The following is a 56,981-nucleotide window of genomic DNA, read 5'->3' on the forward strand; positions in this document are numbered from 1 at the left end:
TCTCGTTTCCTGATAGCCATAGTGTAGTGCCTTATCAATTTCCCTTTAGGGGAATGTTCCCGAAGTGTTATCTCTCACGCGATTTTCGAATGAAAATGTTGCGAAAGCGTAACCCAGTTCTCAACATTATGAATCATTGCCGAACACATTCGCTTGCGTTAAGTATTGCTGCATGGCATACCAGAAAAAAAGAGGCGACAAATGATTGAAATTGAAACACGACAGTTGGCTGGTATCCCTGTCCTGCACGCCGTTCCGGCTGGTAAACGCGAGTGTTCACTCCCTTGCATTATTTTCTATCACGGGTTTACATCTTCAAGTCTGGTCTATAGCTATTTTGCCGTTGCTCTGGCTCAGGCCGGATTCCGGGTTGTCATGCCAGATGCGCCCGACCATGGTGCCCGCTTCAACGGTGATGCTCAGGAGCGAATGTTCCGCTTCTGGCATATATTGCAGCAAAACATGCAGGAGTTTACGACGTTACGTGCGGCGCTGGTGGCGGAAAATTGGCTATCAGATGAAAGACTTGCTGTTGCGGGGGCGTCGATGGGAGGCATGACGGCGTTGGGCATTATGGCCCGCCATCCCGAGGTTAAATGTGTAGCCAGCCTGATGGGTTCGGGCTATTTTACCCGTCTTGCACAAACGCTTTTTCCCCCTTTACGGGTCCAGACGCCAGAGCAGCAGGCGGAGTTCGATGCCGTTATCGCACCGCTCGCCGAATGGGACGTTACGCATCAGCTACAACGGCTGGCCGACCGACCGTTGCTGTTGTGGCATGGACAGGAGGACGATGTGGTGCCCGCGGTTGAAACCTTCCGCTTACAGCAGGCGCTGATTCAGGCAGGGCGGGATAACAATTTAACCTGCCTGTGGGAAGCGGGCGTGCGCCACCGCATCACGCCAGAGGCGCTGGCTGCGACGGTAACGTTTTTTCGCCAGCACCTTTAAACGCGCATGATGCTTACGCCCTGAGCTTCAAGTTGTTGCAGAATCTCAGGGTTAGCGTTTTTGCCGGTAATGAGCATATCGATTTGATCGGCGCGACTGAACAGCATCCCCGCGCGTTCACCGACCTTACTGCTATCGACCAGCACCACCAGTTTACCCACTACGTTAAGCATCTTCTGCTCAGCCATCGCGGTTAGCATATCGGTTTTATACAGTCCGTCCGCGGTCAACCCTTTACCGCTGGTAAACATCCAGTGTCCGGCATACAGGCTATTTTCGCTGCCTTGCGGACTAAGCGTGATGGACTGGCTTTTGTTGTATTGCCCTCCCATGATGATCACGCTGTCATGCTCCTGGTCGATCAGATAGTTCGCCAGCGGCAGATAATTGGTGATGATCTGCACCGGCTTGCCGCACATTTCACGACCAAGCAGGAAGGCGGTTGATCCGCAGTTGATCACCACGCTTTCACCCGCATTTACAAGCTGGGATGCGGCCTTGGCAATGCGAACTTTTTCATCGTGGTTCTGCGCCTGATGCAGATTCATAGGTGTCCAGCGCGGACGTTGCTGGGTGATGGCTTCTGCGCCATTGCGGACTTTCTTGAGTTTGCCGCTTTCGTCGAGTTTATTGATGTCCCGGCGTGCTGTGGCTGGTGAAATCCCCAGACGCTCAATCACGTTCTCAACGGTAACAAAGCCCAACTGCGCCAGCATATCCAGCAATATTTGATGTCTTTGTGCTTCAGTCATGAGCTATTCCGATACAAATTGATTTGAAAAGATGATATTTGAAATAGCCTGGAAATACTAAAGTAAATGGGAAAAAATGCCGGAATAGCCCGGCATTTTGTAGGGGTCACAAGAAGGATTTAAACGGCAGATCCGGTTCAATCGTGAAGCAGTCATCAAAGCCGCGCGGATAGTGATATTCAAAGTTATCTTTGTCCAGCGGCCAGGTGAACTTACCGCCCACCTGCCAGATAAACGGCTTAAAGCCATACTTCAGTCGATCTTTTTTCATCTCCCACAGTACGCGGATCTCCTGAGGGTCGGCCTGGAAGTTTGACCAGATGTCATGATGGAAAGGGATCACCACTTTCGTATTCAACGCTTCCGCCATGCGCAGCATGTCGGAGCTGGTCATTTTGTCCGTAATCCCGCGCGGATTCTCACCATAGGAGCCGAGCGCAACGTCGATCTGGTGCTCGTTGCCATGCTTTGCGTAGTAGTTAGAGTAGTGCGAGTCTCCGCTGTGGTACAGCGTACCGCCCGGTGTTTTGAACAGGTAGTTTACCGCACGTGCATCCATACCATCCGGCAGCACACCTGCCGCTTTTTGATCGGCAGGTAACGTGATTAATGCCGTACGATCAAACGCGTCAAGCGCATGAATTTCAATATCTTTCACTTTCACCACATCGCCTGGTTTTACCACGATGCAGCGCTCTTTTGGCACACCCCAACCCATCCACAGATCCACACAGGTTTGCGGCCCGATAAATGGCACGTCATCGGCGCAGTTTTGCATGACGGCGGCCGCGACATTCACGTCGATGTGATCGTTATGATCGTGTGTCGCCAGCACCGCATCGATCTGTCGAATTGCAAACGGATCAAGAACAAACGGCGTGGTGCGCAGGTTTGGCTGCAGTTTCTTCACCCCAGCCATGCGTTGCATCTGGTGGCCAGTTTTCATTAGCGGGTTACCGTGACTCTGTTTACCCGTCCCGCACCAGAAATCGACGCAAATGTTCGTCCCGCCTTCCGACTTCAGCCAGATGCCGGTACAGCCAAGCCACCACATAGCGAATGTGCCCGGGGCGACCTGCTCCTGTTCGATCTCTTCATTCAGCCAACTTCCCCACTCCGGGAATGTGCTCAGGATCCATGATTCACGCGTGATGGTTTTTACTTTACTCATCGCATTTACCTTCATATTTATTCAGATTAAGTCAATTTATGATTTGTTTTGATTGATATTGACATCATTTTTTCAAGAAGGCAATGCGTTGATTTTTGGTGTTCAGCGGGGAAATGTGAGCAAATCACAGCGTGACAGGATGGTTTACTTGAGTGTTTGTTTTGTATTTTATTGTTTTAATAGAGTTTATTTTGGAAGTGATTAATTAGAAGTAAAGCCACTCTGCAAGTGTGTGAATTATTTGCGTACTGCATCACATTTAATCAAATTCAATCTTGTTGTGATTACTTTTGAAAATTAGAGTGAGGGCACAACATCCTGGGCATCTGTAATGAATGTTCAGCAACTTCGTCTACTGGAGATCGTTATGGAGATCCTCTACAACATCTTTACCGTCTTTTTTAATCAGGTTATGACCAACGCGCCCTTGCTGTTGGGTATTGTGACCTGTCTTGGTTACATCCTGCTGCGTAAAAGCGTCAGCGTTATTATCAAAGGCACGATCAAAACGATTATCGGTTTTATGTTGCTGCAAGCGGGATCGGGCATTCTGACCAGCACGTTTAAACCGGTGGTGGCGAAGATGTCCGAAGTTTACGGTATCAATGGTGCGATTTCCGATACCTATGCCTCCATGATGGCAACCATCGAACGTATGGGCGATGCCTATAGTTGGGTGGGTTATGCGGTGCTGTTGGCGCTGGCGCTGAATATTTGTTACGTACTGCTACGGCGTATCACCGGCATTCGCACCATCATGCTGACCGGCCACATAATGTTCCAGCAGGCGGGCCTGATTGCCGTCTCTCTCTACATCTTCGGTTACCCGATGTGGACCACCATCATCTGCACCGCGGTGCTGGTGTCGCTCTACTGGGGCATTACTTCCAATATGATGTACAAGCCGACGCAGGAAGTGACCGACGGCTGCGGTTTTTCCATCGGTCACCAGCAGCAGTTCGCTTCATGGATTGCCTACAAAGTCGCGCCTTATCTGGGTAAGAAAGAGGAGAGTGTTGAAGATCTGAAGCTGCCGGGCTGGCTGAATATCTTCCATGACAACATCGTTTCTACCGCGATTGTTATGACCCTCTTCTTCGGCGCGATCCTGCTCTCTTTCGGTATTGATGTGGTTCAGGCGATGGCGGGTAAAACCCACTGGACGGTCTATATCCTGCAGACCGGTTTTTCGTTTGCCGTCGCTATTTTCATTATCACTCAGGGCGTACGTATGTTCGTTGCTGAGCTTTCAGAAGCGTTCAACGGTATCTCTCAACGTCTGATCCCGGGTGCAGTGCTGGCTATCGACTGCGCGGCGATTTATAGCTTTGCGCCCAACGCGGTGGTCTGGGGCTTTATGTGGGGCACCATCGGCCAACTGATTGCGGTGGGCATCCTGGTGGGTTGCGGCTCTTCTATTCTGATTATCCCAGGCTTTATTCCGATGTTTTTCTCGAACGCGACTATCGGCGTGTTTGCTAACCACTTTGGCGGCTGGCGCGCGGCGCTCAAGATTTGCCTAGTGATGGGGATGATCGAAATCTTCGGCTGCGTCTGGGCGGTGAAGCTCACCGGTATGAGCGCCTGGATGGGCATGGCGGACTGGTCAATTCTGGCGCCGCCGATGATGCAGGGCTTTGCCTCCATCGGCATCGTGTTTATGGCCGTCATTATTCTGATTGCACTGGCTTATATGTTTTTCGCAGGACGCACCTTGCGCGCTGAGGAAGACGCAGAAAAACAACTGGCAGAACACTCTGCTTAATAAGGAGTTCCGATTATGACCGTACGTATTTTGGCTGTATGTGGCAATGGGCAGGGGAGTTCCATGATCATGAAGATGAAGGTGGATCAGTTTTTAACCCAGTCAAATATTGACCATACGGTAAACAGTTGCGCAGTAGGCGAATACAAAAGTGAACTGAGCGGCGCGGATATCATCATCGCTTCTACCCATATCGCCGGTGAGATTACCGTATCGGGCAATAAATATGTTGTTGGCGTACGCAACATGCTGTCTCCCGCCGATTTTGGACCAAAACTGCTGGAAGTGATCAACGCGCATTTCCCTCAGGACGTGAAGTAAGGAGGCGGCCTATGAAATTACGTGATTCGCTGGCAGACAATAACGCCATCCTTTTACAGGCCGAGGCCAGCTCCTGGCAGGAAGCGGTAAAGCTGAGCGTGGATCTGCTGGTTAAGGCTGATGTGGTTGAACCACGCTACTACCAGGCCATCCTCGACGGAGTCGAACAATTCGGCCCGTATTTCGTGATTGCGCCCGGCCTGGCGATGCCGCACGGCCGTCCGGAGGAAGGGGTCAAGAAAACCGGTTTTGCGCTGGTGACGCTGAAAACACCGCTGGTGTTTAACCACGAAGATAACGACCCGGTCGATATCCTGATCACCATGGCGGCAGTAGACGCCAACACACATCAGGAAGTCGGCATCATGCAGATCGTGAATCTCTTTGACGACGAAGCCAATTTCGACCGTTTACGCGCCTGCCGCACCGCGCAGGAAGTGCTGGATTTAATTGATAACGCCACTGCGGCGGCTGTTTAAAAGGATACCAAAATGTCATTACCTATGTTGCAGGTTGCGCTGGATAACCAATCAATGTCTTCCGCCTATGAAACGACGCGTCTGATTGCCGAAGAGGTCGATATCATTGAGGTGGGCACGATTCTTTGCGTGGCAGAGGGGGTGCGCGCCGTACGCGATCTGAAGACGCTTTATCCGCATAAAATTGTGCTGGCGGACGCCAAAATCGCCGACGCGGGTAAAATCCTCTCGCGCATGTGTTTCGAAGCCAATGCTGACTGGGTTACCGTCATCTGCTGCGCGGATATCAACACCACCAGGGGGGCGCTGGAGGTGGCGAAAGAATTTAACGGCGACGTGCAGATTGAACTGACTGGTTACTGGACCTGGGAGCAGGCGCAGGAGTGGCGTGACGCGGGCATTGGGCAAGTAGTATATCACCGCAGCCGTGACGCGCAGGCGGCGGGTGTGGCGTGGGGAGAGGCAGATATCAGCGCCATCAAACGCCTTTCTGATATGGGCTTTAAGGTCACCGTCACCGGTGGCCTGGCGCTGGAGGATCTGCCGCTGTTCCAGGGGATCCCTATCCACGTCTTTATTGCCGGACGCAGCATTCGCGATGCCGCCTCTCCGGTAGACGCTGCGCGTCAGTTCAAACGTTCCATCGCCCAACTGTGGGGATAAGTAGCGACTATGTTGTCGAAACAGGTCCCGCTCGGTATCTATGAAAAAGCGCTCCCCGGCGGGGAGTGCTGGCTGGAACGCTTGCAGCTGGCGAAGGAACTGGGCTTTGATTTTGTTGAAATATCGGTTGATGAAACCGACGATCGCCTGGCGCGTCTTGACTGGCGCCGCGAGCAGCGACTGGCGCTGGTGGCCGCTATCGCTGAGACAGGGATACGCGTACCGTCCATGTGCCTGAGCGCTCATCGTCGGTTCCCCCTTGGCAGTGAAGATGATGCGGTGCGCGAACAGGGGCTGGAGATCATGCGTAAAGCCATTCAGTTTGCGCAGGATATCGGTATTCGCGTTATTCAACTGGCGGGTTACGACGTCTATTACCAGCAGGCCAATAACGAAACGCGTCGTCGGTTTCGCGATGGGCTGAAAGAGAGCGTGGAGATGGCGAGCCGCGCGCAGGTGACGCTGGCGATGGAAATCATGGATTATCCGCTGATGAATTCGATCAGCAAGGCACTGGGTTATGCCCACTATCTCAACAATCCGTGGTTCCAGCTGTATCCCGATATTGGCAATTTGTCGGCGTGGGATAACGACGTGCAGATGGAGCTGCAGGCTGGGATGGGTCATATCGTTGCCGTACACGTGAAGGATACCAAACCTGGTGTATTCAAAAATGTGCCGTTTGGTGAAGGGGTTGTTGAGTTCGAACGTTGTTTTGCGACGCTCAAACAGAGTGGGTACTGCGGACCATACCTGATTGAGATGTGGAGTGAAACGTCGGACGACCCGGCACGTGAAGTCGCGAAGGCGCGCGACTGGGTGAAGGCGCGAATGGCCAGCGCAGGTCTGGTGGAGGCGGTGTAATGCAAAAACTTAAACAGCAGGTTTTTGAGGCCAATATGGATTTGCCGCGCTACGGGCTGGTGACGTTCACCTGGGGGAACGTCAGCGCCATTGACCGCGAGCGCGGGCTGGTGGTGATTAAGCCTAGCGGCGTCGACTACCAAACGATGCAGGTAGATGACATGGTGGTTGTGGATCTGGCCGGCAACGTAGTGGAAGGGCGCTATCGTCCTTCTTCTGATACCGCCACCCATCTGGTGCTGTATCGCCGCTATTCTTCTCTCGGCGGCGTGGTGCACACCCACTCAACCCACGCGACGGCATGGGCGCAGGCGGGTCTGGCAATTCCCTCGCTCGGCACGACGCATGCGGATTACTTCTTTGGCGATATTCCCTGCACCAGGGCGTTAACTGAAGCTGAAGTTCAGGGCGAGTATGAGCTAAATACCGGTAAGGTGATTGTCGAAACGCTGGGGGAGGTGGAACCTTTGCATACGCCTGGCGTAGTGGTGTACCAGCATGGCCCGTTTGCCTGGGGCAAGGATGCTCACGATGCGGTACATAACGCCGTGGTGATGGAGGAAGTGGCAAAAATGGCATGGATTGCGCGTGGCATTAATCCGGCGCTTAGCCCCATCGACAGCTATCTGATGAATAAGCATTTCATGCGTAAGCACGGTCCAAACGCCTATTACGGACAGAAGTAACGACTAAGTCCTGGAGCCCAATTATTCAGGGGATGTTATTGATCTGGCTGTGGGACTTTGTTGCAAAAAAAGCCCCCTGTGAAGGGGGCAAATTAAACTGCGGCAATGTTCTCGTTGGTTATTTCTGGTGCTAGCGGTAAATATCTGCACTGGCGTGCATATTTCCGTTACTACCGGGTTCCCTGGTGAGGATCACGTGGTAGTAGGTTGCGCCTTGCGCATCGGTCTCTTCATTCAGGGCCTGAGTGGCTTCACTTTCAGTGGCGAAGTTATGATTTATGTAAATGACGCCTAAGCTCTGCACATCATCCATATTCCTGGCCTGATGATTGTCAATTTTGATGGCTGCCGTTGCATTTGCACTAAGCAAAAGCATAGCCAGAAGGGTCAAAACACGGGCTCGCATATGTACCTCCTCGACTGCGGTCTCTGGTTGCCTCTCTCCTGTGAGTGATTAGCTTCTGATGTAATTTTAACCGTTACCGGCGCAGTCGATAGCGACCATTTCTGATGCAGTTGTTCAAAAAATTACCGCATGACCATCTTTTCTTTTATTAACAGGCCGCTGGTGTGTACCGCGCGGTGAAAAATACCTGTCTTTCGCGCATAAGCACTTACCAAATAGTCAATTTAATCGGGTGAGTACGCCGTTTATAGTGAGCCGGATAATTAATATAACTTTATGATAATAAGGCAAAAACTTATGGATACTTCATTCATGGATTTCAGCTACTTTGTGATTATGTTTATGGTCGCGCTGGTGGCAGGCTTTATTAACGTGGTGTCGGGCGGCGGTGGTTTTCTCTCGATTGGCGCACTGTTAATTTCTGGTTTACCCCCGGCGAATGCGCTGGCAACCAATAAAATTCAGGCGCTGGGCAGCTCGCTGACCTCCGGGATTTATTTTTTACGCCGGGGGCATATCAACGTGCAGGAGCACAAGTATGTGTTTTTATCTGCCTTTATCGGTTCTGCGATGGGAACGACGCTTATCCAGTTCATTGAACCGGAACTGCTGAAGAAACTGCTCCCGATCCTGATTATCGCGGTCGCCATCTACTTTATTTTTGCGCCAAATCTCAGCGAACCGAAAAGAAAGCAGCAGGTATCCCTGTTTCTCTTCTCGTTGATCGGCGGGGGATGCATTGGTTTTTATGACGGCTTTCTCGGTGCCGGGGCTGGCTCCTTTTATACCCTCAGCTATATCCTGCTGTGGGGATACAGCATCGATAAGGCGCAAATTCACTCGAATTTTATTAACCTGGCGTCCAACATCGCCTCGATATTGTTCTTCATTTTTGGCGGTAAAATGATCTGGTCGCTGGGGCTGGTGATGTTTGCCGGGCAGTCCCTCGGCGCACGTCTTGGCGCGACGGTCGTACTAACGCGCGGCAAGAAAGTTATCCGACCCATGATTGTCATTGTCTCCATTTGCATCAGCGTCAAAATGCTGCTGGATATGTATTAATGGCGACACGATAAATAATCGTACAATTACCTTGAGTTTAGTGGCAGGCGCCAGTATTATGACGCGTCAATTTTTCAGCCGACCTTTAACACGTTCCTTGCCTCCCCGGGCCTCGGCTGACCCAGACAGGAGGCTGAATAATCCGTAAGGAGCAATTCGATGCGTCATTACGAAATCGTTTTTATGGTCCATCCTGACCAGAGCGAACAGGTTCCGGGTATGATCGAACGCTACACTGCTGCCATCACTGGTGCAGAAGGCACGATCCACCGTCTGGAAGACTGGGGCCGCCGTCAGCTGGCTTACCCGATCAACAAACTGCACAAAGCTCACTACGTTCTGCTGAACGTTGAAGCGCCGCAGGAAGTGATCGATGAGCTGGAAACTACCTTCCGCTTCAACGATGCCGTTATCCGCAGCATGGTTATGCGTACTAAACACGCTGTTACCGAAGCATCTCCGATGGTTAAAGCGAAAGACGAGCGTCGTGAACGTCGCGATGATTTCGCTAACGAAACCGCAGATGATGCTGAAGCTGGGGATTCTGAAGAGTAATTTCTGATGACCAACCGTCTGGCGTTGTCCGGCACCGTGTGCAGGGCTCCCCTTCGAAAGGTCAGTCCATCAGGAATTCCTCATTGCCAGTTCGTGCTTGAGCATCGTTCTGTGCAGGAGGAAGCCGGGTTTCACCGGCAGGCGTGGTGCCAAATGCCCGTTATTATTAGCGGACACGAAAACCAGGCCATTACTCACAGTATAACGGTCGGTAGCGCAGTGACCGTTCAGGGGTTCATCTCTTGCCACAAGGCAAAGAACGGCCTGAGCAAAATGGTTCTGCATGCCGAGCAGATTGAATTGATAGATTCTGGAGACTAGCCATATGGCACGTTATTTCCGTCGTCGCAAGTTCTGCCGTTTCACCGCGGAAGGCGTTCAAGAGATCGACTATAAAGATATCGCTACGCTGAAAAACTACATCACCGAAAGCGGTAAGATTGTCCCAAGCCGTATCACCGGTACCCGTGCAAAATACCAGCGTCAGCTGGCTCGCGCTATCAAACGCGCTCGCTACCTGTCCCTGCTGCCGTACACTGATCGTCATCAGTAATCGGTCACGGTCCATTAATACGACTTTGAGAGGATAAGGTAATGCAAGTTATTCTGCTTGATAAAGTAGCAAACCTGGGTAGCCTGGGTGATCAGGTTAACGTTAAAGCGGGCTATGCTCGTAACTTCCTGGTACCACAGGGTAAAGCTGTTCCTGCTACCAAGAAAAACGTTGAATTTTTCGAAGCGCGTCGCGCTGAGCTGGAAGCTAAACTGGCTGACGTTCTGTCCGCTGCTGAAGCTCGTGCTGAGAAAATCAACGCACTGGAAACCGTAACCATCGCGTCTAAAGCTGGCGACGAAGGTAAACTGTTCGGTTCCATCGGTACTCGCGACATCGCTGACGCTGTAACTGCAGCTGGCGTTGAAGTAGCTAAGAGCGAAGTTCGTCTGCCGAACGGCGTTCTGCGTACCACTGGTGAGCACGAAGTGAGCTTCCAGGTTCACAGCGAAGTGTTTGCTAAGCTGACTGTAAACGTAGTTGCAGAATAAGTTTTTATTCTGATTACCGCGTAAAAGCGCCGGCCTTGTGTCGGCGTTTTGCTTTTCTGTTCCCTCCGCTTTTCGCTCTGGCTATTCTTTATCCTTTTCGGGATAATCATAAAAATAAAACATTATTTCAAAGTGGTGATGGAATGGAACCAACGCACCAACCTCTGTTTGCGCGTAAAAATGTTGTCTACCTGAGCGCAGCGTTCTGCTGTCTGCTGTGGGGGAGCGCCTATCCGGCGATCAAAAGCGGATATGAGATCTTCCAGATTGCCACGGATGACATTCCTTCAAAAATTGTCTTTGCCGGCTATCGCTTCCTGTTTGCTGGATTATTGCTGCTATTGCTGGCGGTGGCGCAGCGTAAACCGATTGGCCGGTTAAGCCCGCGTCAGTACGGTCAGCTCACGCTGTTGGGACTGACGCAAACCTCGCTGCAATACATCTTCTTCTATATTGGCCTGGCGTTCACGACGGGGGTAAAAGGGTCGATCATGAACGCGACCGGCACCTTCTTCAGCGTGCTGCTGGCCCATTTTATCTATCAGAACGACAAGCTGAGCTACAACAAAGTGCTGGGCTGTATCCTGGGTTTTACCGGCGTAATGGTGGTGAACTTTAGCAGCGGACTGGATTTTAGCTTCAGCCTGTTAGGGGACGGTTCAGTGGTGATGGCGGCCTTTATTCTTTCTGCCGCCACGTTATACGGTAAACGCATTTCTCAGACGGTAGACCCGACGGTAATGACAGGATATCAGTTGGGTGTCGGCGGTCTGGCGCTGGTTATCGGCGGCTACGCTTTTGGTGGCACGCTGACCGTACACGGCGCGTCTTCAGTGGCGATTCTGGGCTACCTGACGTTACTCTCTTCGGTCGCTTTTGCGTTATGGAGTATTCTGCTCAAGCATAACCGCGTGGGGATGATTGCGCCGTTTAACTTCCTGATCCCGGTTTCGGGGGCGGTTCTGTCGGCGATATTCCTCGGCGAAAACATTCTCGAATGGAAATATGCGCTGGCGCTGGTGCTGGTCTGTTCCGGGATCTGGTGGGTGAACAAGGTGAAGCGCTGACGCTTCACCTTGATGTCTGATGCGCTGTGTTTATCAGGTCTACAGGTGTGCCGGTTAACGGGCGCGAATAAAACTGCCGTTAGGTTGTCGAGTAAACAGTACCTGCTGACCATTACCGGTATCAATGGTTAATCCCGTTACCACGCCGTTGGCATTCTGCCTGATTTGTACCATCTGGCCGTCTTTCAGGTTGCTCAGCGGTTTTCCGGCACCTTCAACCTGCGCCATTGCGTATACATCGGTTGGCGGGAGGTTATGGTCACGGAATACCTGCGCCAGCGTTTTGCCCGAGTCTACGCGATAGGAGCGCCACTGCTGCTCAATTCCACTATCCTGTTGGAAAGGTTGCGTTTGCGGCTGAGATTGCTGAGCCTGCGGCTGCGCGTCTGGTTCTCCTTCCTGGATTGGCTCTGGGGCAAGCGGAGCGACCTGGCCCGGATCGTTTTGCGGGGCGACCAACTGTGCCTGCAGTTGAGCTTCGGTCGGCGGCTGCGACTGTGACTGTAAATCCAGCTGGGCAGTACGCGTAACCACAGGGGCATCGCTGGTGTCACTGGAGGGCAGCAGGAAGCCTATCACCAGCACGATAGCAGCAATTATAATGCCGCGTCGGTGCATAGGCGGTAGCGGATCCATAATGCGAAAATTGTCCGGTGCATGCCAGATTTTCGCCAGGGTTGGTTTTAATTCAAAGCGCCCGGGCATGGCTTTCCTCCTGCTCCGCGTCTCGTTCCTCGATCATAGAGTATAGATGGCTAATGCTATGATGTTCGTCATATTACCCGCTTTCGTGACGTCAACGCGGGGTATTCCTATTGTTTATGTTTCCTCGCGATTTGTCATCTGTTCCCGAGACAAAGTTTTACCGGATGCGGCATGGCTGATATGCTGCCCGCTACTTTACATCCGATGAAAGGAAATATGATGGCTAACCCGACTTTTGACACTATCGAAGCGCAAGCAAGCTACGGCATTGGTTTGCAGGTAGGACAACAGCTGAGCGAATCCGGACTGGAAGGACTGTTGCCTGAAGCGCTGGTAGCGGGTATCGCTGACGCGCTGGAAGGTAAGCACCCGGCAGTGCCGGTTGATGTTGTGCATCGCGCACTGCGTGAAATCCACGAACGCGCTGATGCAGTACGTCGCGAGCGTTTCCAGGCTATGGCGGCTGATGGCGTCAAATATCTGGAAGAAAACCGTGAGAAAGACGGTGTGAACAGCACTGAATCCGGTTTGCAGTTCCGTGTTCTGACTCAGGGCGAAGGTGCTATTCCAGCGCGTACTGACCGCGTTCGCGTGCACTACACCGGTAAACTGATCGACGGTACCGTGTTTGACAGCTCTGTCGCACGCGGCGAACCGGCTGAATTCCCGGTTAACGGCGTGATCCCTGGCTGGATTGAAGCGCTGACCCTGATGCCGGTAGGTTCCAAATGGGAACTGACTATTCCTCAGGAACTGGCTTACGGCGAGCGTGGCGCTGGCGCGTCCATTCCTCCGTTCAGCACGCTGGTGTTCGACGTTGAGCTGCTTGAGATCCTGTAAGCAGTGACTTCTGTTCCCTCCGAGGCCGGGGGGAACAAAAAAATAGCGTGAAAAGCTATAGTTACGTGGTTGTCGATATTTTATTTTGCAAATGCCTCGTTAGCGTGTATTTTTGTGAGCTGATTCGCGCTATCAGAGTGATATGACACTCACTTTAAACATTAAATTAACATTATATCTAAATCTTAGTATTCATCCCGCCAATTCTTACCTAATATCGATGAGTCCTGATAATCAGGAACGTCGTATCATAGACACACTAAAGGCCGTAGAGCCTGAACAACACAGACAGGTACAGGAAGAAAAAACATGGTAGATCAGGTAAAAGTCGACGCCGCTGAAGAGGCTTCGTCTGAACAGTCGCTACGGCGCAATCTCACAAACCGTCATATTCAACTTATTGCCATTGGTGGTGCTATTGGTACCGGCCTGTTTATGGGCTCTGGTAAAACCATCAGCCTCGCCGGACCGTCGATCATCTTTGTGTATATGATTATCGGTTTTATGCTGTTTTTCGTGATGCGTGCAATGGGTGAATTGCTGCTCTCGAATCTGGAGTACAAATCTTTTAGTGATTTCGCCTCTGATCTGCTCGGGCCATGGGCCGGGTATTTTACCGGCTGGACTTACTGGTTCTGCTGGGTTGTTACCGGGATGGCAGACGTTGTCGCCATTACGGCGTATGCGCAATTCTGGTTCCCCGAACTTTCAGACTGGGTTGCCTCGCTGGCGGTGATCGTGCTGCTGCTGAGCCTCAACCTTGCCACTGTAAAAATGTTCGGAGAGATGGAGTTCTGGTTTGCGATGATCAAAATCGTCGCCATCATCGGCCTGATTGTCGTTGGTCTGGTGATGGTGTTGACGCACTTCCAGTCGCCAACCGGCGTTCAGGCATCGTTCACGCATCTGTGGAATGACGGTGGCTGGTTCCCGAAAGGTCTGAGCGGCTTCTTTGCTGGCTTCCAGATAGCCGTGTTCGCGTTTGTGGGTATTGAGCTGGTGGGAACGACCGCAGCGGAAACCAAGGACCCGGAGAAATCTCTGCCGCGCGCCATTAACTCGATTCCGATCCGTATCATCATGTTCTACGTTTTTGCGCTGATCGTGATTATGTCCGTAACACCGTGGAGCTCGGTAGTGCCAACCAAGAGCCCATTCGTTGAACTGTTTGTGCTGGTCGGTCTGCCTGCCGCGGCGAGCCTGATCAACTTTGTGGTGCTGACTTCAGCTGCCTCTTCCGCAAACAGTGGCGTGTTCTCTACCAGCCGTATGCTGTTCGGCCTGGCACAGGAAGGCGTAGCGCCTAAAGCATTTGCCAAACTGTCTAAACGCGCAGTTCCGGCGAAAGGTTTAACCTTCTCCTGTATCTGTCTGCTGGGCGGCGTGGTGATGCTTTACGTGAACCCGAGCGTGATTGGCGCGTTCACCATGATCACCACCGTGTCGGCGATTTTGTTCATGTTCGTCTGGACCATCATTCTTTGCTCGTACCTGGTGTACCGCAAGCAGCGTCCGCACCTGCATGAAAAATCAATCTACAAGATGCCGCTAGGCAAGCTGATGTGCTGGGTATGTATGGCGTTCTTCGTCTTCGTACTGGTACTGCTGACGCTGGAAGATGATACCCGTCAGGCGCTGATCGTGACGCCGCTGTGGTTCATCGCGCTGGGTCTGGGTTGGTTGTTTATCGGTAAGAAACGTATGGCAGGTATGCGTTAATTTTAGTGCCCGGTAGCGCGATGCTTACCGGGCCTGAATTCCGTAGGCCGGATACGCGTTAGCGCTATCCGGCGATATCTTTACTCCCCGGCGAGAGCTCGCGGGAACAACACATTATTTTCCAGACTGATGTGTTCCATCAAGTCGTCGATCATCTCGTTAATGCCGTTATACATGGCTTTCCAGGTGGTGCAGGCTTCTGGCGGCGGCGTCACGTTATGGGTGATGTGTTTGATCACTTCGACCAGTTCACCGGCATCGTCATGTTCGCTTTCCATCACGCTGATTGGTCCCATCGCCTGGCTACCCATGCCCTGTTTGATCATCGGGAACAGGATCTGCTCTTCTTTCATCATGTGGCTGGACAGCTCTTCATGCAGCATGGTCAGGTTTTTCGCCAGACCGCGTGGTACGTTCGGTTTATCTGCGTGAACGCGTTCAACTTTCGTGGCCTGCAGGATCAGTTCCGGTAGCTGTTCGCGGTGTCTGTCGTGATAACGCACGATGATATGATCGATGATTTCAGCCAGTGCCACGGTACGCCAGTCTTTCTCCAGCGGCTGTTCAGCCAACTGCGCGAGCTGTGCCTCAATAACGTCTAAATCCAGCTCTTTACGCGCAGCAGCGCGTGCTAGCGTTTGCTTACCGCCGCAGCAGTAATCCATATCGTATTTACGAAACAGGGCCGAAGCGCGAGGAATAGAGAGCGCCAGTTCACCTAAAGGTTGATCGCGATAAGACATTGCCGTTACCTCATTCTCAATAATATAAGATGTATTTTAAATGCAACTTATGGCGAAGGATATAACCCTTTCGGGGTGGGGTGTTTTGTGAGGAATGTCACGAAAATTTCTTGTTTCGTTAAGGTGCTGAATCTTATTAGAAAGGAGAGGGATGGCGAAAAAAGCCGCGCGACAGGATTAAATAAGCGCACGCCGCTGCCGATAGTTAGACCTCAGACAATACCTGCATAATAAAAGGCTACAGATGTTTAAACGAATCAAAGTGATAACCCTACTTATCACCGTGTTACTCGCCCTGGGCGCGATGCAGCTCATCTCCGCGGGCGTCTTTATTGGCGCGCTCAATAACGATAAGCAAAACTTTAACGTCTCTCAGCTTTCCAGCCAGAACGTGGCCGAGTTTACCGATGCGTGGATTAGCCTGAACCAGGCTCGCGTCACGCTCAACCGGGGCATGTTGCGTTTACAGGGAACGATGGCCAGCGAGATTAACGGCGGTCAGTTGAAGGAACTGGTGAACACGGCAAATCGCCTGTTGGCCGAATCGAAAGAGCATTACGATAAATACTACGCCCTGCCGGAAACGCCGGGGCTTGATGAACATCTGGCCGATCGACTGGAAGAGCAGTACGGCATCTATTCTGCGACGCTGGCTAAAATGAACGCGCTGCTGGCTGAAGGTAAGCTGGAAGAGATGTTCAAGCAGAATGCCGAGCAAAAGCAAACGGCCATGCAGGAAGTCTATCGGGAATGGCGTAGCGCGCAAACGGCGCTGGCCACTGCCGGGGTGCAGGACAATGAGAGTGATTACCAGAAGATAATCTGGATGCTGTCTGCCGTGATGCTGATTGTCGTCACCGTGATTATCGCCAGCTGGCTGGCGATGCAGCGAGTGCTGCTCAAGCCTCTCCACGAAGTGATGGGGCATATTCGCCACATTGCTGCGGGTGATTTGACGCACAGCATCAACGCCGATGGCAGCAATGAGATGGCGCTGCTGGCAGTCAACGTTCGCGACATGCAGCAGGCGCTGGCGAACACAGTCAGCGTGGTGCGTGACGGGGCTGACACCATCTATACCGGCGCAGGTGAAATTGCCGCCGGCAGTAACGATCTCTCTTCACGTACCGAGCAGCAGGCCGCCTCTCTGGAAGAGACTGCTGCCAGCATGGAACAACTCACCGCTACCGTGAAACAGAACGCGGATAACGCGCGTCAGGCGACCAGTCTGGCAAAAAATGCCTCACAGACGGCGCAGAAAGGCGGAACCGTGGTTGATGGCGTGGTGCGTACGATGGATGAAATCGCCACCAGTTCCAGCAAAATCGCGCAAATTACCAATGTTATCGACGGCATTGCCTTCCAGACTAATATTCTGGCGCTGAACGCGGCAGTAGAAGCGGCGCGTGCGGGCGAGCAGGGGCGCGGGTTTGCCGTGGTCGCTGGCGAGGTCCGTACACTGGCACAGCGTAGCGCTCAGGCGGCGAAAGAGATTAAGGCGCTGATTGATGACTCGGGGAATCGGGTGAATGCCGGTACGGCGCTGGTGCATGAAGCGGGTGAAACGATGGCGGAAATTGTGAGCGCCGTGACCCGTGTGACCGACATCATGGGCGAGATAGCCTCGGCTTCTGATGAACAGAGCCGGGGTATCGATCAGGTAGGTCAGGCAGTTGCCGAGATGGATCGCGTGACGCAGCAAAACGCCTCGCTGGTGGAGGAGTCCGCTTCCGCCGCCGCCGCGCTCGAAGAGCAGGCAGCACGACTGAATCAGACCGTAGCGGTGTTTAAAGTTTAACGTCTACTCCGGCCTACAAAATAATATCTTGTAGGTCGGATTAGCGCAGCGCCGTCCGGGCCATTATGATTGTGGAACCACGACGACGCTTGGTTTCTGTGGTTTGGCTCTGACGGCTATCACCACCCCAACAATCAGCAGCGCAATGCCGCTTACCGTCAGCAGCGGCGGGAATTCCTGGCGCAGGATAAAGGTGTACACCAGGCCAGCCAGCGTTTCGAAGACAATCAGCGGGCCGAGGATCACCGTCGGCAATTTTTGGCTGGCGACGTTCCAGCACAGTGCGCCAACCCACGAACACAATACCGCAATCGCTATCATCAGGCCGATAAACACGCCCGGACGCGGGCCGAAGGGCAGGGCAAAGTCCGGCGTTTGCCCGTTCAGCCACAGGCAGGCTGCAATATAACCGAGCAGAGAAACAGGCAACGTTACCAGTGCCTGGGCCGTCGCCCACATCATCGGGTGCTTATCTGGATTCTCGCGCAGCCAGCGGGCATTACGCAGCGCATACCACGCCCAACACACTACCGAGATCAGCGCCAGCGCGATTCCAGAACCATAACGCCAGCCGCTAAAGTCGGGTAAGCCTTGATTCAGCTCCGAGATATTCACGCACAGCAGACCGATACCAATCAGCACCAGCGCAGGCGACAGACGCCACCATGATAATTTGCCGTCGCGCTGGCTGTAGAGCAGGTTAGCGAAGACCGGGATCACAACCGGCAATGTACCAATAATCATCGTTGAAACCGGCGCGCCAGTGCGCTGGATGGCGCTTGCCAGGCAAACGTAATAAATCAGATTACCCATCATCGTTAGCGCCAGCGCAGTGACCCAGTCTTTACGCGTCAACTGACGCAAGCGCACACGCCCCAGCCAGGCAATCGGCAACGCTATCAGCCCCAGAGCCAGATAGCGCCCCATCGACTGCAATACCGCCGGATATTCCGGTACGATCAGCGGCCCAACAAAAATTAATCCCCACATCAGCCCAGCCAGCAGGGCATACAACACGCCGCTAATCATTTTTGACATCCACATCGCTTAACAATAAGTCGAGTGTAGGCAGGAAAAATGCAGCCGTATTGTATGAGATTGCTGTTCAACGCCGGACGACTTGTTTCTGATAACGTACCGGCGTAATACCGTAGCGATGGGTAAACGCGCGGGTGAGATGCGACTGGTCGGTGAGGCCGGTTGCGGCAGCGACCTCCGCGGCGGGCATTCCGTGAGTGAGAAAACCTTTGGCTCGCCACAGGCGGATCGCCATCAGCATCTGGTGCGGCGTGACGTGGAAATGAGATTTAAACTGGCGCTGAAAATGCCAGGGACTCAGCGCTGCAACACGCGCCAGTTCGTCGAGCGTGACCGGGTGCATATAATTATCGTGCAAATACTCGCGTACCCGCTCAAAGCGATGCGCTCCCTCCGGTAATACCGGCGCATGGCGGGCCAGCGGCTGGAACGTGTCGATCAGATCGAGTAATAACCCTTTTTGCGCCAGCGGATCCTCAGTGTTCCACAGGCCATGGATCAGCGAGCAGATCTGGCGCGAGCGTAGCGGATCGTGACGCGTTACGTCATGAAACCACCAGTGGCGGATCCCGGTGACTTCTTCCAGAAGATCGGGCTCAAGATAGATCATCCGATAGCGCCAGCCGTCGGCGGTTTCCGCTTCGCCGGTATGTAGCTCATCGGGATTCATGGTGACGACAGAATGGGCGGGGGCCACGTACTGCGTGCCGCGATAGCGAAAACGTTCGGCTCCGGCTTCTATCGCGCCAATACCAAACGCTTCATGGGTGTGGGGTTCAAAGGCGTAACGCGAGATGTGCGCATGATACAGCTCAACGCCCGGCACCTGTGCCAGATGGCGAAAGCGAGCGCTGTCTTTCTCATCAATAAACTGCTCAGGTACACCTTGCACGTCTTCTCTCCCCACGCATCATCATGTCATTATCAGAGAGGATGCGCGGGGATGCCACCACAATTAACTAATTTTTAACACTTACACGATGCCTTTGACGCTGTCTGCCAGCGACGTGGTTGGGCGACCAATCAGTTTGCTCAGCGTATGGCTGTCGTCGAAGAGGCCACCTTTAGAGGCACCGACGTCTGAGTCAGCCAGCATGTCCGCCAGTCCGGCAGGCAGACCAACACCTTTCAGCGCGGCGGCAAAATCAGCTTCGCTCAGGTTTTGATACACCACTTTTTTACCGCTCTGTTTTGCCAGTTCGGCCGCCAGCTGGCTCAGGGGCCAGCCTGCGTCGCCCGCCAGTTCATAGATTTTACCGGCATGACCGTCTTCACTGATGACGCGCGCGGCGGCAGCGGCATAGTCGGCACGGGTCGCCGAGGCGATTTTGCCTTCTCCCGCCGCCCCAATAAACACGCCGTGTTCCAGCGCGGCTGGTGCGCTGGCGAGATAGTTTTCGGTGTACCAACCGTTACGCAGCAGCGCGTACGCGATACCGGATTCAGCCAGCATCTTCTCGGTTGCGACATGCTCATCAGCCAGCCCCAGCGGGGAGCGATCGGCGTGCAGCAGGCTGGTGTAGGCGATAAATTTCACGTGGGCCGCTTTCGCCGCGTTAATCACGTTGCGATGCTGCGGGGCACGTTGTCCCACTTCGCTGGAGGAGATTAGCAGTAACTTGTCTATCCCCTGTAAGGCCGTGGTAAAGGCAGCTTCATCGCTGTAATCCGCCTGACGAACGGTAATGCCCTGCTGGCTAAGCGCCGTCGCTTTAGCAGGATTACGCACAATAGCCACAATCTGGCTGGCAGGAACGGTTTTCAGTAGCGTTTCAATAACGTGTTGGCCCAGTTGGCCAGTGGCACCAGTAATCGCGATCATAGGATAACTCCTTTGGTATTGGTCTTGTGTTTAATCACATTAACACCTAAACTTACTTTTAGTAAGTACGTACAAAAAGGTTAGTATGAAAATGACAGCTTTGACGCTCTCCCAGCAATTACGTGATGGCAACTTGTTTGCCGAGCAGTGTCCCTCCCGCGAGGTGTTAAAACACGTCACCAGCCGCTGGGGTGTATTGATTCTGGTGGCGCTGCGCGACGGTACGCACCGTTTCAGCGATTTGCGCCGTAAGATGGGCGGCGTCAGTGAAAAAATGCTGGCGCAATCCCTGCAGGCGTTAGAACAGGACGGGTTTATCAATCGGGTGTCATATCCGGTGGTACCGCCGCATGTGGAGTATAGCCTGACACCGTTGGGTGAGCAGGTGAGCGAAAAAGTCGCAGCGCTGGCGGACTGGATAGAGGTGAATTTGCCGCAGGTTTTGGCAAATCATACCGTTAAGAACGAAGACGTCCCGGCATCAACGTAAACGACCCGGTCGGGCTTGCCGGATGGCGCAGCGCCACCCGGCGTGGTCTTACTTACTCAAATCCAACTGATAAATGGCGAAGCCGATGTCATCGGTAGCGACTTTCTTCAGTGGATACTGGCCTTTCTCTTTGATAAACGCAGCGGCTTTATCAGACGGTGATGTTTCAAAGCGAATATCCAGTTGTGTCTCGCTGTGAATCGGCGCCAGACGCCAGTTGTTATCTGCCGCCGGATGAATTTCGCCTGCGCTCTTTGTCTGGGAACCTATCCATGCTGCCAGTACCGAGCGGTTTTCATCTGGTGATGCAAACGCGATGTGGCTGTCGCCGGTCCCGGCAAACTTACCGCCGTAGGCGCGGTAGTTGTTGGTCGCGACGAGGAAGGTTGCGTTCGGATCGATCGGTTTATCGTTAAAGGTCAGATTTTTAATACGCTCCGCTTGCGGGTTAATCGTCTGGCATTCACCGTCATAGCGAGCGGGTTGTGAAACATCAATCTGATAATTCACGCCGTCAATCACGTCGAAGTTATAGGTACGGAAGCCATCCCAGTTAATTAACGACTGTGGTTTGCTGCTGTGGATATCAATCTGATTAAACTGCCCGGCAGAACATTCCAGCCACTCTTTCACCTCTTTACCGCTGGCTTTCACCACGACCAGGGTATTGGGATAGAGATACAAATCAGCGGCGTTACGGAAGGTAAGCTGACCTTTTTCGACTTCGACAAAGCTGGCCGGATCGTTCTTGCGTCCACCGACTTTAAACGGTGCAGCGGCGGAAAGTACCGGGAGTTTCGCCAGGTCTGGATCGCCCTGGATAAAATGTTCCACATAGGCTTTCTGCGCATTATTCACCACCTGCACGGTCGGGTCGTCCTGAACCAGCGCCAGATAGCTGTACATGTTGTCGGCAGATTTACCGATTGGCTTGCTGACAAACTCACGCGTGGCATCGTGATCGGCTTTTAGGATCTCAACAATTTTTTGGTCTTCGCCAGCCAGTGATTTTTTGGCCGCGGCGTCATAAATCGGGCGCGCCTGCGCTTTCCCCTGCGTAACCTGCCATTTACCGCTGTCGTTATTCAGTACTAAATCCACCACGCCCAGGTGATCGCCCCACATGCCCGGCATCACCGCAGGAACGCCATTGAGCGTACCTGTTGTGATATCTGCGCCTTTGATGTTGGCAAAGTCTTTCCCCGGGAAAACGGCGTGAGCGTGACCAAACATAATGGCATCCACGCCCGGAACTTCACTGAGGTAGTAAACGGAGTTTTCCGCCATCGCCTGGTATGGGTCGGCAGAAAGCCCGGAGTGAGCAACCACCACCACGACATCGGCACCTTTGGCTCGCATTTCCGGCACGTATTTACGTGCGGTTTCCGTAATGTCATTCACCGTCACTTTGCCGCTGAGGTTGGCTTTATCCCAGGTCATGATCTGCGGCGGCACAAAACCGATATAGCCAATTTTCAGCGTCTGCTTGTTTCCTTCCTGATCGACAACCTCAGTCTCTTTGATCAGATAAGGAGTAAACAGCGGCTTTTTGGTCTTAACGTCGATGATATTGGCGTTAACGTAAGGGAACTTCGCCCCGGCGAGCGCGTTGTGCAGATACTCAAGACCGTAGTTAAATTCATGGTTGCCAAGGTTACCCACGGCGTAATCCAGCGTATTCAGTGCCTTATATACCGGATGCGTTTCGCCCGCTTTCAGCCCCTTGGCCGCCATATAATCCCCGAGCGGGCTGCCCTGAATCAGATCACCGTTATCAACCAGCACGCTGTTTTTGACTTCACCACGTGCTGCGTTGATCAGGCTTGCCGTACGAACCAGGCCAAATTTTTCAGTCGGCGTATCTTTGTAATAATCGAAATCCATCATATTGCTATGTAAATCAGTGGTTTCCATTATACGCAGATCGACGGTCGCGGCATTGACGCTGGCTGCAATCAGCGTGGCCAGAAACGTTGCACTAAACTTAATCATCAGGGGCATCCTTTTAAGATCTAAGCCACAAAAGAAAATGTATATAAATCTTCTTGCTTACAGAACTGTGAATCATGACATGAATATAGCGTTTAAAACCGCAGACGCTATCACAGTTGGCGGATCCTTTGGCGATCGGGTATAAGTAAAACAACGAGTTAACACCACGACAGAAACGAGGTGGAGAATGTTAGAACATGTATGCCAGCTTGCACGGAATGCGGGCGATGCCATTATGCAGGTCTACGATGGAATCAAACCGATGGAGATCACCAGCAAGCAGGACGATTCTCCGGTCACGGCGGCGGATATCGCCGCGCATACGGTGATCCTCGAAGGATTACTGGCGCTGACGCCGGATATTCCGGTCCTGTCTGAAGAAGCGCCTCCTGGCTGGGATGTTCGCCAGCACTGGCAGCGCTACTGGCTGGTAGACCCGCTGGACGGTACCAAAGAGTTCATTAAGCGTAACGGTGAATTCACCGTCAATATTGCGCTTATCGAGCAAGGAAAGCCGGTACTGGGCGTGGTTTACGCGCCGGTGATGAAAGTGATGTACAGCGCGGCAGAAGGTAAAGCGTGGAAAGAAGAGTGCGGCGTGCGCAAACAAATCCATGTTCGTGACGCGCGTCCGCCGTTGGTGGTGATTAGCCGCTCGCATGCTGACAATGAGTTAAAAGAGTATCTGCAACAGTTGGGTGAGCACCAGACCACGTCGATTGGCTCATCGCTGAAGTTCTGCCTGGTGGCGGAAGGGCAGGCACAGCTGTACCCACGTTTTGGGCCAACTAACGTATGGGACACTGCCGCTGGCCACGCCGTTGCCGCCGCAGCCGGGGCGCACGTTCACGACTGGCAGGGGAAATCTCTGGATTACACCCCACGTGAATCATTCCTCAACCCCGGCTTCCGCGTTGCTATTTACTGAGTAATTTGTGCAGCAGGGCAATAACCTGCTGCACCTCTTCCTGCGTCAACGCACCATCTTTTGCCCACTGAACGCGTCCGTCCTTGTCAAGTACGGCGATAGCGGAGCTCTCTTCATCCAGTTGCCAGGCTTTACGCGCAATGCCATTACTGTCGACAATAAATTGTGACCACGGGTAGAGCTTCTTATTGCTCTCCAGACTGCTGCGCACAAACATACCGGAGCCAGGAATAGCGTCATCGGTGTTGACGATCGTGGTGGTCTGGTATTTGTCGTGCGGCAGGTTGGCCGCCTTGATTGCCTCGATCAGCGTAGCATTTTTCTCTTTGGCGGAGGTGCGTCCGGCAATGTGTTGCACAATTCGCACTTTCCCTGGCAGCTGCGCGCTATTCCAGCTTTTGTAGCTAAACTTATCGTTATCGAGAATCAGTTCGCCGCGATCGGCGATCCCCACCGGCGGTACGCGCTGGTTAGTCTCAAACGAATGCGCACAGGCAATCATCGGCAGCAGCAGGCACGACAGCGCCAGCAGTTTTTGTAAGGTCATAGGTTTTCCTTCTTTCTTTATTTTGCAGGTGATCCGACCACTTGGGTCTGGAATTTAATCATATGTGCGATTGATGCTTTTTCCCGCAAGCGCGATGCCAGTTTGCGGACGGGCGCACAAATCCTGCGAAAAATGAAGGCTTATACTGAAGACAGCGAAGCGTTGAAAAGATAATTCTGAATATTTGTAACCTGAAGGTAAATAAACTTATACACGCTGGAAACATGAGCGAGATAGTCTATAGTCATAGGGCATTAAAATTTGCGCCTGAGGATTGTCGGACCGATTGTGGTACCGCAAAGGCGTAATGCTCAGCAGGAGACAACAATGAAAATTTTCCAACGATACAACCCGCTGCAGGTGGCGAAGTACGTGAAGATCCTGTTTCGTGGACGGTTATATATCAAGGATGTAGGCGCTTTTGAATTTGATAAGGGTAAGATTCTTATCCCAAAAGTGAAGGACAAACTGCATTTTTCCGTGATGTCCGAAGTTAACCGTCAGGTCTTGCGTCTGCAAACTGAGATGGCTTGATCAAAGTGCTATGCGGTAGTTAAAAAAACGGCTCCTGGATGGGAGCCGTTGATGTTTCTGCAGGACGCTAAGACGCCTTTGCCTCTTCTTTTGCATCCGGCAGTTTCGGTACCAGTACGGTAGGTTTACTGTCCAGACGCGTCACCAGCAGCTGATCAATCTTGTAGTTATCGATATCCACCACTTCAAATTTGTAGCCTGAATACTTCACCGAGTCGGTGCGTTTCGGGATTTTACGCAGCATGAACATCATAAAGCCGCCGATGGTTTCATAGTTGCCGGACTGCGGGAACTCATCGATATCCAGGACGCGCATAACGTCATCAATCGGCGTACCGCCATCGACTAACCATGAGTTTTCATCGCGCGCCACGATCTGCTCTTCCAGACCCTGACCGACTAAATCGCCCATCAGCGTAGTCATAACGTCGTTGAGCGTGATAATCCCCACCACCAGCGCGTACTCGTTCATGATGACGGCAAAGTCTTCGCCTGCGGTTTTGAAGCTTTCCAGCGCTTCAGAGAGCGTCAGCGTATCCGGCACAATCAGCGTATTGCGGATCTGTACGCCACTGTTCAGCGCCATGCTTTGGTTCGCCAGTACGCGGTTGAGGAGATCCTTTGAATCGACATAGCCAATGATGTGGTCGATATCTTCGTTACACACCAGGAATTTGGAGTGTGGATGTTCCGCCACCTTGTTCTTCAGGCTTTGCTCATCTTCGTGGAGATCGAACCAGATAATATTCTCGCGCGAGGTCATGGAAGACGGTACGGTACGGGATTCCAGTTCGAACACATTTTCAATCAGCTCATGTTCCTGCTTACGCAGAACCCCTGCCAACGCACCCGCTTCGACCACGGCGTAAATATCGTCCGAGGTGATGTCGTCTTTACGCACCATCGGGATCTTAAACAGACGGAAGATGTTATTTGCCAGACCGTTAAAGAACCACACCAGCGGGCGGAAGACGAGCAGGCAGAAGCGCATCGGGTTGATGATACGCAAAGCCACAGCTTCTGGCGCAATCATACCGATGCGTTTCGGAGTTAAATCCGCGAACAGGATGAACAGGCCAGTAACCAGCGAGAACGACAGAATAAAGCTTAACTGTTCGGACAGCTCTGGAGTGAAGTACTTCGAGAAAAGGCTGTAAAACGCCGGGGAGAATGCCGCATCACCGACAATACCACCGAGAATAGCGACCGCGTTAAGGCCAATTTGCACGACGGTAAAAAACATGCCGGGGTTTTCCTGCATCTTCAAAACACGTTGTGCGTTTACGTTGCCTTCATCGGCAAGCAGTTTAAGTTTTATTTTGCGTGATGCAGCAAGCGAGATCTCGGATATCGAGAAAAACGCACTCACGGCGATCAGGCAGAGAATGACTAAAATACTGTTTAACATATCTTATCCGACCGTTAAGGCCAGATCCTCGGAAGGGAGAAGTTGATAAATCCATGTGAAAACCGGCTCGTGGCGTTGAGCCGGTAAATTCAGAAGCTAGTATAGCGTAAGGTACTGTAAAGTCGCCAGAGGAGCTTTTTTGGCCTTATTCTGCGGGGTTAAGCCTACGTACCATCTGCATCTCACTTTCGCTATAAGGCGAACCATCCGGCTTCAGCACATCATGAAACCATAGCGGTGCCGTCGCTTCGTCAAGCGGGATATCCGGCCACGGCAACCAGGTTTGCGTTTTCCCTTGTACCAACCCCCAGTGAAAGCTGGAAACGCGCTGGGCGCTAAACAGCGGTAGCTGCTCTTCTATTCGGCTATCAACATGGCGTGCCAGCCACTCGGTACAAAAGAGCGGCCTGCCAAATTCGGCCAACTGCGACAGAAGAGACAACTGGCCTGGGGTATCGACGTAGGCATGGTAGCTAATCACATCGGAAAGCCGCAGCGCGGCGATATCAACAGGATGCGTAAACGCATTCCCGCACGCAGTGCGATCGTCAATATGCCAGGCCGCTACGGTCAACGGTTGAGACGGTGACTCCTGCCGTGCCCAGCCAAACAGATGGGTCATCAAGGTTAAGGCGTAAATTTCCAGCCTATCGTCATAGTGGGTAAATTCGCCAGTATGACAAAAAATCCCGCCGTTGCCTGGCTCATTATATAAATCCCAGACGCTGATACGTGAGTCATGGCGAAAGTAACGGATGATATCTCTGACGTAGGCTTCAATTTGCGGCCAACAGCGTCGGTCCAGCACGTAGGCACGGCCTGGGCTACCCGCTGCCTGGCTATTGTGAACGCCGGGAACTGGCGCCTTTTGCTGGCCGATAACGGGCTCATCACCGGAAAAAGCGCAGTCGTCGAGCAGCGTCAGCATCACTTTTATGCCGTGGCTACGGGCAATGTTCAGGAAGAGATCAATGCGCTCGAGCAGCCCATCGCGGTCATGCTGCCAGACGGTAAACGGTAAATTTGTTCGTAGCTGGTTATAGCCATACTGGCTGGCCCAGCCGAGTTCCTGATCGATAGTGCTGCTATCGAAACTCTCTGCCTGCCACATTTCGAGCCAGTTAACCGCGGTGCGCGGCAAGTAGTTAAAACCGCAGCCCCAGGGTTGATCTTGATACCAGCTTTGCGCTCGTGTTTTGCTCCATGGGTTATACATGATGCGCTCCTTATTCGGCATCTGAGAGACTGACGCGTCCTGCCGTACGCTGCGTGGCGCTGCCACCCCAAACTTCATCGTATTCATAGCCGGTAAGCTGTTTTATCACCACCCGGGTTTCTTCATCGCAGTCGCGATAGTTGCCACCCAGCTTGCGGCGGGCGATCTCTTTGAGCAGAACTTTGTGGGTTTCGCGGGTAAGTTTAAATTTGTAGGTGGCGTAGAAACTCACCGCCAGCAGCGCCGCAGTAGCAAAGATCATCAATCCGATAATGGCGTGTAATGCGCTTTCCGGCTGCGCGCCGCTGCCTTTTACAAAGCCTGCCTCTTCCAGCACCATGCCGATAAGCAAAATAGCGATTGCCACCGTACTTTTACGGGTGAGTACCATAACACCCGCAAAAATCCCTTCGCGGCGCTGTTGGGTCACCATCTCATCGATATCAGGAATAAAGCTGTAGATATTCCACGGGATATAGTAAAGACCGGAACGTGCCATACCAAGCAGAATAAATATCGCAGAGAACAGAATATTGGACACCTGGGTTTCGGTGTAATAAATAACAAATAAAAATACCAATACGCTAAATATACAGGTGTAAGCGAGGCGTAGTGCTGCTGATGGGGTTATATTGAGTTTGTTCAGTAATAGCATAAACCCATAGGTGCCAAAAACTGAAGCGAAGGCGGCAATACTTAACCAGCCAGAAACGGAGGCTACATCCTGACTCAAGCAATAAACTACGTAATAGGTAAATACTGACCCGAATACATCCATAGCGGTAAATGAGAAAATATAAATAATAATATGCAGGCGAAATGCCCGGATCCTGAAAGAAGAAAACAGATCGAGTATCAAATATTTAAGGTGATTCAGTATCCCGCTATTGCGCTGCAGGTTAGCTTGAAATGTCTCTTCCTGAACGTCTTTGGCCTCCCACGTGCAGCGCCAGGTTATGAACACGGCGAGGCAGAACACGACGGAAAATATCAGCCCGGTTAGTGTATAGGTAAATGGGTTATCTTTGCCCGTAAACTGCATCAGGATACCGGGTACCGATACGGCAAGGAATCCGCCCAGCTGCGAGCAGATCATGCGCATACCGGAGAGGCGGCTGCGTTCTTCGTAGCGGTTAGTCATCTCTGCGGCCAGGGTTTCCCACGGCACCAGGACCATCGCTGACAGCAGCTCAATCGACAGATAGGTTCCCAGGTAGTACCAGTAACCCATGTCGGTCAGCCATAGCAGGGCATAGAGAAACATTAAAGGACAACTGAGTAATAAAAAGAAGCGGCGACGGCCAAATCTTCGACCTAGCCAGGTGTTGCCAAAGTTATCGGTGATATAACCCATAATTGGGCTAAGTACAGCATCAATCACGCGGGCAATGGCAAATATTGATCCTGCTTCCAGCACGCTTAAACCGCAGTAGGTTGTGTAAAAAAATAAAAGCCATGTTCCGATAATGGCGAAAGCACCGCCGCCAAATAAATCAGTAATGCCATAGCCGATCGCTACACCATAACTGACTCTGCGTTCAGTTGGTTTGACCATAATATTTTCCAGTATGTAGGGTATGCGTAATCCGGTATTATCCGGCTGTTGTTATTTAATTCTTCAGCGCTGAGTTAATTTTAATTATTAATGGTTATCCATTGTCGTGTTTTAGATGAATGATAAATAGCATCGACTATCGCCAGTGATTTTCGGGCTTCATTAATATTGATGTATTCTGTCTGACCTCCATGAGTAATAGCATGATAAAACTGACGAATAGCCTGTTGGTGGCCCAGGCCCCAGTAACTTTTGACGTGACCGTCCGGCGAACCATCGCAATCCAGCTTCAGGCGTCGGTCCGCTGTAACGCGCCACAGGGTGTTATCGGTGAGCTGGAGCATGCCTTGCTCGCAATGGATCTCCAGCAGCAGCGGTGAATCGAGGGTGTTACAGTTGCTGGCGTAAAACAGACCGCGGGCGCCGTTGGCAAAGTGCAGGGTCGCCATCGCGCTGTCTTCGGCTTCAGTGACGTCCGCCAGTTCACTGCTATCCACTACGCCTTTCAAACGCGTCACGCCGCCTGCGAACCACTGCATCAGATCGAGGGTATGAATAGCCTGGTTGATTAGTAAACTGCCGCCTTCGCTGGCAAAACGCCCACGCCACGGACTTTCGCTGTAATAAGCCCGGGAGCGCGACCAGGTCAAAACCGCTTTAATGCTTAGCATTCTGCCGAGCGTATTTTTCGCCAGTTCGTCGCGGATACGTAAACTGGTTGGATTAAGGCGGTTTTGATAGCACACGCCCAGTAAGCCTTGGGCAGACGCCGCCGCGTAAGCTATGTCTGCTACCTCTGTGCAATTCAACCCTACCGGTTTTTCGCAAAACACATGTTTCCCGGCGGCAAGCGCGGCCGTAATCATGTTTTTGTGCTCGAAGTGAGGCGTACAGATATGGACGACGTCAATGTCATTATCCAGCAGCATTTCCCGGTAATTCTGGTAATAGCGGCAGTTATACGCGATGGCCTGTTGCAAACCGTTGGCGCTATCAATATCGACCAGCGCGCGCAGCGTGACCCCCGGCAAAAGCCGGAGGGCGTTTACGTGGATGCTGTGGATAGCCCCCGCGCCGATGATGGCGGCATTTAGCGTTGTCATGTCACCTCCGGTTATGTGCGGGCATTCGCCAGCATTTGTGCCTTCACGCACAGTTCTGCGGCTTTAAAGGCGTGGGCCTGAGTCATGGCGTTTTCCGTGCGATTCAGACAATCGAGAATGAATTCGCCGAAGAAAGGAAAACCAACTTTGCCCGCGACTGGGTAGCGGAATTCCCCTTCTTTATTCACCAGATACACCACATCCTGTTCACCTCGGGTGATATCCACATACTTGCGGATCTCAATGTAACCTTCGGTACCCAGCAAGGTCAGGCGTCCATCCCCCCAGCTACTGAGCCCCTGCGGTGTGAACCAGTCGCAGCGGAAGTAGCCGGTCGCCCCGTTGTCGCCCGCCAGCATGGCATCGCCAAAGTCTTCGAACTGCGGATACTGCGGATGATTGACGTTACGCACATGGCTGGCGACGATATGCGCCTCGCTATTGCCGGTATAAAAGAGAAATTGTTCGATTTGATGGCTGCCGATGTCGCATAAAATGCCGCCAAAATAGCGTTTGTCATAAAACCAGTTCGGGCGACCGTTGCCTTCGCGGTGCGGACCGGTGCCCAGAGTTTGCATCACGCGCCCAATAGCCCCTTGATGGATTAGCTGGCCGGCAAACACGGCGCTTTCAACGTGCAGACGCTCGCTGTAATAGACCGCGTATTTACGTCCGGTCTTCGCCACCATTGCTTTGGCGTCTTCCAGCTGTGCGAGGGTGGTTAACGGAGCCTTGTCGGTGAAGTAGTCTTTACCAGCCGCCATTACCTTCAGCCCCAGCGGGCAGCGTTCAGAGGGAATTGCCGCCCCGGCAACCAGCCGGACCTCGCGATCGTTCAGGATAGTCTCGAGCGAATCGGCAACCTGCGCTTGCGGATAATGCTGCAGAAATTGATCTATTTTGAGCGGGTCGGGATCGTAAACCCATTTCAGCGTGGCGCCTGCTTCAATCAACCCGTTGCACATGCCGTAGATATGACCGTGATCGAGTGAGGACGCGGCAATGACAAACTCGCCAGGCTCCACGACCGGCTGAGGCTTCCCGGTAGGGGCGTAGTGCATTCCATCTTGCTTGTTCATTTTTTAACTCCTGAATCTAAGTCTTTACCCAGGGGGATAGCGCCCACTTCCGTGAAATTGCTCACGGAGGCGGATTTCTCATAAAAATGTGGGGCGATTTCAATCAGGCCGCTGGTGCGATAAAACGCATCGGTGTGGTGGATGGGCAGCGTTACCACCGTGCGGGTGATGGCGGATTTATAGATAGCGGTAATCAGCTCCAGCGAGCGCTTGCCTTGTTCGCCATCGACCAGGGGACATGTCCGTTTGTCGATGGCGTTAAGCAGGTTATCGATTTGTCCGGTATGTAGCGTCCATTGCAGTGCTGGCGTAGCGCGAAAAAGTGTCTCCAGATGCTGTTCCAGTTCGCCGTTATTGTTTGGTTGCGGGAAGCCGTTATCCGCCGACTGGCTGGCATGAACCTGCCACGGCGCAGAAATACGCGCCTTTTCGCCTTGAATGACAATCTTTTGGTCTTCGCCGTGATGCACCACGGAGGCGGTCACCTGTGTCAGTGCCCCGTTGGGGTATTTGAAGATAGCCGCGCTAAGGTCTTCGACTTCCGCATTGTCATGAGCAACGTTGGTCATCATCGCCACCACTTCGGCCGGGAAACCCAGCATCCATTGAATGGCGTCAATGTGGTGCACTGCGTGATTCAGCGTGCAGCCGCCGCCTTCTTTCTGCCACGTGCCGCGCCACCATAAGTCGTAATAGCAGTGTCCGCGCCACCAGAATGAATCCACCTGCGCATGGCAAATCTTGCCCGCCAGCCCGGAATCAACAACGGTTTTCAGACGCCAGAAGGCATCGGTAAAGCGGTTTTGCGCGATGACCGATAAGGTTTTCCCGCTGGCCTTTTGCGCGGCGATCATCGCATCGCACTCTTCGAGTGAGGCGGCCATCGGTTTTTCGCACAGCACATGTTTTCCGGCCTGCAGCGCATCAATGCTGATAGCTGCGTGCACGTATGGCGGAGTGCAGACATCGACCACATCTACTTCGATGCCCGCGTCCAGCATCGCCTGATGACTGCGGTAGACCCGCGCTTCATCCAGGCCATAGCGTGATTTCTTCTCTTCGGCCTTCTCCGGGTAGATATCAACCAGGGCGACAATCCGGCAACGATCGGCGAACTGTAAATACCCCTGAATGTGGTTGTGGGAGATATTTCCGGTTCCAACAATGGCAATATTCAGCATGATTTTCTCCTGCGCGTTACCAGCTACCGGAAGCGTCCAGCGTGCGGCTGGCCGTGGTTTTTTCCACTGAAGAGGCGATACGTTGTTGGAGCAACTGGAAGTAACGCTGTTCATCGATCGGTAGCTCGACCCAGTCATCGGTCCAGGTAGAGAGGTGCATCGCATTGGAAAGCGTCAGGCCGTGAATGCCTTCCAGACCGGGGGCAATCAGCGGCTCGCCGTGCAGAATCGCGGCGGTGAAATTGCGGGTAATGACATAGTGCTCGCTGCATTCTGGTTCGGTAGGGATAGTCACCTCCCAGCATTCCGGCTCACCAAAACCGTTTTGCCAGCGGGCGTTAAAGTCGGTTTCGGATTCCCGTAGTTTCCAGAAGCGCAGGCGGCCTTCTTCCACTACCACTTTTCCCCGGCTGCCGACAATTTCCAGGCGATTTGTGCCGGGTGTTTCGGCGACGGTGGTGATGAACACGCCGGTCGCGCCGTTGGCGTATTCCGCGTAGGCCGTGACGTCATCTTCAACTTCAATCTGGCGGTGTTTGCCAAACTGGCAAAAGGCACGCAAGCGTACCGGCATGCCGACCAGCCATTGCCATAAATCGAGTTGGTGTGGATCCTGATTAAGCAGCACGCCGCCGCCTTCACCTTTCCAGGTCGCGCGCCAGCCGCCGGAGTTGTAATAGCTCTGCGAACGATACCAGTTGGTAATGATCCAGTTAGAGCGACGCAGCTCGCCGAGTTCGCCACTGTCGATCAGATCTTTAACTTTCTGATACAGCGGATTGGGGCGCTGGTTGTACATCAAGCCGAACACCACATCGCATTCGCGCGCACAGGCGTTCATCTCTTGTACCTGCGCGGTGTAGACCCCTGCAGGCTTCTCGCACAGCGTATGGATGCCAAGACGCATGGCCATCATCGATAAACCTGGATGGTCATAGTGCGGTGTGGCGACGATAACGGCGTCGATCAGCCCACTTTCCAGCATCTCACGCGCATCGCTGAACAGTGTCACCTCTTCACCGACCAGCCGTTGGATCGCCGCATGCTGATCAGGATTGTTATCGCATACTGCGGCGAGCGCTGCTTCTTGTACCGTTCCGGCCAGCAGGTAGCGCGCGTGGACGGTACCAATGTTGCCAACCCCAATAATGCCAAAGCGTATTTTTTTCATGTCGTGCCTTTTTCATGAGAAAGAAGGGATATGCGGAACATATGAAACGCCTGGAATATCGACAATGTGATTTTGTGAGAACGGTTGCAGGATGAAAAAGAAGTTCATCCAGTCATTGAAAAAGTGTTTTAGAGTCAATGAACTACGTTTGCAAAAAATTGCAAAGATTGATTGCGAGTGAGGTCACAGAATGTCTGGCAAGCTAAAAATGGACGAAATTGCTGCCCTGACAGGGTACTCGGTGAGTACGGTGTCGAGAGTACTTAGCGGAAAGTCATATACCAGCGACAACGCGCGCGATGCGATTGTCAGCTGCGCGCGCAGGCTGGGCGTTCTGGACTCGCTGTCCAGTGGACGGCTATTGATCAACGGCATCGCCATTTTCGCCCCGTTGCGTACCTTTACCGCCCGTGGCGATGCATTTTACCTCGAAGTGACGCGCGGAATTGCTGAGGCGATAGCGCCGCATGATGTCTATCTGAGTTACTGCGGGCTGGATGAGCAACGCGCGGACATAAAGGTCTTTCAGGAAAAGGCCAACAGTAAAAATATCAATGCCATTATTCTCATCGGCATTGATGACCCGACCGTGCATAAACTGGCGCTACTGCTGGATAAACCCTGCGTGTTGATTAACTCGCAGGACAAAGAAGGGTTACTGGATGCGGTATCCCCCGATCACCGGGCAATTGGCAACCGTGCTGTGCAATATCTTTTTGATCAGGGGCATCGGCGTATTCTCCATGTCACCAGCCTGCGCCGGGAAACCTTGTACTGGCGTCTGGAGGGCATTAAGGAGGTCTACCGACAATATCAGATACCGTTTGATACCGGGCGTGATCTGCTGGTGACGGAAGGGTTTTCTGAGGATGAATCAGAACGTGCGATGGACCACTGGCTACGTGAGACGCCGCGTGAAGCGTGGCCAGAGGTCATTTTCTGCGCCGGGGCATCAATGTCGACGGGCATCCAGCGGGTGCTGGAAAACGGTGGCGTGGAGATACCCGGTGAGATGTCGCTGATGACGACGGATGTTCAGGAGCTGGATGCGCATATCGTCGCCGCGGTAACCAGTATCACTATCCCCTGTCGGGCACTGGGCGTGGAGGCGGTGCATTTGCTACAGAACCGTCTTAATCGCCCCTCTGCGCCCGTGTTTAACCTGTTGTTGAAGGGAAAGGTGACGGATCGGGGAACCGTTACCCACGCAACGCGCCATGCCGCGCGGGTGACGGTAGCGCGTTAATCGCGGATCAACGTTCTGGCGGCAGGCAAACGCCAATCCCGCCAATGCCACAGTACCCATAAGGATTTTTATGCAGATACTGCTGGTGGTCGTCCTCGGCATAGTAGAACGGGGTTGCGGTAGTGATTTCCGTTGTAATAGTGCGCTCGTCGCCAGCGGCGGTCATTGCTGCCTGAAAACGCTCAAGGCTTGCCTGTGCCGCGACGGTTTGCTCCGGTGTTAACGGGTAAATGGCGGAGCGATACTGCGTCCCCTGGTCGTTCCCCTGACGCATGCCCTGCGCCGGGTCGTGATTTTCCCAGAACACCTGCAGCAGTTGCTCGTAGCTGATAACATGCGGATCATAGACGACGCGTACCGCTTCGGCGTGTCCGGTATCGCCGGAACACACTTCCCGATAGGTTGGGTTAGGGGTGTAGCCGCCGGTATATCCGGCCGCTGTGCTGTATACCCCGGGTAATGACCAGAATAAACGTTCAACGCCCCAGAAACATCCCATGGCGAAAAAGGCTATCTCCATACCGTCGGGCACGTTGGTCATCGAATGTTGGTTAACCGCATGCAGCGTTGCCACTGGCATCGGGGTGTTGCGTCCAGGTAGGGCATCTGCTTGAGTAACAAGATGCTTTCTATCAAATAAACTCATGGCCGTTCTCCCGAAATCAGTCATTTGGGTTAAGGTTGTAACGAGACGCGTCTTTGCCCACAATAAACGGCGTGAATACGTCTAGAGTTAAACATAAGAAATATTTGGGTTGTCGTCTGTTTTTCAACTCTTATTGTTGATTTTTTGTTAAGCCGAGGAACGGCATAGTATTTTTTTCCAGGGGTGGGAAAAAAGGATATTCAGGAGAAAATGTGCCACATATCCGTCAGTTATGTTGGGTGGGATTACTGTGCTTAAGTGGCTCCGCCGCCGCAGCGAATGTTCGCTTACAGGTCGAAGGATTATCAGGACCGCTGGAGAAAAACGTCCGCGCGCAGCTATCCACGATTCAAAGTGATGAAGTCACTCCAGACCGACGCTTTCGTGCGCGCGTTGATGATGCCATCCGCGAAGGGCTAAAAGCGCTGGGCTACTTTGAGCCCACCATTGATTTTGAGCTGCGTCCGCCGCCGGCGAAAGGACGCCAGGTGCTGATTGCCAAAGTGACCCCTGGTGAGCCGGTGCTGATTGGCGGCACCGAAGTGATTCTGCGCGGTGGCGCACGTACGGATAAAGATTATCTGGATCTGCTGAAAACGCGACCGGCAATCGGCACCGTGCTGAATCAGGGGGACTATGATAACTTCAAAAAATCACTCACCAGCGTGGCGCTGCGCAAAGGCTATTTCGACAGTGAATTTAATAAAAGCCAGCTTGGAATAGCGCTCGAACGCCGCCAGGCATTCTGGGATATCGATTACAACAGCGGTGAACGCTATCGCTTTGGGCATGTCACTTTTGAAGGCTCGCAAATTCGCGATGAGTACCTGCAAAATCTGGTGCCCTTTAAAGAGGGTGAAGAGTACGAGTCGAAAGATCTGGGCGAACTGAACCGTCGTCTGTCGGCGACCGGATGGTTTAATTCCGTGGTCGTCGCACCGGAATTTGATAAAGCCCGTGAAACCAAAGTGCTGCCGCTGAAAGGCGTGGTGTCGCCGCGAACTGAAAATACCATCGAAACCGGGGTCGGTTACTCAACTGACGTCGGTCCACGGGTGAAGACCTCGTGGAAAAAGCCGTGGATGAACTCCTATGGCCACAGCCTGACCACCAGCGCCAGCATCTCTGCGCCAGAGCAGGTTCTTGATTTCAGTTATAAAATGCCGCTATTAAAGAACCCGCTGGAGCAGTATTACCTGGTGCAGGGGGGCTTTAAGCGTACCGATTTAAACGATACCGAGCAGGACTCCACTACGCTTGCGGTTTCCCGCTACTGGGATCTCTCCAGCGGCTGGCAGCGCGCGATTAACCTGCGCTGGAGCCTCGATCACTTTACCCAGGGTAACGTCACTAACACCACCATGCTGCTCTATCCGGGCGTGATGATCAGCCGGACGCGCTCGCGCGGCGGTCTGATGCCAGTCTGGGGCGACTCCCAACGTTATTCCATCGATTACTCCAACACGGCCTGGGGTTCAGACGTTGATTTCTCCGTCTTCCAGGCGCAAAACGTCTGGATCCGCACGCTGTACGATCGTCATCGCTTTGTGATGCGCGGCAACCTCGGCTGGATCGAAACCGGGGACTTCGACAAAGTACCGCCGGATCTGCGTTTCTTCGCCGGGGGCGATCGCAGCATTCGCGGCTACAAATACAAATCTATTTCGCCTGAAGGCAGCGACGGCAAGCTGAAAGGGGCCTCGAAGCTGGCGACCGGCTCGCTGGAATATCAGTACAACGTGACCGGAAAATGGTGGGGCGCGATGTTTGTCGATAGCGGCGAAGCGGTCAGCGATATCCGCAGAAGCGATTTCAAAACCGGTGCCGGGGTCGGCGTACGCTGGCAATCGCCAGTGGGACCCATCAAGCTCGACTTTGCTGTCCCTGTGGGCGACAAAGATGAACATGGTTTACAGTTTTACATCGGTCTGGGGCCTGAATTATGAGTTTATGGAAGAAGATAAGCCTCGGCGTGCTGATTTTTATCCTGCTGTTGTTAGGCACGGTGGCGTTCCTCGTCGGCACCACTTCGGGCCTGCATCTGATCTTCAAAGCGGCGAATCGTTGGGTTCCGGGGCTGGAGATTGGTCAGGTCACCGGCGGCTGGCGGGATTTATCGCTCAAAAATATTCGTTATGACCAACCTGGCGTGGCGGTGAATGCTGGCGAAGTGCATCTGGCCGTGGGGCTTAACTGCCTGTGGGACAGCAGCCTGTGCGTCAACGATCTGTCGCTGAAAAATATCAACGTGGCGATCGACAGCAAAAAGATGCCGCCATCAGCGCCGGTTGAAGAGGAAGAGAGCGGTCCGCTTAACCTTTCCACACCTTACCCAATCACGCTTTCGCGCGTGGCGCTGAACAACATCAATATCAAAATCGATGACACCACGGTTTCGGTGCTGGAATTTACCTCTGGCCTGAACTGGCAGGAAAAAACGCTAACCCTGAAGCCAACGTCATTACAGGGGCTGCTGATTGCCCTGCCTAAAGTGGCGGAAGTGGCGCAGGAAGAGGTTGTCGAACCAAAGATTCAAAATCCGCAACCGGATGAAAAACCGCTCGGCGAAACGCTAAAAGATCTGTTCTCAAAGCCGGTGCTGCCGGAAATGACCGATGTCCATCTGCCGCTTAATCTCAACATTGAAGCGTTTCGCGGCGAGCAGCTGCGCGTGACCGGGGATACGGATTTAACGGTACATAACATGCTGCTGAAAGTGAGCAGCATTGACGGCAACATGAAACTCGATGCACTGGATATCGACTCGAATCAGGGGACGGTAAAAGCCAGCGGCACGGCGCAACTGACCGACACGTGGCCGGTCGATATTACGTTAAACAGCACGCTCAACGTCGATCCGTTAAAAGGCGAAAAGGTGAAGCTGAAGGTCGGCGGCGCGCTGCGTGAACAGCTGGAAGTAGGCGTAAATCTGTCTGGTCCGGTGGATATGGACCTGCGGGCGCAGGCGCGTCTGGCGGAAGCCGGATTGCCGCTCAACCTTGAGGTGGTGAGTAAGCAGGTTTACTGGCCGTTTACCGGCGACAAGCAGTTCCAGGCTGATGACATCAAGCTCAAACTGACCGGTAAGATGACCGACTATACGCTGTCGATGCGTACCGCTGTGAAAGGTCAGGATATCCCTCCGGCTACCATCACGCTGGACGCCAAAGGCAACGAACAGCAGATCAATCTCGACAAACTCAGCGTTGCGGCGCTGGAAGGGAAAACTGAGCTGAAAGCGCTGGTGGACTGGCAGCAGGCGATCAGCTGGCGCGGGGAGCTAACGCTGGATGGCATCAACACGGCGAAAGCGATCCCGGAGTGGCCATCAAAACTGAATGGCCTTGTGAAAACTCGCGGCAGTCTGTACGGCGGAAGCTGGCAGATGGAGGTGCCCGAGCTGAAGCTGACCGGCAACGTGAAGCAGAACAAGGTTAATGTGCACGGTTCGCTGAAGGGTAACAGCTACCTGCAGTGGACGATCCCGGGCCTGCATCTGGAACTGGGACGCAACAGCGCGGATGTGAAAGGGGAACTGGGGGTCAAAGACCTCAATCTCGACGCGACGATTGATGCCCCGAGCCTGGATAACGCGCTGCCGGGACTGGGCGGTACGGCGAAAGGGCTGGTAAAAGTTCGCGGTACGGTTGAAGCGCCACAACTGCTGGCGGATATCACCGCCCGGGGTCTGCGCTGGCAGGAGCTGTCCGTCGCTCAGGTGCGCGTCGAAGGCGACGTGAAATCGGCAGAGCAAATCGCTGGTAATCTCAACGTTCGCGTAGAGCGGATTGTACAGCCTGACGTGAATATTGGCCTGGTGACGCTCAATGCCAAAGGTAGCGAAAAGCAGCATGAGCTGCAGTTGCGCATTCAGGGGGAACCGGTCTCCGGGCAGCTCTCCCTGGCAGGTAGCTTTGATCGCCAAGAGCAGCGCTGGAAAGGTGCGTTAAGCGATACCCGCTTCCAGACGCCGGTCGGTCCGTGGTCCCTTAACCGCCCTGTCGCGCTGGATTATCGCAATCAGGAACAGAAAATCAGCATTGGGCCACACTGCTGGAACAACCCGAATGCGGAACTGTGCGTACCGCAAACCATTGATGCCGGTGCACAAGGACGCGCGGTGGTGAACCTTAACCGCTTCGACCTGGCGATGCTAAAACCGTTTATGCCGGATACAACCCAGGCCAGCGGCGTTTTCACTGGCAAAGCTGATGTTAGCTGGGACACCACCAAAGAGGGGCTGCCGCAGGGGCAGGTTACGCTGAGCGGACGTAACGTGAAGGTCACGCAAAGCGTGAACGATGCGCCGCTCCCTGTGGCGTTTGAAACGCTGAATCTGACCGCCGACCTGCACAATAACCGTGCCGAGCTGGGCTGGCTGATTCGCCTGACCAACAACGGGCAGTTTGACGGCCAGGTGCAGGTGACGGATCCGCAAGGACGCCGCAGTCTCGGCGGCAACGTCAACATCCGCAACTTCAATCTGGCGATGGTGAACCCCATTTTCTCGCGCGGTGAAAAAGCGGCAGGGGTGATCAACGCCAACCTACGTCTGGGCGGTGATGTGCAAAGCCCGCAGCTGCTCGGACAGCTGCAGCTGAGCGGTCTGGATATCGACGGTAACTTTATGCCGTTTGACATGCAGCCAAGCCAGTTAGCCGTTAACTTCACCGGAACACGCTCAACGCTGGCGGGCGTGGTGCGTACGCAGCAGGGCGAAATTAACCTGAGCGGCGATGCCGACTGGAGTCAGATAGACAACTGGCGGGCGCGCGTTGCGGCTAAAGGCAGCAGGGTTCGTATAACCGTGCCGCCGATGGTCCGCCTGGACGTATCGCCGGACGTGGTCTTTGAAGCCACGCCGAGCCTGTTTACCCTCGATGGCAACGTGGATGTGCCGTGGGCGCGTATCGTGGTACACGACCTGCCGGAGAGCGCGGTAGGGGTTTCCAGCGATATGGTCATGCTTAACAACAATCTGCAACCGGAGAAACCGCAGACAGCAGGTATTCCGATCAACAGCAACCTGAACATCCACGTCGGTAACAACGTGCGTATTGACGCCTTTGGTCTGAAAGCGCGTCTGACGGGCGATCTGAAAGTGGTGCAGGATAAGCAGGGGCTGGGGCTGAACGGACAAATTAATATTCCGAGCGGGCGTTTCCATGCCTATGGTCAGGATCTGATTGTGCGTAAGGGCGAGCTGTTGTTCTCCGGTCCGCCGGATCAGCCGTTACTCAACATCGAAGCAATTCGTAACCCGGAAGCCACCGAAGACGACGTGATCGCCGGGGTTCGCGTCACGGGCTCCGCCGATGAGCCGAAGGCGGAAATCTTCTCCGACCCGGCGATGTCGCAGCAAATGGCGCTTTCCTACCTGCTACGCGGACAAGGACTGGATAGCGAACAGAGCGACAGCGCGGCAATGACTTCAATGCTTATTGGTCTGGGGGTTGCACAAAGTGGTCAGGTTGTGGGTAAAATCGGGGAGACATTTGGCGTAAGCAATCTGGCACTGGACACACAAGGGGTGGGTGATTCATCTCAGGTGGTTGTCAGCGGATACGTACTGCCAGGTCTGCAGGTGAAATATGGTGTGGGTATATTTGACTCCTTAGCGACACTCACGCTACGTTATCGTCTGATGCCTAAGCTATATCTGGAAGCAGTGTCTGGCGTAGATCAGGCACTTGATTTGCTCTATCAGTTCGAGTTTTAGCAATGCGAATATTTGTCTACGGCAGTTTACGAACCAAACAAGGCAACAGCCACTGGATGACCAATGCCCTGTTGCTGGGAAATTTCAGTATCGACAACTACCAGTTGTATAGCCTGGGCCACTATCCAGGCGCCGTTCCAGGAGAGGGAACAGTACACGGGGAAGTTTATCGTATTGATAACGCCACGCTGGCAGAGCTTGACGCTCTGCGTACCCGTGGCGGTGAATACGCACGCCAGTTAATTCAAACGCCGTACGGAAGTGCATGGATGTACGTGTACCAACGTCCGGTTGATGGCTTAACGCTGATTGAAAGCGGTAACTGGTTAGACCGAGACCAGTACTGATATGAACACGCCACCCTCGGGTGGCGTTGTTTTATTCTGGATTTAAAACTCCACGCGCGCGCCGAGGTTATAGCGGCGTCCTTCCACCTGTGCGGATTCGTTCCACGCGGTTGTCAGTTTCGGATCTTCATCCAACACGTTGTAGACCCCAGCCATCAGTTGCGTGTGCTTATTGAGCTGATAACGTAGGCCTACATCCACCATCGTGTAGTCATCGTATTTATAGTTATTGCCGCTGTTGCGGTTACTGCTGCGATAATTCACCGTACTCCATACGTCCAGGCTTTGCGTTGCTGCCCAGTTCAGCGACAGATTCGCCATATGGCGCGGATAATCGTTTAGCGCGTAGCCTTTGTTAACGCCGCTTTTTTGTTCGCTGTGGTTCCAGGTGTAGTTAGCGTTGGCTTTTACATCGGCGGTAATCTGCCAGTCGGCATTCAGTTCTATACCGTATACATCCGCCTCGCTGACGTTGAAGTATTTACTGACGGAATCCGCGTTGTAGCCGTTGACGGAGCACTGGTTCGTCGACGTGGTTTCACAAATAGTTTGTTCAGCAATTTTGTCTTTGAACTGCGTATAGAAGACGGTGCTGTCGAGCGATAGCGCATCTCCCGTCCAGTAGAGGCCCAGTTCAGAGTTAACGCTTTGTTCAGGTTTCAGGTCGTCGTTACCAACGGTGAGGAAGGGGTAAGGTACGGTTGAGCCGTAAGGGGTTACGAAGTTGCTGGACGTCGCGCGCAGCTCCGGTTTTTTATAGCCTGCGGAAACGCCGCCTTTCAGCGCCCAGTCATTGCTAAAGGCCCAGTTACCGTACATTTTCGGCGTAATATGTGTGCCAAAATTGTCATCCTGGTCCATCCTCGCTGACGTGGTCAGGATGAAATCGCCAATGCTCCAGCCGTCTTCAGCAAACAATGCCCAACCGTTACGGCTGATTTTGGTCACCGGGTCAGATCCGGGCAGCGTTTTGTTGGCCACATCAAAGCGGTCATTCAGCTCTTCGCGCGTGAAATTCGCCCCAACGGTCAGTTTATGGGTGTCGAGCGTGAAAGTGGTTTGCGAATTGGCGACGTAGTTCTCCATCTGCACATACTGCGGGGACTGTCCGTCATAAACATACTTCGAACGGCCTTTTTCATAGTTTATGTAGTTGGTCGTCGCGATGGTGTCGTCTGCATACCAGCCGGTATGCGTCAGGGTGGCGGCGTTACGATCGAACAGCCATGACCACGGCGCACCGCGTTTCTGGGTACGGTTTTTTTCCTGTTCACCGGTGACCACGTTAAGATCGAACAGGTTATTCTCGCTGGCGGCCAGGCCCATTGTCATATCAACGGATTTACGATTGTGTTTGCCAAAATAGTTATTGCGATCGTCATCGCGACGGTCAAGCCAGTCGGCCGCCACGCTAAGGCCGAGAACATCGGGCACAATCGGCCCCATGGTAAACAAATTCATCTGGCTGGTATTACCTAAATACTGGTGTTCCTGCAGCCAGGTATTGGCAGCAATTGCCGTGGTCCACTCTTTTGCGCCGTACGGTTTTTTGGTAATGACGTTAACCACACCGCCGATGGCGTCTGAGCCGTACAGCGAGGACATCGGCCCACGGATAACTTCGATACGCTCAATGGCCTCCATTGGCGGTAAGAAGTTGGCTTCAGTACCAATATCATGTCCGTAAGGACGAGATTCACCGGTATTTTGTTTGACGCTGTTGACCATAAAAGCGGTATAGGACGGGTCCATGCCGCGGATCATAATGCTACCGGCGTTCATGCCACTGCTGTTGGTGACCGAGACGCCGGGAAGGTTTTTAATGGCTTCACCGATGCTACGGTCCGGCTGAATATCCAGCGTGTTACGATCGATAACTGAAATAGTGGCCGGCGCTTCGCGTTTTTGCTGCGAGAATCCGGATGCGGTGATCACCATTTCATCTTCGCTAGTGCGTGAGGTCTCGGTGAGTTCTTCTGCCTGGGTGGGGAAAATAACACCGCCTGAGAATGCAACGATCCCTGTCAGCGTAATAAGTTGACGCGTTTTCATAATATAGACACCTGAAAAGTAAAAAATAAAAACATCACCTTGCAGCTCAAAAAAGCTGCAAGGTGCAGATAGTTTTTTAATTATTAATATTTAGAGAGATCGATTTTCAGCACGTAGTCGGGCTTCACACCTGTCATTTTTTCCGACTGTTTGACGCTGACGTACAGGGTGTTAGCATCTGCCGAGAGTGCCAGACTGTTAGGTAAGGCATTGGTTTCAATGCTTTGTTTTACCTGATAGGTCTTGCTGTTCACAATGCTGATGCGTTTAGCATTACGGTGGGTGATATAAACTTCCTGGCGTTTTTCGTTATATATCACTGCCAGCGAGTTAATAACCTTAATTGGTGCAATAACCTTACCGGTATTAAGATCAACAACCAGTACGTCCGCTAAATCCGGATCGGTCAGGAATGCGCGGTTATTTTTTGCATCCAGGGCAATATTCAGGAAAAAATGTTTTTTATCTGGCTCAATGGTAAAGCGATTAATAATTTGATGGTTGGTGGTATCCAGCGTAATAAGCTCGTTTCGGCCATTCACAACATACAGGCGGTTCTTATTTGCATCCACGGCCATGCCGGTCGGGTACTGGCCCATGTTCTCGAGGGTGGCGATTTTCTCGCGCTTTTGTGTGTCCACCACCCAGACTATGCCTTTTTCAGCCACGCCGGAAACGTACAGACGGTGGTGCTGTTTATCGAGCACCATTTCACGCGTATGAACAATATCTTTCGAGTTTTTGGCTTCGCTCAGTTGCAGTATCGCCAGCTCTTTACCGCTGCGGGTATCGACTAGCGTTACTGAACCTTCCAGCGTGTTGCCGACATACAGCACCTGGTTTTCTTCATCCAGCGCGGTGGCAAAGGCACGACGGCTGGTGTCGATGACTTCAGTCGTCGTGAGTTTCTCCAGATCGAGTTTGTAGATAAGCCCGCTGGTTTTATCTTTATCAAACGACGGCGACGAGGCGACAAAAAGTGCATTCTGCTGGCTATCAACCGCCAGCTCATACACGCCGTTACCGACATCGCGGGTCAGAAAATCTTTCTCAGGTAGCGTCTGCGCCACGCTGGACAGGCTGGTAAATAACAGCGCTGTGGCGAGTGCCACGCAGGAATAGCGTTTCAGGGACTTCACATTGTGGAGGTTCATTGACTTTTATTCACATTTATTTACATGCTGAGAATGATAATGAGATCTAATATCATTCGCAATTAAGATAAATGAAATGTGACTACCCATTCTGGTAGGTCAAAAAGAAAACAGCGAAGGGGAGAGGTGGTAGAACGTAGAAATTTAAAAACCCTTACTAACCAGAGACTGGCGTTCAGGGTTTTAAGCTAACGCGAACTTACTTCTTCGCGCGCTCGAAAGAAGCAACGATTTCAGCTTTAGCGGCTTCAGCGTTGTCCCAACCGTCAACTTTCACCCATTTGCCCGCTTCGAGATCTTTGTAGTGTTCGAAGAAGTGGGTGATCTGTGCTTTCAGCAGTTCCGGCAGGTCGGTCACATCTTTGATGTGATCGTATTCTTTGCTCAGCTTAGTGTGCGGAACCGCAACCAGTTTCGCATCTTCACCGGATTCGTCAGTCATTTTCAGCACGCCAACCGGACGGCAGCGGATCACTGAACCTGGCTCCAGCGGGTACGGAGTCGGGACAAGAACGTCTACCGGGTCACCGTCCAGAGACAGGGTGTGGTTGATGTAACCGTAGTTGCACGGATAGAACATCGCGGTGGACATGAAGCGGTCAACGAACAGGGCGCCGCTCTCTTTGTCAACTTCGTATTTGATCGGATCTGCGTTGGCAGGGATCTCGATAACAACGTAGATATCTTCCGGCAGGTCTTTACCGGCAGGGACGTTGAGTAAGCTCATGTCTGTTTCCTTTAAATAAGCTATGGCAAACAAGTGGCGGGTATTATAGCCAACTCGCGCTGAATGTCTCCGCTTGTTTTCGCTTTCTCTGCGCTCATTTTCTTCTTTTTACCCCTCTCTCGTGACAGAAAAATCCATATCTTCAGCCGCATTTTTCATAGCGAGATGAAAGCGATTACAAAGTTGTGATTAACGTTTTATTTACTTTTTTGAAGTGTGATGTAACGCAATTCGTTACATGCTCAATTGTCTATAGTTTTTTCGCGACGGTTTATTAACCAACAATAATCACCCTACGAGGACGCACTTATGTGGAAGCGCTTACTTTTAGTCACAGCAGTTTCGGCAGCCATGTCGTCTATGGCAATGGCAGCCCCTTTAACCGTAGGATTTTCGCAAGTTGGCTCTGAATCCGGCTGGCGCGCCGCAGAAACCAACGTTGCGAAAAGCGAGGCTGAAAAGCGTGGTATTACGCTGAAAATCGCTGACGGCCAGCAAAAGCAGGAAAACCAGATTAAAGCTGTTCGCTCATTTGTTGCGCAGGGCGTTGACGCCATCTTTATTGCGCCGGTCGTGGCAACGGGTTGGGAACCGGTTTTAAAAGAGGCTAAAGATGCCGACATTCCGGTCTTTTTGCTCGATCGTTCCATCGATGTAAAAGACAAATCTCTCTATATGACCACGGTCACCGCCGACAACGTGCTGGAAGGTAAATTGATCGGCGACTGGTTGATTAAACAAGTGAACGGCAAGCCGTGTAACGTCGTTGAGCTGCAAGGGACCGTCGGGGCCAGCGTGGCCATCGATCGTAAAAAAGGGTTTGCTGAAGCCATTGCCAACGCGCCAAACATTAAGATTATCCGCTCACAGTCCGGCGACTTCACCCGCAGTAAAGGGAAAGAAGTGATGGAGAGCTTTATCAAAGCGGAAAACAATGGCAAGAACATCTGCATGGTTTACGCCCACAACGATGACATGGTGATCGGGGCAATCCAGGCGATTAAAGAAGCAGGCCTGAAACCCGGCAAAGATATTCTGACCGGTTCCATCGACGGTGTACCGGATATCTACAAAGCAATGATTGACGGTGAAGCCAACGCCAGCGTCGAGCTGACGCCGAATATGGCAGGCCCGGCATTCGACGCGCTGGAGAAATTCAAAAAAGACGGCACGATGCCTGAGAAGCTGACCATTACCAAGTCGATCCTCTATCTGCCGGATACGGCGAAAGAAGAGTTAGAGAAGAAGAAAAACATGGGCTACTAGTTTTGCTGCCGGTCTTCCGTAGGCCTGATGGCATTGCGCTTATCAGGCCTACGAAAAGGCCGTGATTTCGTACCGGAGGAATGCCATGACCACCGACCCCCATCAGGAAATCCTCCGCACCGAAGGATTAAGCAAATTCTTTCCCGGCGTCAAAGCGCTGGATAACGTGGATTTCAGCTTGCGTCGCGGTGAGATTATGGCGCTGCTGGGAGAAAACGGAGCCGGTAAATCGACGCTCATCAAAGCGCTGACCGGCGTTTACCATGCCGATCGCGGCACGATCTGGCTCGAAGGCCAGCCTATCTCCCCCAAAAATACTGCCCATGCCCAGCAGTTGGGGATCGGTACCGTGTATCAGGAAGTGAACCTGCTGCCCAATATGTCGGTAGCGGATAACTTGTTTATTGGCCGTGAACCGCGGCGTTTTGGCCTGCTGCTGCGCAAGCAGATGGAAAAACGCGCGACGGAGTTGATGGCGTCATACGGTTTTTCCCTCGACGTGCGCGAGCCACTGAACCGCTTTTCCGTGGCGATGCAGCAGATCGTCGCCATCTGTCGGGCGATCGATCTCTCCGCGAAAGTGCTGATCCTCGATGAGCCCACCGCCAGTCTTGATACCCAGGAGGTAGAAATGCTGTTCGGCCTGATGCGGCATCTGCGCGATCGGGGCGTCAGTCTGATCTTCGTTACCCACTTCCTCGATCAGGTCTATCAGGTCAGCGATCGCATCACCGTCCTGCGTAACGGCGGCTTCGTTGGCTGCCGTGAAACCCGCGAACTGCCACAGATCGAACTGGTCAAAATGATGCTGGGTCGCGAACTGGATACCCATGCGCTACAGCGTGCGGGCCGTACGCTGCTGAGTGATAAACCAGTGGCGGCCTTTAGCGACTTTGGCAAGAAAGGCACCATCGCGCCGTTTGATCTACAGGTGCGTCCTGGTGAGATCGTCGGTCTCGCTGGACTGCTGGGATCCGGGCGAACGGAAACGGCGGAGGTGATCTTCGGTATTAAACCCGCCGACAGCGGCAGTGCGCTGATCAAAGGCAAAGCGCAGACCTTGCGATCGCCGCATCAGGCTTCGTGTCTGGGGATCGGCTTCTGTCCAGAGGATCGCAAAACGGATGGTATTATCGCCGCCGCCTCGGTGCGGGAAAACATCATTCTGGCATTACAGGCGCAGCGTGGCTGGCTGCGGCCTATTCCGCGGAAAGAACAAAATGAGATTGCCGAGCGTTTTATCCGCCAGCTCGGAATTCGCACCCCCAACGCTGAACAGCCGATCGAATTCCTCTCCGGCGGCAATCAGCAAAAAGTATTGCTCTCGCGCTGGTTACTGACCAAACCGCAGTTCCTGATCCTCGATGAGCCCACGCGTGGGATCGACGTCGGCGCGCATGCCGAGATCATCCGCCTGATCGAAACGCTGTGCGCGGATGGTCTGGCGCTGCTGGTGATTTCATCCGAACTGGAAGAGTTAGTGGGCTATGCCGATCGGGTCATTATTATGCGCGATCGCAAACAGGTGGCCGAGATCCCGCTGGCTGAACTGTCCGTGCCGGCGATCATGAACGCCATTGCGGCCTAAGGAGACTATGGTGATGCCTCAATCTCTCCCTCAATCCACTCCGCCGCAACGGCGATTCCGCTGGCCAAAGGGCATGCCACAACTGGTGGCGCTACTGCTGGTGCTGCTGGTGGATAGCCTGGTCGCGCCGCACTTTTATCAGGTGATTTTGCAAGATGGTCGGCTGTTCGGTAGCCCGATTGATATTCTCAACCGTGCCGCCCCCGTGGCGCTGTTAGCGATTGGCATGACGCTGGTGATTGCCACCGGCGGCATCGACCTTTCCGTAGGCGCCGTCATGGCCATTGCCGGTGCCACCACCGCGGCGATGACGGTGGCCGGGCACAGTTTGCCGGTGGTGCTGCTTGCCGCCTTAGGCTCCGGCATTCTGGCAGGGTTATGGAACGGGATTCTGGTGGCAATCCTCAAGATCCAACCGTTCGTTGCCACGCTAATCCTGATGGTGGCCGGACGCGGAGTGGCGCAACTTATCACCTCCGGGCAGATCGTCACCTTCAATTCGCCCGAACTGTCGTGGTTTGGCAGCGGCTCGCTCTTACTGTTCCCCACGCCAGTGATCATTGCCCTGTTAACGCTGGTGGTGTTCTGGCTACTGACGCGTAAAACGGCGCTGGGGATGTTTATTGAAGCGGTAGGCATCAACATTCGTGCGGCAAAAAACGCCGGGGTGAACACGCGCATTATCGTGATGCTCACCTATGTGCTGAGCGGTCTGTGTGCGGCTATCGCCGGCATTATCGTCACGGCGGATATCCGCGGGGCAGATGCCAATAACGCCGGATTGTGGCTGGAACTGGATGCCATCCTGGCGGTAGTTATCGGCGGCGGCTCGCTGATGGGCGGGCGCTTTAATCTGCTGCTGTCGGTGGTCGGGGCATTGATTATTCAGGGCATGAACACCGGGATTTTACTGTCGGGCTTCCCGCCAGAACTAAATCAAGTGGTCAAAGCCGTGGTGGTGTTGTGTGTGCTGGTCGTGCAATCACAACGCTTTATCAGCCTGATAAAAGGAGTGCGTGGTCATGATAAAACGTAATTTACCGCTGATGATCACCCTCGGCGTATTTGTACTGGGTTACCTCTACTGCCTGACACAGTTTCCGGCTTTTGCTTCAACCAGAGTTATCTGCAATATCCTGACCGATAACGCTTTTCTGGGCATCATCGCCGTGGGCATGACCTTCGTGATTCTCTCTGGCGGGATCGACCTGTCCGTTGGCTCGGTGATTGCGTTTACCGGCGTATTTCTGGCGAAGGCCATTGGCTACTGGGGTATATCTCCGCTGTTGGCGTTTCCCCTGATTCTGCTGATGGGCTGCGCGTTTGGCGCGTTTATGGGGTTACTGATTGATGCACTGAAGATCCCGGCATTCATTATTACCCTGGCGGGAATGTTCTTCCTGCGCGGCGTCAGCTATCTGGTGTCTGAAGAGTCGATCCCAATTAACCATCCGGTTTATGACATGCTCTCAAGCCTGGCATGGAAAATTCCCGGCGGCGGTCGCCTGAGTGCAATGGGATTGCTGATGCTGGCGGTAGTCGTCATTGGCATATTCCTGGCGCACCGTACGCGCTTTGGTAATCAGGTTTACGCGATTGGCGGCAACGCCACCTCTGCCAACCTGATGGGGATCTCAACCCGCAGCACGACCATCCGTATCTATATGCTGTCGACCGGGCTTGCGACGCTTGCCGGCATTGTCTTTTCAATTTACACCCAGGCGGGTTATGCGCTGGCGGGCGTCGGCGTTGAGCTGGATGCGATTGCCTCAGTCGTGATTGGCGGAACCCTGTTGAGCGGTGGGGTCGGTACGGTGTTAGGAACGTTGTTTGGTGTCGCCATTCAGGGGTTGATCCAGACCTACATTAATTTTGATGGCACATTAAGTTCCTGGTGGACGAAGATCGCGATTGGCATTTTATTGTTTATTTTTATTGCCTTACAGCGCGGTCTGACGGTACTTTGGGAAAATCGTCAAAGCTCGCCAGTAATCAGAGTGGGGACGGCGGCAACACCAAAGTAACATCCTGATTTTTCACTAAACATTTAAATACCTAAACTTTTTCCGGTTGTAGTCGATAGGTTCTGTACAGGTCTGTTTTAACCCTACAACCGGAAATATAACGATGCCAAAATCCCTTTCAATTCGATCAAGTTTGTTGGTGTTATTGTCTCTGCTGACGTTCCTTCTGTTGCTGACCGGCGGTATGGGGCTGTATGCCTCTACCCGTATCATTACTTCGTTGATTTACCACGGTATTATGAGTGCCTCGATGTTGGCTGCCCTCGCATTGCTGGCGGTGATTTGGTTCATGCTGCGAAATAAGTTTCTCAAGCCGCTGGATAATATGGTTGAGCAACTGGAACGCCTGGCGACGGGGGATTTGTCGCCGGTTACCGCGCTGTCGGCCAGCGCCGAATTCAACCGTCTGAACGCGGCAATGGATGAAATGCGCCATGCGCTGGGCGACTCGGTACAGCGTGTCCGTGATGCCAGTTTACAAATTGATATTGGTAGCCGTGAGCTGACGGCCGGGAACCAGCATCTGGCGCAACGTACTGAATCGACAGCCACTTCGCTGGAGCAGACCGCCGCCAGTATGGAAGAACTCACGGCAACCGTGAAACAGAATGCGCAGAACGCGGAACAGGCACACCAGTTGGCAAAATCGGTGTCGGATACCGCCGATCGCGGCAGTGAGATGGTGTGCTATGTGATTGAGAAAATGCGCGATATTTCCGGCAGTTCCAGCCGAATCGCCGACATCCTCAGCGTAATCGACGGTATTGCTTTCCAGACCAATATCCTTGCGCTCAATGCTTCTGTTGAAGCGGCACGTGCCGGTGAGCAAGGGCGGGGCTTTGCGGTCGTTGCGGGTGAAGTGCGTAATCTGGCCAGCCGCAGCGCCGAGGCGGCAAAAGAGATCCGCACGTTAATCAGCGATTCACACACCCATGTGGGAGAAGGCAGCGAGCTGGCGCAGCAGGCGGGCGAAACCATGGATGAGATTGCCAATGAAGTGATGCGCATGACCAAACTGATGCGTGAAATTGCCAGCGCGTCGCAGGAACAGAGTCGCGGCATTGAGCAGGTGAATATCGCGGTGATTCAGATGGATGAAACGGCGCAGCAAAATGCGGCGCTGGTACAGCAGTCTTCAGCGGCTACCCGCTCGCTGGAAGAGCAGTCACATGCGCTGCTCGAAGCAATGGCGGCGTTTAAAGTACAAACGGCGTAGGGGATAAATTTGCCGGATGATGGCGTTAACACGTCTCATCCGGCAAAGCGTATTACGCGTCCGGGAATTCGCGGATAAAGCGTTCTACATCTTCAACCATATGGTCGTTACCTACGAAGAAGGAGCGACGCTGGTGCAGGCTTTCCGGGGTGATATCCAGAATGCGATCCTTACCATCGCTCGCTTTGCCGCCCGCCTGCTCGGCCAGGAAGGCCATCGGATTGCATTCGTACAGCAGACGCAGCTTCCCTTGCGGGTGGCTGGCGGTGCTTGGGTACAGGTAGATCCCGCCTTTGAGCAGATTACGATGGAAATCCGCAACCAGAGAGCCAATGTAGCGCGAGGTGTACGGGCGCTGAGTTGACTTATCTTCTTCCTGGCAGAATTTAATGTACTTCTTCACGCCGTTCGGGAATTTAATGTAGTTGCCTTCGTTAATGGAGTACGTGCTGCCTTTCGCCGGGAAGCGCATACGTTCCTGGCTGAGGCAGAATACGCCCAGAGAAGGATCGTAGGTGAAGGCGTGTACGCCACAGCCGGTGGTATACACCAGCATGGTGGAAGAACCATAAACAACGTAGCCCGCAGCAACCTGCTTGTTGCCTGGTTGCAGGAAATCCTCTTCCGTGACCGGCGTGCCGACTGGGGTTACGCGGCGATAAATAGAGAAAATCGTACCGACAGAGACGTTAACATCGATGTTGGATGAGCCATCCAGAGGATCCATCAGCACAACATATTTTGCGTGTTCACAGCCTTCAAAGACGACGATTTCATCTTCTTCTTCCGAGGCAATGCCCGCCACAATGTCGCGCGCCTTCAGTGCAGCTTTCAGTTTTTCGTTCGCGAACAGATCGAGTTTTTGCTGAACCTCTCCCTGCACGTTCTCAGCACCGCTGGCACCCAGGATATCGACCAGACCGGCCTTGTTGATATCGCGGTGGATGATCTTGGCGCCCAGCTTTATTGCCGACAACAAAGCAGTGAGTTCACCGGTAGCATGAGAAAACTCGTGCTGCTTTTCGACAATAAATTCACCTAACGTTTTCATAACACTTTCCCTGCAATTTATGTGGAGTAAAGCGACCGCAACAATATTAACAAATATTTCCATTGCCGCGCTTAGGTGAATCGCGCCAGCAAACTACGGAATATCCTGAAATGCGTTTCTCACTTGCCGGACATGTGCGTAAAATGGCCCCCAGATTAAAAAAGGATAGTGACGTATGCGCATTCATATTTTGGGAATTTGTGGCACTTTCATGGGCGGTCTGGCGATGCTGGCGCGCTCACTCGGTCATGAAGTAACCGGTTCGGACGCCAATGTGTATCCGCCGATGAGTACCTTACTTGAGAAGCAAGGCATTGATCTGATTCAGGGTTACGATGCCAGCCAGCTCGATCCGCAGCCGGACCTGGTGATCATTGGCAATGCCATGACCAGGGGTAATCCATGTGTGGAAGCGGTGCTGGAAAAGAACATTCCGTACATGTCCGGCCCGCAGTGGCTGCATGACTTTGTGCTGCGCGATCGTTGGGTACTGGCGGTTGCGGGGACGCACGGCAAAACCACCACCGCCGGAATGGCGACCTGGATCCTCGAAGCCTGCGGCTATAAGCCTGGCTTTGTTATCGGCGGCGTACCGGGTAACTTTGAGGTTTCCGCGCGCCTGGGTGAGAGCGACTTCTTCGTGATTGAAGCGGATGAGTACGATTGCGCCTTCTTCGATAAGCGTTCTAAATTCGTACATTACTGCCCGCGTACGCTGATCCTCAACAACCTTGAGTTCGATCACGCGGATATCTTTGACGATCTGAAAGCGATCCAGAAACAGTTCCACCACCTGGTGCGTATCGTGCCGGGCCAGGGACGCATTATCTACCCGGAAAACGACATCAATCTGAAACAGACGATGGCGATGGGCTGCTGGAGCGAACAAGAGCTGGTTGGTGAACAAGGTCACTGGCAGGCGAAAAAGCTGACCACTGATGCATCCGAATGGGAAGTGTGGCTGGACGGTGAAAATGTTGGCGTGGTGAAGTGGGGCCTGGTAGGCGAACACAACATGCACAACGGTCTGATGGCGATTGCTGCCGCGCGCCATGTTGGCGTCGTGCCTGCGGATGCAGCCAATGCGCTGGGCTCGTTTATCAACGCCCGTCGTCGTCTTGAGCTGCGCGGCGAAGCCAATGGCGTGACGGTGTATGACGATTTCGCCCATCACCCAACGGCCATTCTGGCAACGCTTGCGGCGCTGCGCGGTAAAGTAGGTGGCACGGCGCGCATCATCGCGGTGCTGGAACCACGCTCGAACACCATGAAAATGGGCCTGTGCAAAGATGACCTGGCGCCGTCGTTAGGGCGTGCGGACGAAGTGTTCCTGCTGCAACCCCCGCATATTCCGTGGCAGGTAGCAGAAGTCGCTGAAGCCTGCGTTCAGCCTGCGCACTGGAGCGGCGATGTGGATGCGCTGGCAGATATGGTGGTGAAAACTGCACAGCCTGGCGATCACATCCTGGTGATGAGTAACGGCGGGTTTGGTGGCATCCATCAAAAACTGCTGGATGGCCTGGCGAAGAAAGCCCAGGCAGAAGAAGAGTAAAAAAATGCCCGGTGGCGCTACGCTTACCGGGCTTACGATCCGTTGTGGGCCGGATAAGGTGTTTACACCGTTATCCGGCACTTTCTCAGGAGCACGATCTCCGTTGCCATCCGGCTTTCTGGTTACGTCATACTTCTCAACGGAATGGGAAGCCTCCATATGGAAATTTATAACTCAGATCGCAGAAATTAATTTCTAAATCATAAAATCTATTTCCGCTTTTCCCTTGCTAATATCCCCTCGAGAGCCAATGTGGCGTAAGTGCCACATAATAAAAGGTGCGCTCCATGCGAAAAAATTTAACCAATAATGAACTGCGAGTTTATAAATTCTGTCAGGAGAATCCTGCTGATGTTTATAAAATGAAAATTCATGAACTGGCAGATTGCGTTTATACTACCGCGCCATCTATTTCTAAGTTGGTAAAGAAATTAGGCTTTAATAATTTCCAGGAGTTTAAGGTCAACATTCGGGACGTATTCTCCAGATCGCAAAACTCGCAGCACCATAACGCGTTTGTTAGCGAATATATACAAGAAATGCAGGATGCTTTAACCAGAGTGTCTGAGAATAAAGTCAAAGTCTTTTGTGATTTTTTGTCCGACTGCAATACGATTATCACCTGGGGATACGGTACATCAGATAGCGTGGCGAACTATGTTAGCTATAATTTGATGGTGCTGGGCTTTAATATCCTCAATGAAACAGACTACACCAACTGTAATGTCCGCAGCCGCTTTCTGACCGCTAACGATTGTATGCTGATTGTTTCCAACAGCGGTGAGTCAGAAATGCTGGAAGAGATAATTTTTAATGCCAGAAAAAACGGCATCAAGGTGGCCGCGATTACCAGCCGGGAAAACTCTACGCTGGCGCTTAAGGCCGATGCAGTCTTGATCTACAAAAACGCCATTATTAAAGATACTGCTTTCGAAAATATAAGCTATCCGATACAGATAGCCATCGTAGATATTATGCTTTTCCATTTATCCAATGTCAGAAAAGTGTCGTTGAAATTTAATTCAAAAGTAGAAGACTAATGAAAAAACTAAAACTCGTGGTGATTGGCGCGGGTAGCAGCTATACGCCAGAACTGATTGAAGGGGTAATTAAAAACTACCACCAGCTTCCCATCTCTCACATCGCTTTTGTCGACGTTGAAATGGGTAAAGAGAAAATGAACATCATTTTCGATCTCACCAAAAGAATGCTTGCCAAAGCAAATTTACCAATTGATGTCATCCAAACTTTTGACCGCAAAACAGCGCTACTGGGTGCCGACTTCGTGGTGACTCAACTGCGCGTCGGTGGTATCGATGCCCGAATCGTTGATGAAAAACTGCCGAAGTCATACGGTTTTATTGGCCAGGAAACCAATGGCGCGGGCGGGATGTTCAAAGCTCTGCGCACCATTCCGGTCATCATTGAAATAGCGAATGAAATGAAGGCGATTTGTCCAAACGCCTGGCTGATTAACTTTACCAATCCAGCTTCCATGGTGACAGAAGCGGTACTCAAATACAGCAACAACAATCGGGTCATCGGCCTGTGCAATGGTCCTGTCAATATGACCCATCAGGTGGCCGGGCTGCTGAATGCCAACGTAGAGGATTTATACGTCGAGTTCAAAGGCTCCAACCATATGAACTTTATTACCAAAATTCTGCATAACGGCGTCGACCGTACCTGCGAAGCCATCGAGATAATCAACGCCGCCGACGTCGATGCACTGAGCTTTAAAAACATCAGCAATGAGCAGTTTAATAAAGAACTGCTGGCCGCCACCAATCTGATCCCCTCTTCCTATTTAAAATACTACCTCAAGACGACTGAAATGCTGGCCGAGCAGGAAGCAGCCGAGCAATCACGGGGTGAGATCGTCAAAAATATCGAAGCCGAACTGTTTAAAAAATACAGCGACGTTACGCTTCAGGATAAGCCTAAAGAGCTGGAAGCCCGCGGCGGTGCGCTTTATTCCACCGCCGCGCTGAACGTTATTCGCGCTATTTACCTCGACGATAAGAGCATTCAAACCGTCAACGTTCGTAACGGCGGTGCTATCACTAATTTACCGGAAGAGGCGGTAGTTGAAGTGAACTGTGTGCTTACCCGTAATGGTCCGATTCCAATTTGTACTGGTGAGATCCCATCTCCTGCGAAAGGGATTGTTTCCATGATGAAAGACTATGAAGCGCAGATCGTCAAAGCCGCCGCCACCGGCGATTATCAAGCGCTTATTTCTGGCTTTATTTTCAACCCATTATGCTCAAGCGACACTTCGGGTGTGGCGTTAGTCAAAGAGATGCTGCTGGCCAATAAAAAGTATCTTCCTTTATTCGCCAAAAAGATTGAATCACTTTAATAGCGAGAAGAAACGGATGAAATGTACAACGTTTGATACCAATGCCGCGCTGGCTGAACAGGTCGTTAGTGAGCTATCCGCGCTCAAACCACATTCTCGCGTGCTGATCCCCTCCGGTAGCACGCCTCACTGGATTTACGAAGCACTGGCAGCGACACCGTTTGCCGAACGCCTTACCTTCTTTGCGCTGGATGAGTGGGTCAACGTGCCCAGCGAATCAGATGGCAGCTGCCTGAACATGATTAATCAGGACTTTGTGCACAAATGTGCCTATCCGGTGCGGTTAGTCCATTTCAATCCGTTTGCCTCTACGGCACAAAATATTGCCCATTACCAAACCGCGCTCAACGGTGAAGAGTTTGACTATGTAATTCTG

At 52.8% G+C, this 56,981-nt stretch carries 55 protein-coding genes (2 of these 55 cut by a window edge); 32 read left to right on the top strand and 23 right to left on the bottom strand.

The window, feature by feature from the left end; translation table 11 throughout:
• Positions 1-20: the start of a biofilm peroxide resistance protein BsmA gene (gene bsmA, locus ABIE10_RS13225; RefSeq protein WP_029139740.1), read on the bottom strand. Its footprint begins 310 nt before the window's first position; only the first 20 of its 330 coding nucleotides appear in the window; the start codon lies at positions 18-20; its stop codon lies beyond the left edge, outside the window.
• 181 nt (positions 21-201) lie between these two features.
• On the opposite strand from bsmA, the gene yjfP reads away from it, so the two are divergent.
• On the top strand, positions 202-951 hold the full coding sequence (gene yjfP / locus ABIE10_RS13230; protein ID WP_429156002.1) for an esterase: 750 nt from the start codon (positions 202-204) through the stop codon (positions 949-951).
• Here yjfP and ulaR read toward each other — a convergent pair.
• On the bottom strand, positions 948-1,703 hold the full coding sequence (gene ulaR / locus ABIE10_RS13235; protein WP_003025646.1) for an HTH-type transcriptional regulator UlaR: 756 nt from the start codon (positions 1,701-1,703) through the stop codon (positions 948-950). The genes yjfP and ulaR overlap by 4 nt on opposite strands.
• A gap of 106 nt (positions 1,704-1,809) precedes the next feature.
• Positions 1,810-2,874 (bottom strand): L-ascorbate 6-phosphate lactonase, encoded by a 1,065-nt coding sequence (ulaG, locus tag ABIE10_RS13240; protein ID WP_429156004.1) that lies wholly within the window; start codon positions 2,872-2,874, stop codon positions 1,810-1,812.
• Between the two features lie 367 nt (positions 2,875-3,241).
• On the opposite strand from ulaG, the gene ulaA reads away from it, so the two are divergent.
• Genes ulaA through ABIE10_RS13270 form a run of 6 tightly spaced genes read left to right on the top strand, consistent with a single transcriptional unit; the run spans position 3,242 to position 7,652 of the window.
• Complete coding sequence (ulaA, locus tag ABIE10_RS13245; RefSeq protein ID WP_016155515.1) at positions 3,242-4,639, top strand: PTS ascorbate transporter subunit IIC; 1,398 nt, start codon at positions 3,242-3,244, stop codon at positions 4,637-4,639.
• A 15-nt stretch (positions 4,640-4,654) separates the two neighbouring features.
• Positions 4,655-4,960 (top strand): PTS ascorbate transporter subunit IIB, encoded by a 306-nt coding sequence (ulaB, locus tag ABIE10_RS13250; protein WP_016151426.1) that lies wholly within the window; start codon positions 4,655-4,657, stop codon positions 4,958-4,960.
• Positions 4,961-4,971: 11 nt separating this feature from the next.
• Complete coding sequence (gene ulaC, locus ABIE10_RS13255) at positions 4,972-5,439, top strand: PTS ascorbate transporter subunit IIA (protein ID WP_016151427.1); 468 nt, start codon at positions 4,972-4,974, stop codon at positions 5,437-5,439.
• Positions 5,440-5,451: 12 nt separating this feature from the next.
• Positions 5,452-6,102: a 3-keto-L-gulonate-6-phosphate decarboxylase UlaD gene (locus ABIE10_RS13260; RefSeq protein WP_216404145.1), complete on the top strand. Its 651-nt coding sequence runs from the start codon at positions 5,452-5,454 to the stop codon at positions 6,100-6,102.
• A 9-nt stretch (positions 6,103-6,111) separates the two neighbouring features.
• Positions 6,112-6,966 carry an L-ribulose-5-phosphate 3-epimerase gene (locus tag ABIE10_RS13265; RefSeq protein WP_016151429.1) on the top strand — a complete coding sequence of 285 codons (855 nt, stop codon included), beginning with the start codon at positions 6,112-6,114 and terminating at the stop codon, positions 6,964-6,966.
• Positions 6,966-7,652 carry an L-ribulose-5-phosphate 4-epimerase gene (locus ABIE10_RS13270; protein ID WP_094761021.1) on the top strand — a complete coding sequence of 229 codons (687 nt, stop codon included), beginning with the start codon at positions 6,966-6,968 and terminating at the stop codon, positions 7,650-7,652. The genes ABIE10_RS13265 and ABIE10_RS13270 overlap by 1 nt, the downstream gene beginning before the upstream one ends.
• Before the next feature lie 130 nt (positions 7,653-7,782).
• Here the strand turns inward: ABIE10_RS13270 and yjfY are convergent, their stop codons facing one another.
• Positions 7,783-8,058, bottom strand: a complete 276-nt coding sequence (gene yjfY, locus ABIE10_RS13275; protein WP_016155520.1) for a DUF1471 family protein YjfY — start codon at positions 8,056-8,058, stop codon at positions 7,783-7,785.
• Between the two features lie 297 nt (positions 8,059-8,355).
• Between yjfY and ABIE10_RS13280 the strand changes: the two genes are divergently transcribed.
• The 6 genes from ABIE10_RS13280 to ABIE10_RS13305 all read left to right on the top strand — a co-directional run bounded on the left by ABIE10_RS13280 (position 8,356) and on the right by ABIE10_RS13305 (position 11,786).
• On the top strand, positions 8,356-9,120 hold the full coding sequence (locus tag ABIE10_RS13280) for a TSUP family transporter (RefSeq protein ID WP_016151432.1): 765 nt from the start codon (positions 8,356-8,358) through the stop codon (positions 9,118-9,120).
• Between the two features lie 159 nt (positions 9,121-9,279).
• On the top strand, positions 9,280-9,675 hold the full coding sequence (gene rpsF / locus ABIE10_RS13285; RefSeq protein WP_016151433.1) for a 30S ribosomal protein S6: 396 nt from the start codon (positions 9,280-9,282) through the stop codon (positions 9,673-9,675).
• Between the two features lie 6 nt (positions 9,676-9,681).
• Complete coding sequence (gene priB / locus ABIE10_RS13290; RefSeq protein WP_003025674.1) at positions 9,682-9,996, top strand: primosomal replication protein N; 315 nt, start codon at positions 9,682-9,684, stop codon at positions 9,994-9,996.
• Between the two features lie 4 nt (positions 9,997-10,000).
• Complete coding sequence (gene rpsR / locus ABIE10_RS13295) at positions 10,001-10,228, top strand: 30S ribosomal protein S18 (RefSeq protein WP_000135199.1); 228 nt, start codon at positions 10,001-10,003, stop codon at positions 10,226-10,228.
• Positions 10,229-10,269: 41 nt separating this feature from the next.
• Positions 10,270-10,719, top strand: a complete 450-nt coding sequence (rplI, locus tag ABIE10_RS13300; RefSeq protein WP_003025676.1) for a 50S ribosomal protein L9 — start codon at positions 10,270-10,272, stop codon at positions 10,717-10,719.
• Between the two features lie 143 nt (positions 10,720-10,862).
• Positions 10,863-11,786 (top strand): DMT family transporter, encoded by a 924-nt coding sequence (locus ABIE10_RS13305; protein WP_019078212.1) that lies wholly within the window; start codon positions 10,863-10,865, stop codon positions 11,784-11,786.
• 54 nt (positions 11,787-11,840) lie between these two features.
• Here ABIE10_RS13305 and ABIE10_RS13310 read toward each other — a convergent pair whose 3' ends face one another.
• The gene (locus ABIE10_RS13310) at positions 11,841-12,491 is read right to left on the bottom strand and encodes a LysM-like peptidoglycan-binding domain-containing protein (RefSeq protein WP_016151435.1); all 651 of its coding nucleotides are present in this window, start codon (positions 12,489-12,491) and stop codon (positions 11,841-11,843) included.
• Between the two features lie 219 nt (positions 12,492-12,710).
• Here ABIE10_RS13310 and fklB point away from each other — a divergent pair, with 219 nt between their 5' ends.
• Positions 12,711-13,331 (top strand): FKBP-type peptidyl-prolyl cis-trans isomerase, encoded by a 621-nt coding sequence (fklB, locus tag ABIE10_RS13315; RefSeq protein WP_029139741.1) that lies wholly within the window; start codon positions 12,711-12,713, stop codon positions 13,329-13,331.
• 309 nt (positions 13,332-13,640) lie between these two features.
• On the top strand, positions 13,641-15,050 hold the full coding sequence (gene cycA, locus ABIE10_RS13320) for a D-serine/D-alanine/glycine transporter (RefSeq protein WP_016151437.1): 1,410 nt from the start codon (positions 13,641-13,643) through the stop codon (positions 15,048-15,050).
• 80 nt (positions 15,051-15,130) lie between these two features.
• On the opposite strand, the gene ytfE is transcribed toward cycA, so the two are convergent.
• Positions 15,131-15,793, bottom strand: a complete 663-nt coding sequence (gene ytfE / locus ABIE10_RS13325) for an iron-sulfur cluster repair protein YtfE (RefSeq protein ID WP_003025690.1) — start codon at positions 15,791-15,793, stop codon at positions 15,131-15,133.
• A gap of 244 nt (positions 15,794-16,037) precedes the next feature.
• On the opposite strand from ytfE, the gene ABIE10_RS13330 reads away from it, so the two are divergent.
• The gene (locus ABIE10_RS13330; RefSeq protein WP_200108320.1) at positions 16,038-17,591 is read left to right on the top strand and encodes a methyl-accepting chemotaxis protein; all 1,554 of its coding nucleotides are present in this window, start codon (positions 16,038-16,040) and stop codon (positions 17,589-17,591) included.
• A 63-nt stretch (positions 17,592-17,654) separates the two neighbouring features.
• Here the strand turns inward: ABIE10_RS13330 and ABIE10_RS13335 are convergent, their stop codons facing one another.
• From ABIE10_RS13335 to ABIE10_RS13345, 3 genes are all read right to left on the bottom strand, one after another.
• Positions 17,655-18,620 (bottom strand): DMT family transporter, encoded by a 966-nt coding sequence (locus ABIE10_RS13335; protein ID WP_016151440.1) that lies wholly within the window; start codon positions 18,618-18,620, stop codon positions 17,655-17,657.
• Between the two features lie 76 nt (positions 18,621-18,696).
• On the bottom strand, positions 18,697-19,521 hold the full coding sequence (locus ABIE10_RS13340) for an AraC family transcriptional regulator (RefSeq protein ID WP_016155523.1): 825 nt from the start codon (positions 19,519-19,521) through the stop codon (positions 18,697-18,699).
• Between the two features lie 81 nt (positions 19,522-19,602).
• Positions 19,603-20,451 carry an SDR family oxidoreductase gene (locus ABIE10_RS13345; protein WP_429156012.1) on the bottom strand — a complete coding sequence of 283 codons (849 nt, stop codon included), beginning with the start codon at positions 20,449-20,451 and terminating at the stop codon, positions 19,603-19,605.
• 85 nt (positions 20,452-20,536) lie between these two features.
• Between ABIE10_RS13345 and ABIE10_RS13350 the strand changes: the two genes are divergently transcribed.
• Positions 20,537-20,941 carry a winged helix-turn-helix transcriptional regulator gene (locus tag ABIE10_RS13350; RefSeq protein WP_047358571.1) on the top strand — a complete coding sequence of 135 codons (405 nt, stop codon included), beginning with the start codon at positions 20,537-20,539 and terminating at the stop codon, positions 20,939-20,941.
• Positions 20,942-20,989: 48 nt separating this feature from the next.
• On the opposite strand, the gene cpdB is transcribed toward ABIE10_RS13350, so the two are convergent.
• Entirely contained in the window at positions 20,990-22,933 is a 1,944-nt protein-coding gene (cpdB, locus tag ABIE10_RS13355) for a 2',3'-cyclic-nucleotide 2'-phosphodiesterase (protein WP_019078216.1), read from the bottom strand.
• 187 nt (positions 22,934-23,120) lie between these two features.
• Here cpdB and cysQ point away from each other — a divergent pair, with 187 nt between their 5' ends.
• On the top strand, positions 23,121-23,861 hold the full coding sequence (gene cysQ / locus ABIE10_RS13360; RefSeq protein WP_016151445.1) for a 3'(2'),5'-bisphosphate nucleotidase CysQ: 741 nt from the start codon (positions 23,121-23,123) through the stop codon (positions 23,859-23,861).
• Here cysQ and ABIE10_RS13365 read toward each other — a convergent pair.
• On the bottom strand, positions 23,851-24,408 hold the full coding sequence (locus ABIE10_RS13365) for a YtfJ family protein (RefSeq protein ID WP_016151446.1): 558 nt from the start codon (positions 24,406-24,408) through the stop codon (positions 23,851-23,853). The genes cysQ and ABIE10_RS13365 overlap by 11 nt on opposite strands.
• A gap of 327 nt (positions 24,409-24,735) precedes the next feature.
• Here ABIE10_RS13365 and ABIE10_RS13370 point away from each other — a divergent pair, with 327 nt between their 5' ends.
• Complete coding sequence (locus tag ABIE10_RS13370) at positions 24,736-24,942, top strand: DUF1107 domain-containing protein (protein WP_003025710.1); 207 nt, start codon at positions 24,736-24,738, stop codon at positions 24,940-24,942.
• Positions 24,943-25,009: 67 nt separating this feature from the next.
• Here ABIE10_RS13370 and ABIE10_RS13375 read toward each other — a convergent pair whose 3' ends face one another.
• The 7 genes from ABIE10_RS13375 to ABIE10_RS13405 all read right to left on the bottom strand — a co-directional run bounded on the left by ABIE10_RS13375 (position 25,010) and on the right by ABIE10_RS13405 (position 33,655).
• Complete coding sequence (locus ABIE10_RS13375; RefSeq protein WP_003830418.1) at positions 25,010-26,350, bottom strand: hemolysin family protein; 1,341 nt, start codon at positions 26,348-26,350, stop codon at positions 25,010-25,012.
• Positions 26,351-26,495: 145 nt separating this feature from the next.
• On the bottom strand, positions 26,496-27,566 hold the full coding sequence (locus ABIE10_RS13380; RefSeq protein WP_235117263.1) for a 1,4-beta-xylanase: 1,071 nt from the start codon (positions 27,564-27,566) through the stop codon (positions 26,496-26,498).
• A 10-nt stretch (positions 27,567-27,576) separates the two neighbouring features.
• On the bottom strand, positions 27,577-29,121 hold the full coding sequence (locus ABIE10_RS13385) for an MFS transporter (protein ID WP_047499970.1): 1,545 nt from the start codon (positions 29,119-29,121) through the stop codon (positions 27,577-27,579).
• 80 nt (positions 29,122-29,201) lie between these two features.
• Positions 29,202-30,224, bottom strand: a complete 1,023-nt coding sequence (locus ABIE10_RS13390; RefSeq protein ID WP_141876177.1) for a Gfo/Idh/MocA family protein — start codon at positions 30,222-30,224, stop codon at positions 29,202-29,204.
• 11 nt (positions 30,225-30,235) lie between these two features.
• On the bottom strand, positions 30,236-31,303 hold the full coding sequence (locus tag ABIE10_RS13395; RefSeq protein WP_049283038.1) for a Gfo/Idh/MocA family protein: 1,068 nt from the start codon (positions 31,301-31,303) through the stop codon (positions 30,236-30,238).
• Positions 31,300-32,484 (bottom strand): Gfo/Idh/MocA family protein, encoded by a 1,185-nt coding sequence (locus ABIE10_RS13400; RefSeq protein WP_429156017.1) that lies wholly within the window; start codon positions 32,482-32,484, stop codon positions 31,300-31,302. Before ABIE10_RS13400 ends, ABIE10_RS13395 begins: the two co-directional genes overlap by 4 nt.
• 16 nt (positions 32,485-32,500) lie before the next feature.
• A complete protein-coding gene (locus tag ABIE10_RS13405) occupies positions 32,501-33,655 on the bottom strand; it encodes a Gfo/Idh/MocA family protein (RefSeq protein WP_103766907.1) in 1,155 nt (384 codons plus the stop codon).
• Between the two features lie 190 nt (positions 33,656-33,845).
• On the opposite strand from ABIE10_RS13405, the gene ABIE10_RS13410 reads away from it, so the two are divergent.
• Complete coding sequence (locus ABIE10_RS13410) at positions 33,846-34,901, top strand: LacI family DNA-binding transcriptional regulator (protein WP_047499954.1); 1,056 nt, start codon at positions 33,846-33,848, stop codon at positions 34,899-34,901.
• Positions 34,902-34,908: 7 nt separating this feature from the next.
• Here ABIE10_RS13410 and msrA read toward each other — a convergent pair whose 3' ends face one another.
• Positions 34,909-35,547 (bottom strand): peptide-methionine (S)-S-oxide reductase MsrA, encoded by a 639-nt coding sequence (gene msrA, locus ABIE10_RS13415; protein WP_047499953.1) that lies wholly within the window; start codon positions 35,545-35,547, stop codon positions 34,909-34,911.
• Positions 35,548-35,759: 212 nt separating this feature from the next.
• Between msrA and tamA the strand changes: the two genes are divergently transcribed.
• The 3 genes from tamA to ABIE10_RS13430 are packed head-to-tail and all read left to right on the top strand — an operon-like array spanning position 35,760 to position 41,613.
• On the top strand, positions 35,760-37,493 hold the full coding sequence (tamA, locus tag ABIE10_RS13420; RefSeq protein ID WP_016155528.1) for an autotransporter assembly complex protein TamA: 1,734 nt from the start codon (positions 35,760-35,762) through the stop codon (positions 37,491-37,493).
• Complete coding sequence (gene tamB, locus ABIE10_RS13425; protein ID WP_235117260.1) at positions 37,490-41,266, top strand: autotransporter assembly complex protein TamB; 3,777 nt, start codon at positions 37,490-37,492, stop codon at positions 41,264-41,266. Before tamA ends, tamB begins: the two co-directional genes overlap by 4 nt.
• Positions 41,267-41,268: 2 nt before the next feature.
• Positions 41,269-41,613: a gamma-glutamylcyclotransferase family protein gene (locus ABIE10_RS13430; protein ID WP_016151451.1), complete on the top strand. Its 345-nt coding sequence runs from the start codon at positions 41,269-41,271 to the stop codon at positions 41,611-41,613.
• Between the two features lie 42 nt (positions 41,614-41,655).
• Here ABIE10_RS13430 and ABIE10_RS13435 read toward each other — a convergent pair whose 3' ends face one another.
• The 3 genes from ABIE10_RS13435 to ppa form a co-directional block, all read right to left on the bottom strand.
• Positions 41,656-43,665, bottom strand: a complete 2,010-nt coding sequence (locus ABIE10_RS13435) for a TonB-dependent receptor domain-containing protein (protein WP_235117259.1) — start codon at positions 43,663-43,665, stop codon at positions 41,656-41,658.
• Between the two features lie 83 nt (positions 43,666-43,748).
• Positions 43,749-44,819, bottom strand: a complete 1,071-nt coding sequence (locus ABIE10_RS13440) for a YncE family protein (protein WP_049283032.1) — start codon at positions 44,817-44,819, stop codon at positions 43,749-43,751.
• Between the two features lie 199 nt (positions 44,820-45,018).
• The gene (ppa, locus tag ABIE10_RS13445; RefSeq protein ID WP_003025726.1) at positions 45,019-45,546 is read right to left on the bottom strand and encodes an inorganic diphosphatase; all 528 of its coding nucleotides are present in this window, start codon (positions 45,544-45,546) and stop codon (positions 45,019-45,021) included.
• A gap of 309 nt (positions 45,547-45,855) precedes the next feature.
• Between ppa and ytfQ the strand changes: the two genes are divergently transcribed.
• The 5 genes from ytfQ (at position 45,856) to ABIE10_RS13470 (ending at position 51,640) form a co-directional block, all read left to right on the top strand.
• A complete protein-coding gene (ytfQ, locus tag ABIE10_RS13450; RefSeq protein WP_016151454.1) occupies positions 45,856-46,812 on the top strand; it encodes a galactofuranose ABC transporter substrate-binding protein YtfQ in 957 nt (318 codons plus the stop codon).
• An 85-nt stretch (positions 46,813-46,897) separates the two neighbouring features.
• On the top strand, positions 46,898-48,400 hold the full coding sequence (gene ytfR / locus ABIE10_RS13455) for a galactofuranose ABC transporter, ATP-binding protein YtfR (protein WP_046275826.1): 1,503 nt from the start codon (positions 46,898-46,900) through the stop codon (positions 48,398-48,400).
• 13 nt (positions 48,401-48,413) lie between these two features.
• Entirely contained in the window at positions 48,414-49,436 is a 1,023-nt protein-coding gene (gene ytfT / locus ABIE10_RS13460; protein WP_016155534.1) for a galactofuranose ABC transporter, ATP-binding protein YtfT, read from the top strand.
• Positions 49,423-50,424, top strand: coding sequence for a galactofuranose ABC transporter, permease protein YjfF (yjfF, locus tag ABIE10_RS13465; RefSeq protein WP_075849009.1), 1,002 nt, complete (start codon positions 49,423-49,425; stop codon positions 50,422-50,424). Before ytfT ends, yjfF begins: the two co-directional genes overlap by 14 nt.
• Positions 50,425-50,527: 103 nt before the next feature.
• Positions 50,528-51,640: a methyl-accepting chemotaxis protein gene (locus tag ABIE10_RS13470; protein ID WP_016155535.1), complete on the top strand. Its 1,113-nt coding sequence runs from the start codon at positions 50,528-50,530 to the stop codon at positions 51,638-51,640.
• A gap of 52 nt (positions 51,641-51,692) precedes the next feature.
• Here the strand turns inward: ABIE10_RS13470 and fbp are convergent, their stop codons facing one another.
• Entirely contained in the window at positions 51,693-52,691 is a 999-nt protein-coding gene (gene fbp / locus ABIE10_RS13475; RefSeq protein WP_016151459.1) for a class 1 fructose-bisphosphatase, read from the bottom strand.
• A 175-nt stretch (positions 52,692-52,866) separates the two neighbouring features.
• Between fbp and mpl the strand changes: the two genes are divergently transcribed.
• The 4 genes from mpl to ABIE10_RS13495 form a co-directional block, all read left to right on the top strand.
• Complete coding sequence (gene mpl / locus ABIE10_RS13480) at positions 52,867-54,243, top strand: UDP-N-acetylmuramate:L-alanyl-gamma-D-glutamyl-meso-diaminopimelate ligase (RefSeq protein WP_016151460.1); 1,377 nt, start codon at positions 52,867-52,869, stop codon at positions 54,241-54,243.
• Positions 54,244-54,530: 287 nt separating this feature from the next.
• Positions 54,531-55,283, top strand: a complete 753-nt coding sequence (locus tag ABIE10_RS13485; RefSeq protein WP_429156023.1) for a MurR/RpiR family transcriptional regulator — start codon at positions 54,531-54,533, stop codon at positions 55,281-55,283.
• Positions 55,283-56,605 carry a 6-phospho-beta-glucosidase gene (locus tag ABIE10_RS13490; RefSeq protein WP_429156025.1) on the top strand — a complete coding sequence of 441 codons (1,323 nt, stop codon included), beginning with the start codon at positions 55,283-55,285 and terminating at the stop codon, positions 56,603-56,605. Before ABIE10_RS13485 ends, ABIE10_RS13490 begins: the two co-directional genes overlap by 1 nt.
• A gap of 16 nt (positions 56,606-56,621) precedes the next feature.
• On the top strand, positions 56,622-56,981 hold the 5' portion of the coding sequence (locus tag ABIE10_RS13495) for a 6-phosphogluconolactonase (RefSeq protein ID WP_019078227.1). The gene runs 330 nt beyond the window's last position; the window shows 360 of its 690 coding nt (coding positions 1-360); its start codon is at positions 56,622-56,624; the stop codon falls past the right edge of the window.

Origin of the sequence: Citrobacter sp. 506, from assembly GCF_050434985.1 — a bacterium.
Lineage (GTDB): Bacteria > Pseudomonadota > Gammaproteobacteria > Enterobacterales > Enterobacteriaceae > Citrobacter > Citrobacter braakii.

Bases quoted from the DNA above. Each gene is read 5' to 3' on its own strand.
- ABIE10_RS13260 (WP_216404145.1), top strand. From the start codon at position 5,452: ATGTCATTACCTATGTTGCAGGTTGCGCTGGATAACCAATCAATGTCT.
- yjfY (WP_016155520.1), bottom strand. From the start codon at position 8,058: ATGCGAGCCCGTGTTTTGACCCTTCTGGCTATGCTTTTGCTTAGTGCA.
- ABIE10_RS13490 (WP_429156025.1), top strand. From the start codon at position 55,283: ATGAAAAAACTAAAACTCGTGGTGATTGGCGCGGGTAGCAGCTATACG.
- ABIE10_RS13310 (WP_016151435.1), bottom strand. From the start codon at position 12,491: ATGCCCGGGCGCTTTGAATTAAAACCAACCCTGGCGAAAATCTGGCAT.
- ppa (WP_003025726.1), bottom strand. From the start codon at position 45,546: ATGAGCTTACTCAACGTCCCTGCCGGTAAAGACCTGCCGGAAGATATC.
- ABIE10_RS13350 (WP_047358571.1), top strand. From the start codon at position 20,537: ATGAAAATGACAGCTTTGACGCTCTCCCAGCAATTACGTGATGGCAAC.
- priB (WP_003025674.1), top strand. From the start codon at position 9,682: ATGACCAACCGTCTGGCGTTGTCCGGCACCGTGTGCAGGGCTCCCCTT.
- ABIE10_RS13375 (WP_003830418.1), bottom strand. From the start codon at position 26,350: ATGTTAAACAGTATTTTAGTCATTCTCTGCCTGATCGCCGTGAGTGCG.
- ABIE10_RS13430 (WP_016151451.1), top strand. From the start codon at position 41,269: ATGCGAATATTTGTCTACGGCAGTTTACGAACCAAACAAGGCAACAGC.
- mpl (WP_016151460.1), top strand. From the start codon at position 52,867: ATGCGCATTCATATTTTGGGAATTTGTGGCACTTTCATGGGCGGTCTG.
- ABIE10_RS13280 (WP_016151432.1), top strand. From the start codon at position 8,356: ATGGATACTTCATTCATGGATTTCAGCTACTTTGTGATTATGTTTATG.
- fklB (WP_029139741.1), top strand. From the start codon at position 12,711: ATGGCTAACCCGACTTTTGACACTATCGAAGCGCAAGCAAGCTACGGC.
- ABIE10_RS13485 (WP_429156023.1), top strand. From the start codon at position 54,531: ATGCGAAAAAATTTAACCAATAATGAACTGCGAGTTTATAAATTCTGT.
- ABIE10_RS13395 (WP_049283038.1), bottom strand. From the start codon at position 31,303: ATGAACAAGCAAGATGGAATGCACTACGCCCCTACCGGGAAGCCTCAG.
- ABIE10_RS13380 (WP_235117263.1), bottom strand. From the start codon at position 27,566: ATGTATAACCCATGGAGCAAAACACGAGCGCAAAGCTGGTATCAAGAT.
- ABIE10_RS13330 (WP_200108320.1), top strand. From the start codon at position 16,038: ATGTTTAAACGAATCAAAGTGATAACCCTACTTATCACCGTGTTACTC.
- ulaG (WP_429156004.1), bottom strand. From the start codon at position 2,874: ATGAGTAAAGTAAAAACCATCACGCGTGAATCATGGATCCTGAGCACA.
- yjfP (WP_429156002.1), top strand. From the start codon at position 202: ATGATTGAAATTGAAACACGACAGTTGGCTGGTATCCCTGTCCTGCAC.
- rpsF (WP_016151433.1), top strand. From the start codon at position 9,280: ATGCGTCATTACGAAATCGTTTTTATGGTCCATCCTGACCAGAGCGAA.
- rpsR (WP_000135199.1), top strand. From the start codon at position 10,001: ATGGCACGTTATTTCCGTCGTCGCAAGTTCTGCCGTTTCACCGCGGAA.
- ABIE10_RS13265 (WP_016151429.1), top strand. From the start codon at position 6,112: ATGTTGTCGAAACAGGTCCCGCTCGGTATCTATGAAAAAGCGCTCCCC.
- ABIE10_RS13400 (WP_429156017.1), bottom strand. From the start codon at position 32,484: ATGCTGAATATTGCCATTGTTGGAACCGGAAATATCTCCCACAACCAC.
- ABIE10_RS13305 (WP_019078212.1), top strand. From the start codon at position 10,863: ATGGAACCAACGCACCAACCTCTGTTTGCGCGTAAAAATGTTGTCTAC.
- ABIE10_RS13410 (WP_047499954.1), top strand. From the start codon at position 33,846: ATGTCTGGCAAGCTAAAAATGGACGAAATTGCTGCCCTGACAGGGTAC.
- cycA (WP_016151437.1), top strand. From the start codon at position 13,641: ATGGTAGATCAGGTAAAAGTCGACGCCGCTGAAGAGGCTTCGTCTGAA.
- ABIE10_RS13435 (WP_235117259.1), bottom strand. From the start codon at position 43,665: ATGAAAACGCGTCAACTTATTACGCTGACAGGGATCGTTGCATTCTCA.
- ABIE10_RS13365 (WP_016151446.1), bottom strand. From the start codon at position 24,408: ATGACCTTACAAAAACTGCTGGCGCTGTCGTGCCTGCTGCTGCCGATG.
- ABIE10_RS13370 (WP_003025710.1), top strand. From the start codon at position 24,736: ATGAAAATTTTCCAACGATACAACCCGCTGCAGGTGGCGAAGTACGTG.
- ABIE10_RS13470 (WP_016155535.1), top strand. From the start codon at position 50,528: ATGCCAAAATCCCTTTCAATTCGATCAAGTTTGTTGGTGTTATTGTCT.
- ABIE10_RS13345 (WP_429156012.1), bottom strand. From the start codon at position 20,451: ATGATCGCGATTACTGGTGCCACTGGCCAACTGGGCCAACACGTTATT.
- ytfE (WP_003025690.1), bottom strand. From the start codon at position 15,793: ATGTCTTATCGCGATCAACCTTTAGGTGAACTGGCGCTCTCTATTCCT.
- ytfT (WP_016155534.1), top strand. From the start codon at position 48,414: ATGCCTCAATCTCTCCCTCAATCCACTCCGCCGCAACGGCGATTCCGC.
- ulaA (WP_016155515.1), top strand. From the start codon at position 3,242: ATGGAGATCCTCTACAACATCTTTACCGTCTTTTTTAATCAGGTTATG.
- ytfR (WP_046275826.1), top strand. From the start codon at position 46,898: ATGACCACCGACCCCCATCAGGAAATCCTCCGCACCGAAGGATTAAGC.
- ABIE10_RS13405 (WP_103766907.1), bottom strand. From the start codon at position 33,655: ATGAAAAAAATACGCTTTGGCATTATTGGGGTTGGCAACATTGGTACC.
- yjfF (WP_075849009.1), top strand. From the start codon at position 49,423: ATGATAAAACGTAATTTACCGCTGATGATCACCCTCGGCGTATTTGTA.
- ABIE10_RS13385 (WP_047499970.1), bottom strand. From the start codon at position 29,121: ATGGTCAAACCAACTGAACGCAGAGTCAGTTATGGTGTAGCGATCGGC.
- ABIE10_RS13270 (WP_094761021.1), top strand. From the start codon at position 6,966: ATGCAAAAACTTAAACAGCAGGTTTTTGAGGCCAATATGGATTTGCCG.
- ulaC (WP_016151427.1), top strand. From the start codon at position 4,972: ATGAAATTACGTGATTCGCTGGCAGACAATAACGCCATCCTTTTACAG.
- tamB (WP_235117260.1), top strand. From the start codon at position 37,490: ATGAGTTTATGGAAGAAGATAAGCCTCGGCGTGCTGATTTTTATCCTG.
- ulaR (WP_003025646.1), bottom strand. From the start codon at position 1,703: ATGACTGAAGCACAAAGACATCAAATATTGCTGGATATGCTGGCGCAG.
- ABIE10_RS13440 (WP_049283032.1), bottom strand. From the start codon at position 44,819: ATGAACCTCCACAATGTGAAGTCCCTGAAACGCTATTCCTGCGTGGCA.
- ytfQ (WP_016151454.1), top strand. From the start codon at position 45,856: ATGTGGAAGCGCTTACTTTTAGTCACAGCAGTTTCGGCAGCCATGTCG.
- cpdB (WP_019078216.1), bottom strand. From the start codon at position 22,933: ATGATTAAGTTTAGTGCAACGTTTCTGGCCACGCTGATTGCAGCCAGC.
- cysQ (WP_016151445.1), top strand. From the start codon at position 23,121: ATGTTAGAACATGTATGCCAGCTTGCACGGAATGCGGGCGATGCCATT.
- msrA (WP_047499953.1), bottom strand. From the start codon at position 35,547: ATGAGTTTATTTGATAGAAAGCATCTTGTTACTCAAGCAGATGCCCTA.
- ABIE10_RS13335 (WP_016151440.1), bottom strand. From the start codon at position 18,620: ATGATTAGCGGCGTGTTGTATGCCCTGCTGGCTGGGCTGATGTGGGGA.
- rplI (WP_003025676.1), top strand. From the start codon at position 10,270: ATGCAAGTTATTCTGCTTGATAAAGTAGCAAACCTGGGTAGCCTGGGT.
- ulaB (WP_016151426.1), top strand. From the start codon at position 4,655: ATGACCGTACGTATTTTGGCTGTATGTGGCAATGGGCAGGGGAGTTCC.
- fbp (WP_016151459.1), bottom strand. From the start codon at position 52,691: ATGAAAACGTTAGGTGAATTTATTGTCGAAAAGCAGCACGAGTTTTCT.
- ABIE10_RS13390 (WP_141876177.1), bottom strand. From the start codon at position 30,224: ATGACAACGCTAAATGCCGCCATCATCGGCGCGGGGGCTATCCACAGC.